45 protein-coding genes (2 of these 45 only partly in view) are annotated in these 57,671 nt (G+C 71.0%); 24 read left to right on the top strand and 21 right to left on the bottom strand.

The window, feature by feature from the left end:
• From CG723_RS02980 to CG723_RS03005, 6 genes are all read right to left on the bottom strand, one after another.
• Window positions 1-410: the 5' portion of an aldo/keto reductase gene (locus CG723_RS02980; RefSeq protein ID WP_234374129.1), read on the bottom strand. It extends 382 nt beyond the left edge of the window; the window shows 410 of its 792 coding nt (coding positions 1-410); the start codon lies at window positions 408-410; its stop codon lies beyond the left edge, outside the window.
• A 149-nt stretch (window positions 411-559) separates the two neighbouring features.
• The gene (locus CG723_RS02985; RefSeq protein ID WP_100591565.1) at window positions 560-1,345 is read right to left on the bottom strand and encodes an ABC transporter ATP-binding protein; all 786 of its coding nucleotides are present in this window, start codon (window positions 1,343-1,345) and stop codon (window positions 560-562) included.
• On the bottom strand, window positions 1,342-4,065 hold the full coding sequence (locus CG723_RS02990; RefSeq protein WP_100591566.1) for an ABC transporter permease subunit: 2,724 nt from the start codon (window positions 4,063-4,065) through the stop codon (window positions 1,342-1,344). The genes CG723_RS02985 and CG723_RS02990 overlap by 4 nt, the downstream gene beginning before the upstream one ends.
• A 12-nt stretch (window positions 4,066-4,077) precedes the next feature.
• On the bottom strand, window positions 4,078-5,334 hold the full coding sequence (locus CG723_RS02995; RefSeq protein ID WP_100591567.1) for an ABC transporter substrate-binding protein: 1,257 nt from the start codon (window positions 5,332-5,334) through the stop codon (window positions 4,078-4,080).
• A 155-nt stretch (window positions 5,335-5,489) separates the two neighbouring features.
• Entirely contained in the window at window positions 5,490-7,316 is a 1,827-nt protein-coding gene (locus CG723_RS03000) for an AMP-dependent synthetase/ligase (RefSeq protein WP_100591568.1), read from the bottom strand.
• A gap of 203 nt (window positions 7,317-7,519) precedes the next feature.
• Window positions 7,520-9,067 (bottom strand): MFS transporter, encoded by a 1,548-nt coding sequence (locus CG723_RS03005; protein ID WP_100591569.1) that lies wholly within the window; start codon window positions 9,065-9,067, stop codon window positions 7,520-7,522.
• Window positions 9,068-9,190: 123 nt separating this feature from the next.
• On the opposite strand from CG723_RS03005, the gene CG723_RS03010 reads away from it, so the two are divergent.
• The gene (locus CG723_RS03010; protein WP_100591570.1) at window positions 9,191-10,165 is read left to right on the top strand and encodes an Lrp/AsnC family transcriptional regulator; all 975 of its coding nucleotides are present in this window, start codon (window positions 9,191-9,193) and stop codon (window positions 10,163-10,165) included.
• An 8-nt stretch (window positions 10,166-10,173) separates the two neighbouring features.
• On the opposite strand, the gene CG723_RS03015 is transcribed toward CG723_RS03010, so the two are convergent.
• A complete protein-coding gene (locus tag CG723_RS03015) occupies window positions 10,174-11,043 on the bottom strand; it encodes a LysR substrate-binding domain-containing protein (protein WP_100591571.1) in 870 nt (289 codons plus the stop codon).
• A 159-nt stretch (window positions 11,044-11,202) separates the two neighbouring features.
• Here CG723_RS03015 and CG723_RS03020 point away from each other — a divergent pair, with 159 nt between their 5' ends.
• Window positions 11,203-12,216: a bile acid:sodium symporter family protein gene (locus CG723_RS03020; protein ID WP_199841651.1), complete on the top strand. Its 1,014-nt coding sequence runs from the start codon at window positions 11,203-11,205 to the stop codon at window positions 12,214-12,216.
• Here CG723_RS03020 and CG723_RS03025 read toward each other — a convergent pair.
• The 3 genes from CG723_RS03025 to CG723_RS03035 form a co-directional block, all read right to left on the bottom strand.
• Complete coding sequence (locus CG723_RS03025) at window positions 12,152-13,402, bottom strand: DUF2510 domain-containing protein (protein ID WP_100591572.1); 1,251 nt, start codon at window positions 13,400-13,402, stop codon at window positions 12,152-12,154. The genes CG723_RS03020 and CG723_RS03025 overlap by 65 nt on opposite strands.
• Window positions 13,403-13,411: 9 nt before the next feature.
• A complete protein-coding gene (locus tag CG723_RS03030; RefSeq protein ID WP_100591812.1) occupies window positions 13,412-15,328 on the bottom strand; it encodes an exo-alpha-sialidase in 1,917 nt (638 codons plus the stop codon).
• 135 nt (window positions 15,329-15,463) lie between these two features.
• On the bottom strand, window positions 15,464-16,387 hold the full coding sequence (locus tag CG723_RS03035; RefSeq protein ID WP_100591573.1) for a quinone oxidoreductase family protein: 924 nt from the start codon (window positions 16,385-16,387) through the stop codon (window positions 15,464-15,466).
• 94 nt (window positions 16,388-16,481) lie between these two features.
• Here CG723_RS03035 and CG723_RS03040 point away from each other — a divergent pair, with 94 nt between their 5' ends.
• The gene (locus CG723_RS03040; RefSeq protein WP_100591574.1) at window positions 16,482-16,928 is read left to right on the top strand and encodes a MarR family winged helix-turn-helix transcriptional regulator; all 447 of its coding nucleotides are present in this window, start codon (window positions 16,482-16,484) and stop codon (window positions 16,926-16,928) included.
• 99 nt (window positions 16,929-17,027) lie between these two features.
• Here CG723_RS03040 and fdhD read toward each other — a convergent pair whose 3' ends face one another.
• From fdhD to CG723_RS03065, 5 genes are read right to left on the bottom strand one after another with little or no spacing between them, the layout of a single operon-like run.
• The gene (gene fdhD / locus CG723_RS03045; RefSeq protein ID WP_100591575.1) at window positions 17,028-17,876 is read right to left on the bottom strand and encodes a formate dehydrogenase accessory sulfurtransferase FdhD; all 849 of its coding nucleotides are present in this window, start codon (window positions 17,874-17,876) and stop codon (window positions 17,028-17,030) included.
• A gap of 7 nt (window positions 17,877-17,883) precedes the next feature.
• Window positions 17,884-18,744: a 2Fe-2S iron-sulfur cluster-binding protein gene (locus tag CG723_RS03050; protein ID WP_100591576.1), complete on the bottom strand. Its 861-nt coding sequence runs from the start codon at window positions 18,742-18,744 to the stop codon at window positions 17,884-17,886.
• Window positions 18,741-20,639, bottom strand: a complete 1,899-nt coding sequence (locus CG723_RS03055; RefSeq protein ID WP_100591577.1) for an NAD(P)H-dependent oxidoreductase subunit E — start codon at window positions 20,637-20,639, stop codon at window positions 18,741-18,743. The genes CG723_RS03050 and CG723_RS03055 overlap by 4 nt, the downstream gene beginning before the upstream one ends.
• An 8-nt stretch (window positions 20,640-20,647) precedes the next feature.
• The gene (locus CG723_RS03060; protein WP_100591578.1) at window positions 20,648-22,588 is read right to left on the bottom strand and encodes a molybdopterin oxidoreductase family protein; all 1,941 of its coding nucleotides are present in this window, start codon (window positions 22,586-22,588) and stop codon (window positions 20,648-20,650) included.
• Window positions 22,585-23,562, bottom strand: coding sequence for a 2-dehydropantoate 2-reductase (locus CG723_RS03065; RefSeq protein WP_100591579.1), 978 nt, complete (start codon window positions 23,560-23,562; stop codon window positions 22,585-22,587). The genes CG723_RS03060 and CG723_RS03065 overlap by 4 nt, the downstream gene beginning before the upstream one ends.
• A gap of 191 nt (window positions 23,563-23,753) precedes the next feature.
• On the opposite strand from CG723_RS03065, the gene CG723_RS03070 reads away from it, so the two are divergent.
• The 4 genes from CG723_RS03070 (at window position 23,754) to CG723_RS03080 (ending at window position 27,097) form a co-directional block, all read left to right on the top strand.
• Window positions 23,754-25,091 (top strand): OFA family MFS transporter, encoded by a 1,338-nt coding sequence (locus CG723_RS03070; RefSeq protein ID WP_100591580.1) that lies wholly within the window; start codon window positions 23,754-23,756, stop codon window positions 25,089-25,091.
• Window positions 25,057-25,194 (top strand): MFS transporter small subunit, encoded by a 138-nt coding sequence (locus CG723_RS46775; protein WP_199841638.1) that lies wholly within the window; start codon window positions 25,057-25,059, stop codon window positions 25,192-25,194. Before CG723_RS03070 ends, CG723_RS46775 begins: the two co-directional genes overlap by 35 nt.
• 146 nt (window positions 25,195-25,340) lie before the next feature.
• Complete coding sequence (locus CG723_RS03075; protein ID WP_100591581.1) at window positions 25,341-26,288, top strand: beta-ketoacyl-ACP synthase III; 948 nt, start codon at window positions 25,341-25,343, stop codon at window positions 26,286-26,288.
• A gap of 131 nt (window positions 26,289-26,419) precedes the next feature.
• Window positions 26,420-27,097 (top strand): GntR family transcriptional regulator, encoded by a 678-nt coding sequence (locus CG723_RS03080; protein WP_100591582.1) that lies wholly within the window; start codon window positions 26,420-26,422, stop codon window positions 27,095-27,097.
• Window positions 27,098-27,224: 127 nt separating this feature from the next.
• Here the strand turns inward: CG723_RS03080 and CG723_RS03085 are convergent, their stop codons facing one another.
• A complete protein-coding gene (locus CG723_RS03085; RefSeq protein ID WP_100591583.1) occupies window positions 27,225-28,424 on the bottom strand; it encodes a low temperature requirement protein A in 1,200 nt (399 codons plus the stop codon).
• 209 nt (window positions 28,425-28,633) lie between these two features.
• On the opposite strand from CG723_RS03085, the gene CG723_RS03090 reads away from it, so the two are divergent.
• The 16 genes from CG723_RS03090 to CG723_RS03165 all read left to right on the top strand — a co-directional run bounded on the left by CG723_RS03090 (window position 28,634) and on the right by CG723_RS03165 (window position 48,305).
• A complete protein-coding gene (locus CG723_RS03090) occupies window positions 28,634-29,815 on the top strand; it encodes an ROK family transcriptional regulator (protein ID WP_100591584.1) in 1,182 nt (393 codons plus the stop codon).
• A 98-nt stretch (window positions 29,816-29,913) separates the two neighbouring features.
• On the top strand, window positions 29,914-31,434 hold the full coding sequence (locus tag CG723_RS03095) for a sugar ABC transporter ATP-binding protein (protein ID WP_100591585.1): 1,521 nt from the start codon (window positions 29,914-29,916) through the stop codon (window positions 31,432-31,434).
• A gap of 121 nt (window positions 31,435-31,555) precedes the next feature.
• A complete protein-coding gene (locus tag CG723_RS03100; RefSeq protein ID WP_100591586.1) occupies window positions 31,556-32,566 on the top strand; it encodes an ABC transporter permease in 1,011 nt (336 codons plus the stop codon).
• Between the two features lie 20 nt (window positions 32,567-32,586).
• Window positions 32,587-33,630: a substrate-binding domain-containing protein gene (locus CG723_RS03105; protein ID WP_100591587.1), complete on the top strand. Its 1,044-nt coding sequence runs from the start codon at window positions 32,587-32,589 to the stop codon at window positions 33,628-33,630.
• Between the two features lie 55 nt (window positions 33,631-33,685).
• The gene (locus CG723_RS03110; RefSeq protein ID WP_100591588.1) at window positions 33,686-34,897 is read left to right on the top strand and encodes a Gfo/Idh/MocA family protein; all 1,212 of its coding nucleotides are present in this window, start codon (window positions 33,686-33,688) and stop codon (window positions 34,895-34,897) included.
• Between the two features lie 13 nt (window positions 34,898-34,910).
• Window positions 34,911-35,915: a sugar phosphate isomerase/epimerase family protein gene (locus tag CG723_RS03115; protein ID WP_100591589.1), complete on the top strand. Its 1,005-nt coding sequence runs from the start codon at window positions 34,911-34,913 to the stop codon at window positions 35,913-35,915.
• Between the two features lie 230 nt (window positions 35,916-36,145).
• Window positions 36,146-38,599: a PQQ-dependent sugar dehydrogenase gene (locus tag CG723_RS03120; RefSeq protein ID WP_100591590.1), complete on the top strand. Its 2,454-nt coding sequence runs from the start codon at window positions 36,146-36,148 to the stop codon at window positions 38,597-38,599.
• A 15-nt stretch (window positions 38,600-38,614) separates the two neighbouring features.
• The gene (locus tag CG723_RS03125) at window positions 38,615-39,973 is read left to right on the top strand and encodes a ThuA domain-containing protein (RefSeq protein ID WP_100591591.1); all 1,359 of its coding nucleotides are present in this window, start codon (window positions 38,615-38,617) and stop codon (window positions 39,971-39,973) included.
• A gap of 95 nt (window positions 39,974-40,068) precedes the next feature.
• The gene (locus tag CG723_RS03130) at window positions 40,069-41,187 is read left to right on the top strand and encodes an inositol-3-phosphate synthase (RefSeq protein WP_100591592.1); all 1,119 of its coding nucleotides are present in this window, start codon (window positions 40,069-40,071) and stop codon (window positions 41,185-41,187) included.
• Entirely contained in the window at window positions 41,184-42,158 is a 975-nt protein-coding gene (locus CG723_RS03135; protein WP_100591593.1) for an SCO3242 family prenyltransferase, read from the top strand. The genes CG723_RS03130 and CG723_RS03135 overlap by 4 nt, the downstream gene beginning before the upstream one ends.
• Complete coding sequence (locus CG723_RS03140; protein WP_100591594.1) at window positions 42,155-43,006, top strand: sugar phosphate isomerase/epimerase family protein; 852 nt, start codon at window positions 42,155-42,157, stop codon at window positions 43,004-43,006. The genes CG723_RS03135 and CG723_RS03140 overlap by 4 nt, the downstream gene beginning before the upstream one ends.
• Window positions 43,003-43,650: an EboA domain-containing protein gene (locus tag CG723_RS03145; RefSeq protein ID WP_100591595.1), complete on the top strand. Its 648-nt coding sequence runs from the start codon at window positions 43,003-43,005 to the stop codon at window positions 43,648-43,650. The genes CG723_RS03140 and CG723_RS03145 overlap by 4 nt, the downstream gene beginning before the upstream one ends.
• Window positions 43,650-44,498, top strand: a complete 849-nt coding sequence (locus CG723_RS03150) for a TatD family hydrolase (protein WP_100591596.1) — start codon at window positions 43,650-43,652, stop codon at window positions 44,496-44,498. The genes CG723_RS03145 and CG723_RS03150 overlap by 1 nt, the downstream gene beginning before the upstream one ends.
• A gap of 3 nt (window positions 44,499-44,501) precedes the next feature.
• On the top strand, window positions 44,502-45,671 hold the full coding sequence (eboE, locus tag CG723_RS03155; RefSeq protein WP_100591597.1) for a metabolite traffic protein EboE: 1,170 nt from the start codon (window positions 44,502-44,504) through the stop codon (window positions 45,669-45,671).
• The gene (locus CG723_RS03160) at window positions 45,668-47,092 is read left to right on the top strand and encodes a nucleotide pyrophosphatase/phosphodiesterase family protein (protein ID WP_100591598.1); all 1,425 of its coding nucleotides are present in this window, start codon (window positions 45,668-45,670) and stop codon (window positions 47,090-47,092) included. The genes eboE and CG723_RS03160 overlap by 4 nt, the downstream gene beginning before the upstream one ends.
• Before the next feature lie 52 nt (window positions 47,093-47,144).
• On the top strand, window positions 47,145-48,305 hold the full coding sequence (locus tag CG723_RS03165; protein ID WP_100591599.1) for a sugar phosphate isomerase/epimerase family protein: 1,161 nt from the start codon (window positions 47,145-47,147) through the stop codon (window positions 48,303-48,305).
• A 75-nt stretch (window positions 48,306-48,380) separates the two neighbouring features.
• Here CG723_RS03165 and CG723_RS03170 read toward each other — a convergent pair whose 3' ends face one another.
• From CG723_RS03170 to CG723_RS03190, 5 genes are all read right to left on the bottom strand, one after another.
• Window positions 48,381-49,766: an OFA family MFS transporter gene (locus CG723_RS03170; RefSeq protein WP_199841639.1), complete on the bottom strand. Its 1,386-nt coding sequence runs from the start codon at window positions 49,764-49,766 to the stop codon at window positions 48,381-48,383.
• A 1-nt stretch (window position 49,767) separates the two neighbouring features.
• Window positions 49,768-51,153: an OFA family MFS transporter gene (locus tag CG723_RS03175; RefSeq protein ID WP_100591600.1), complete on the bottom strand. Its 1,386-nt coding sequence runs from the start codon at window positions 51,151-51,153 to the stop codon at window positions 49,768-49,770.
• Window positions 51,154-51,379: 226 nt separating this feature from the next.
• Window positions 51,380-53,521 (bottom strand): acetate--CoA ligase family protein, encoded by a 2,142-nt coding sequence (locus CG723_RS03180; RefSeq protein ID WP_100591601.1) that lies wholly within the window; start codon window positions 53,519-53,521, stop codon window positions 51,380-51,382.
• 3 nt (window positions 53,522-53,524) lie between these two features.
• Entirely contained in the window at window positions 53,525-54,766 is a 1,242-nt protein-coding gene (gene frc / locus CG723_RS03185) for a formyl-CoA transferase (RefSeq protein ID WP_100591602.1), read from the bottom strand.
• 11 nt (window positions 54,767-54,777) lie between these two features.
• Window positions 54,778-56,460 (bottom strand): thiamine pyrophosphate-binding protein, encoded by a 1,683-nt coding sequence (locus CG723_RS03190; protein WP_100591603.1) that lies wholly within the window; start codon window positions 56,458-56,460, stop codon window positions 54,778-54,780.
• A 144-nt stretch (window positions 56,461-56,604) separates the two neighbouring features.
• Between CG723_RS03190 and sucC the strand changes: the two genes are divergently transcribed.
• Window positions 56,605-57,671, top strand: partial view of an ADP-forming succinate--CoA ligase subunit beta gene (gene sucC / locus CG723_RS03195; RefSeq protein ID WP_100591604.1) — the 5' portion only. Its footprint extends 64 nt past the window's final position; the window shows 1,067 of its 1,131 coding nt (coding positions 1-1,067); it begins with the start codon at window positions 56,605-56,607; the stop codon falls past the right edge of the window.

A 57,671-nucleotide genomic window follows, 5' to 3' on the forward strand; every position in this document is an offset into this window, starting at 1 on the left:
AGGAGGCGCTCCAGGTGCTCCGGAAGGAAGTTGGAGACACCGATGGCCTTGGCGCGGCCGTCCGCGTAGATCTTCTCGAAGGCCTTGTACGTGTCGACGTAGCTGTCCTTCGAGGGCAGCGGCCAGTGGATCAGATACAGATCGAGGTAGTCGAGACCCAGCTTGTCGAGGGAGGCGTCGAAGGCGCGCAGCGTCGCGTCGTAGCCCTGGTCGGCGTTCCACAGCTTCGTGGTGACGAAGAGCTTCTCGCGGGCGATGCCGGAGGCGGCGATGGCCTTGCCGGTGCCCTCCTCGTTGCCGTAGATCGCGGCGGTGTCGATGCTGCGGTACCCGGCCTCCAGGGCCGTCGCGACAGCCTTCTCGGCCTCGGCGTCCGGCACCTGCCATACGCCGAAACCGAGCTGGGGCATCTCGACGCCGTTGTTCAGGATGATCGGGGGGACCTTGCTCACGAGCTCTCGATCCTTCGCGTTGTCGGTTGGTACTCCCATCGTCAACGATCACGGCCCGGGACGCATTCCCGTTCACGTCGTGTTCACAGGGGCGCCCCGGGCCCCGCTCACCCGGCCGAACCGAGATAGGCGTCCCGCACGGCCGGGTCGGCGCGAACCGCCGCCGGCGTCCCCTCGGCCAGCACGGTTCCGAGGTCGAGGACGACTATGCGGGAGCAGAGGTCCATGACGAAGGCGACGTTGTGCTCGACGAGGAGCACGGCGCAGCCCTGTTGGTCCGACAGATGACGGATGACAGTTTTCAGCTGACAGATTTCATCATCTGTCATCCCGGAGGCGGGCTCGTCGAGCAGCACCACCCGCGCCCCCTCCACCCCCGCCCTGGCCAGTTCCACCATGCGTGCCTGGCCCACGGGGAGCGCCCCCGCGTACGCCCCGGCCAGGGCGTCGAGGCCACACGCGCGCAGCATCGACGCCGCCTGCTCGCGGCGCCGGCGCTCGTACGTCCGTCTGGGGGGCGCCGCCAGCAGGTCGGCGGCCAGCCCGCCTCCGCCGCCCCGCCACTCCTGCGCCACCAGCAGGTTGTCCGCGACCGTGAGCTGGCCGAAGAGCTGCTGGCGCTGGAACGTGCGGCGCATCCCGTGGCGGGCCCGCCACACGGGTGAGCGGCGCGTGATGTCCTCGCCGTCCAGCAGGACGCGGCCCTCGTCGGGGCGCCGGATCCCGGAGACGACGTCGAAGAACGTGGTCTTGCCCGCGCCGTTCGGGCCGATGAGCCCGCACACCTCGCCGGGGCGCAGCGTCAGGCCGACCCCGGCGAGCGCGCGGATCCCGCCGAACCGGACGCCGACCCCGGCGGCTTCGAGCACGGGTCCCTCCATGGTCCCGCTCATGGCCGCACCGCCCCTTCTTCTTCCGCGTCCTGTGCCGTGTCCGGTCCGCTCGCGGCGAGACCCAGGTAGGCCTCGGTGAGCCGGTCGGCCCGCACCTCGGCGCGCGGGCCGCACCACGAGACACGGCCCCGGTCGAGGTACGCGACGGTGTCGGCGACGCCGAGGATCTCGGTGGCTTTCTCCTCGACGAGGAGCAACCCCGTCCCGGCGTCGCGGAGTTCGGTGAGCAGCCGGAAGACGTCCTCGACGATGCGTGGCGCGAGACCGAGGGACGGCTCGTCGGCGATGAGGACGCGGGGCGGCTCCTGGAGGAGCGGGGCGAGGGCGAGCAGCTGCTGTTCACCGCCGGAGAGTGCGCCCGCGGTGACGTTGCGGCGGGCGGCGAGCCCGGCGAAGCGCTCGTACACGGCCTCGCGTGCGTGCTTGTCGGGGAGGTGCAGGGTGAGGTTCTCCTCGATGGTGAGGGCGGGGAAGATGCCGCGCCCTTCGGGGGCGAGGAGTACGCCGGCCCGCGCCCGGCGGACGGGGCCCTCGCGTGTGACGTCCCGCCCGGCGACGTGGACCTGCCCCCGCAGGGGGGTGAGGAGTCCGGCGGCGGTACGGCACGTCGTGGACTTCCCGGCGCCGTTGGGGCCGAGGAGGGCGACGATCTCGCCGGGGTGGACGGCGATGCCGACCCCGTGCAGGACGGGCGCGCCGTCGTATCCGGCGTGCAGGCCGCGCAGTTCGAGTACCGGTACGGCGCCGCTGCCGGGCGGAGGGGGCGGTGTCCGGCTCGTTGCATCGACGACAGGGACTCCCGCCCCCGGCTTCGTGCTCCTGCGCCGGTGGCGTCGTACGGAGATCGCCGCGCAGTAACCGTCCGGGTCGTTGGCGAGTGCGAGGCCCGCCAGGCCGAACAGGACGACCGGCAGATGGACGGAGTCCGTGACGTAGTCCGCGACGAGGTGCGGCACGATCGCGTAGACGAGGCCCGCGACGACCGCGAACTGCGGGCGCCGTACCCCTGCCGCGACGACGACCGCGAGCCAGATCAGGCCCGTCATCGCGGTGAAGTCGGTAGCGGTGATACGGGTGTTGTACGACGCGTACATCACGCCCCCGAAGCCCGCGAGACCGGCCGAGAGGGTGAAGAGGAGGAGTTTGGTGCGGATCACGGAGACGCCGGAGGCCATCGCGGCGGCGGGCGCCGAGCGCACGGCGAGCATGGCGCGGCCCGAGGGGGAGTTCCGCAGTGCGCCGAGGGCGGCCACTGCGGCCGCGCACAGGACGACCATCGCGACGCCCATCGCCCGGTCGTCGCTCAGGTCGACGGGTCCGAAGACGGGGCGCGGGATCTCCCAGCCGGTGTCGCCGTTCCTCAACCAGCCCATCTGGAAGAGGACTTGGTCGGCGAGGAAGGCGAGGGCGAGCGTGGCGAGGGCGAGGGTGCGGCCGCCGAGGCGTAGCGCGGGCAGCGCGACGAGCGCTCCGAGGAGCGCCGCCACGCAGGTGCCGACGAGCGCCGCCGCGATGAACGGCCAGCCGTGGCTCATCAGGAGCCCGGCCACGAGCGCCGCGCCGGTGACGAACGTGGCCTGCGCGAGGGACACCATCGCGCCGAGCCCCGTCACGACGGTGAAGGAGACGAAGACCAGCGAGAGGGCGAGGCCCTGGGCGAGGATGCCGCTCCAGAACGGGGTCGTCACCGTGTAGAAGGAGGCCGCGAGCAGCACGGCGGCCACCGCCCATGGCCCCCACTTCCGTGTCCAAGGGCGGCCCGCGAGGTAGTCGACCGGCGGCGCGTCGGCGGCAGCCGTCCCCGCCGTGCGCTGTCGCCGGGTGAGCAGCAGCAGTCCGGCGAAGAGGATCAGGAACGGGACCGCGGTACGGAACCCCGTGATGCGTTCGGCGAAGGACGAGTAGCCGGCGACGAGGTTCTGCAGGACGCCGAGGCCGAGTCCGCCCGCGAACGCGAGGGGCACGGACGCGAAGCGCCCGAGGACAGCTGCGGTCGCCGACACGAACAGGAACAGCGTGAAGTCGTGGGCGGACAGGCCGAGCAGTGGTGTCGCGAGGACGCCGGCGAGGCCCGCGAGGCCGGACGACAGCATCCACGCCACGGTGGAGAGCCGGTCGGCGCTCATGCCGCGCAGTTCGACGAGTGAGCGGTTGTCGACGGCGGCCCGCAGGCGCAGGCCGAGGGTGGTGTGGCGCATCAGGATCCACAGGCCGAGCGCGACCGCGGCGGTCGCCACCCACGTGATCAGCTGGTCGGAGTCGATGCCGACGCCGTCCATCAGCTGCCAGTTCTTCGCGGGGCTGGGGCCGACGCCCGGCAGCCCGAACTGGTTCTCGGCGGGCTTGACGGACACGCCCGCGTCGTCGAGCAGTTCCACCACCCACAGGCCGAGCGCGGGCAGTGCTACGAGCAGGCCGATGGTCGCCACGATCTGCGCGGTCTCGCCGACGCGCGCCAGCTTGCGGAACATCAGCCGGTCAAGTCCCCAGCCCAGCAGGGGAGAGGCGACACACACGAGGAGGAGCGCGGTCGGCACGGCGGGCCAGCCGAGGCCGGAGTGGAGCTCGTAGAAGGTGAGCGCGCACAGGTAAGCGGTGGCGCCATGGGCGAAGTTGAAGAGGCCGGAGGCCGAGTAGGACAGGACGAGGCCGGTGGCGAGGAGCGCGTACAGCGCACCCGACACGAGCCCGCTCAGCACGAAGGCCAGCAGGTCGGACATGCGGGGCGCCCCCTACTCGAACGGGATGGGCTCGTAGCACTTGAAGGGTGACGAGACGTGGTACGCCCCGTCCTTGAGCTGGACCAGGGCGCCGCAGCCGAACGACTCCTTCTGCCCCTTGGGCAGGGCACGGTCGCCGACCATGGTGCCGGTGTCGGAGAACCCGTCCGCGGCCTTCTGGAAGGAGGCGACGGTGAGGTCCCGGCCGGCCTTCTGCGCGATGGAGAGGAAGAGGTCGGCGGACATGTAGCCGGTCATCATGTGCATGTTGAGCGGCACGTCCTTCCCGCCCGACGCCTTCTTGATGTCGGCCTTGAACTGCTTCATCGCCGCCGTCCGCGTCTCGAACGGCTCGAAGGTCAGCAGGATGTGCACCCCGTCGAGCGCCTCCTTCGTCGCGCTCTTGGCGAGCAGCCCCGGGTCGTAGTCGGTCGGGTCGGTGAGGACGCCGCGGTACCCGGAGCGCTTGACGGCGGTGAACAGGCCGATGTTGTACGGGGTCTGCATGACGGAGACGACGATGTCGGGCGCCTTGCCTCCGTCGCTGCGCAGGATCTCCTTGGTGTACGCCGACCAGTCGCTCGGCACCGAGGTCGCGGGCACGGACGACTTGGCGTAGGTGACCTTGTATCCGGCGGACGCGAAGCTCTGCTTGTAGGTGCGGATGGCGAAGGTGCCCGCGTCGTTGTCGTTGGCGAGGATGGCGACGGTCTTCCCCTTCGCCCCGTGCGTGACCTGCTTGAGGCCCTCGGGCCAGGTCTGCGAGATGGTGCCGCCGGGCATCGGGACCATGCAGCCCCCGAAGCCGTAGATGTAGGTGGGTCCGCAGAAGGACGGGAGCGTGCCCCAGCCGAAGGTGGGGACCTTCTGCTTCTGGAGGAAGTCGGCGCCGGAGAACGTGACCGAACTCATCGGGGAGATCGCGAACACCTTGTCCTGCTGGACGAGTTTGCGGGCCGCGGCGAGGTTCTTGGCCGGGTCCTGGCCGTCGTCCTCCGCGCCCAGGTAGTCGATCTTCCTGCCGTTGATCCCGCCCTCCGCGTTGGCGCGGGCGAAGCGGGCCTTCGCGCCGAGGTCGGTGTCCTTCTTGCTGTAGCCGCTGGCGGTCGTCATGGAGACGATGCCGCCGACCTTGATGGCGTCATCCGTCACTCCGCGTACCGAACTCCCCTTGCTGTCGGGGGAGTTGCCGGTTGCCGCGGAGTTGCAGGCGGTGGCGAGCAGCAGTGCCGCCACAGTGGCGGTGATGGCGCGGACAGTTCGCGACACGATGGGCCCCCTCCGTCGGGTGAGGGTGATTCTGTGTGCGACCTGATGAACCGTCAATAACTGACGCATCGGTAATTGATGAACCGTCAGAAACGGTTCGCGGCCGGGTCAGGGCCTTGTGGCGGGGTTACCGTCGGGAACGTACCGGCGCGCGATCAGCCCCGGTACAGCGCCTCGACCTCCTCCGAGTAGGCCGTCTCGATCGCCTTCCGCTTGAGCTTCAGGGACGGCGTGAGCAGCCCGTGCTCCTCGGTGAACTGGTAGGCCAGTATCCGGAACGTACGGATCGACTCGGCCTGCGAGACCAGGGTGTTGGCCGCCACGACGGCCCTGCGCACCTCGGTCTCCAGGTCCGGGTCGTGGACCAGCTGGGCGGGCTTCAGCGGCGGCTTGCCCCGCATGTTCAGCCAGTGCTCGACGGCCTCGGCCTCCAGCGTGACGAGCGCGGCGATGTACGGGCGGTCGTTGCCGACGACGATGCACTGGGCGACCAGCGGATGGTCGCGCACCCGCTCCTCCAGCTGCTGCGGCGAGACACTCTTGCCGCCGGAGGTCACGAGGATCTCCTTCTTGCGGCCGGTGATCGTCAGGTAGCCGTCCTCGTCGAGTGCGCCGAGGTCGCCGGTGGCCAGCCAGCCGTCGTGCAGGGTGGCGTCGGTGGACTTCGGGTCGTTGAGGTAGCCCTGGAACACATTGCTGCCGTACAGCCAGATCTCGCCGTCGTCGGCGATGTGGACCGTCGTGCCGGGGATGGCCTGGCCGACCGTGCCGTAGCGGGTCTGCTCCGGCGGGTTCGCGGTCGCCGCTGCCGTGGACTCGGTGAGCCCGTAGCCCTCGTAGATCGTGACGCCGGCGCCCGCGAAGAACAGGCCCAGGCGGCGGTCCATGCCCGAGCCGCCCGACATGGCGTGCCGCACCCGGCCGCCCATCGCCTCGCGGACCTTGGAGTAGACGAGCTTGTCGAAGATCGAGTGCTGCATGCGCAGCGACGCGGACGGTCCGGGGCCGGTGCCGAACGCCTTGGCCTCCTGTGCGTCCGCGTACTTGACGGCGCACTCGACGGCCTTGTCGAACGGCCCCGACTTGCCGTCCTTCTCGGCCTTGCGGCGGGCCGCGTTGAAGACCTTCTCGAAGATGTACGGCACGGCGAGGATGAACGTCGGGCGGAACGACTGCAGGTCGGGCAGCAGGGCCGCCGCATTGAGCTGCGGCTGGTGGCCGAGCTTCACGCCGCCGCGGATCGTGGCGATCTGCACCATGCGCCCGAAGACGTGCGCGAGCGGCAGGAACAGCAGGGTCGAGGCCTCGTCGCCGCGCTTGGAGTGGAACACCGGCTCCCAGCGGCTGACCATCGTGTCCGACTCGAACATGAAGTTCGCGTGGCTGATGACGCAGCCCTTGGGGCGGCCCGTGGTGCCCGAGGTGTAGATGATCGTGGCGACGGAGTCGGGGGTGACGGCGCGCCGGTGGCGGTGCACCACCTCGTCGTCGATGTGGGCGCCGGACTCGATGAGCCGGGGCACGGGATCGGAGTCCAGCTGCCACATCCGGCTGAGCGTGGGCAGACGGTCGATGACGGTGGCGATCGTCATCGCGTGGTCCTCGTGCTCCACCATCGCGGCCGACACCTGGGCGTCGTACAGGGTCCAGAAGACCTGCTCGGCGGAGGCCGTCGGGTAGATCGGCACGACCTGGGCGCCGATCGTCCACAGCGCGAAGTCGAAGAGGGTCCACTCGTAGCGGGTCCTCGACATGATCGCGACGCGGTCGCCGAAGCGGACGCCTTGCGCGAGCAGCCCCTTGGCCAGCCCGAGCACTTCGTCACGGAACTCGGCGGCCGTCACATCGAACCAGCGGCCCGCGTCGTCCTTGCGGCCGAGCGCGACGCGCAGCGGATCCTCGAGGGCATGGTCGAACACGGCGTCGGCCAGGCCGCCCACCGGCAGCACCGACGCCAGAGGAGGATTGGTGAACTCGCGCAATGTTGCTCCTTGTGGCGCTCCGCACAGCGCCGGTGACGGTACCCCACCGCGCGCCCCGGCGGGAGGGGTGCAAATGGGCCGGAGCGCGCGGAATATGCACTGGTCAGCCGATGAAATACGGCCACAAGGGGAAGCGCCGGACAGAATTCTTACGGTTCAGTAAGTTTCGGTGGCGTAATCTCCACGGAATCTGTACGGAGCGATTACCGGGGGTCCGCTGCGGGCTTTTTGGGCGGACTGGTCGCTTCCGATTTCTCCACGGACGGTTCACGACCGTCCCCGGCGGCCGCGACGGCGGTCGCCCCCGGCGGGCGGTGGGACGCCCGCGGCGCCCTCACCAGCGCAAGGACCAGCACCCCGGCGACGAGCGCCGCACAGCCCGCGACCACGGACGCCGTGTTCAGCCCCGACGCGAAGGCCACCCGCAGCGCGTGTTCCGGGACCACCCCGTCCAGGGCCCGCGCCCCGCCGCCCGCGAGCGTGTGCGCGGCTCCGTGCGACAGGGAGTGCTGCATCGTCGACGTCAGAACGGTGCCGAGGACCGCCACCGCGAGCGCGTAGCCGAGCTGCCGGAACGTGTTCACCGCGCCGCCCGCCATGCCCGCGCGCTCCGGCTCCACCGCTGCGAGCGCGGCGCCCGCGATCCCCGGCGAGACGAACCCGGTCCCGACGCCGACCAGTACGAGGCCGGGCACGAGTGCCGTCCACGTCGAGCCCGGGTCGAGGACCGCCTGGCAGAACAGCCCGGCCGCGATCAGGAGGAGGCCGCCGCCGATGGTGAACCGGGCCGGCACCCCGTGCAGCAGCCGCCCGCCGACGACCGCCACCACGACCGAGGCACCCGACATGGTCAGGAAGACCAGGCCGCCGTGGACGGGGCTCAGGCCGAGCAGGGTCTGCAGCCAGATCGAGGTGTAGGGGACTACGCCGAACGCGGCGCCGTTGAACGCGAGCGCCCCCGCCATCACCCCGACGAACGCCGGCTTGCGCAGCAGGGCCAGGTCGAGCAGCGGATGCGCGCTGCGCCGCTCGACCACGACGAACGCGACCAGCGCGAGCGCCGCCACCAGGAACGCGGCCGTGGTCCCGGCCGACGCCCACCCCTGCGATCCGGCCCGTACCACCCCGTACGTCGCCGCCCCCGCGAAGCACGCGAACGCCGCCGTGCCCGCCCAGTCGACCCGACGCCCGCGCGGCCCCCGCGACTCGGGCACCACCCGCAGCGTCAGCCACACCGACACCACGCTCACCGGCAGATTGATCCAGAAGATCCACCGCCAGCCGGGCCCCTCCGTCATCACGCCGCCGAGCACGGGGCCGATCGCGGCCGCGCCGCCGCTCACCGCGCCCCACACCCCGAGCGCCGCCGAACGCCGCCTGCCCTGGTAGACGGAGCCGAGCAGCGGAAGCGTCGTCGCGAACATCGCCGCGGCGCCCACCCCCTGCGCCATCCGCGCCGCCACGAGTATCCCCGGCCCGCTCGCGAGGCCGCAGCCCAGCGACGCCGCCGCGAACAGCGCCACGCCCGCCACATGCACCCGGCGCCGGCCGAGTATGTCGGCGGCGGCCCCCATGCCGAGCAGCAGCGCGGCGAGCGCCAGCGCGTAGCCGTCCATCACCCACTGCAGATCGCTCAGCGACGCGTGCAGGCTGCGCGCCATGTCGGGCAGCGCCACGACGACGATCGTCACGTCCAGCAGCAGCATGAACGTTCCCAGACAGACCGCGGTCAGCGGCCCCCATGTACGCATCCTCAACAGCTCCTCGCCCGATGTCTTACCGAAGTCAGGCTCGTACGATGGGCCGCGCACGGCGGATCCCGGTGATCAGTGGCCGAGGAGCGAAGAAATCCGACATCAGGAGCACGCAAGCCGATGGAATCCCCTCCCTTCGACGAGCTGGACCTGAAACTGCTCCAGGCCCTCGAGGTCGACGGCCGCGCCCCCTTCAGCCGGATCGCGGCCGTCCTCGGCGTCTCCGACCAGACCGTCGCCCGCCGCTACCGCAAGCTCGTCGCCGAGGGCGGCCTGCGGGTCGTCGGACTCCAGGACAGCCTGCGGCTCGGCCGCGACCACTGGATGCTGCGCCTGCGCTGCGCCCCCGAAGGTGCAGAGGCCATCGCCACCGCCCTGGCCCGCCGGCCCGACACCGCCTGGATCGGCCTCACCTCGGGCGGCACGGAAGTCGTCTGCATGATCGTCCCGCGCACCCAGGGCGACCACGACGACCTGCTGCTCGGCAAGCTGCCGCGCACCCCGCACATCGTCGAGATCCGCGCCCTGCAGATGCTGCACCGCTTCTTCGGTGGGCCGGCCGGCTGGCTCGTCAAGCACGGACCGCTCACCGCGGACCAGGTCGCGGCGCTCGGCCCGCCTCCGCAGACCACCGGGGACCCCGTCCCCATCACCCCCGAGGACGCGCCCCTGACCGCCGTACTCAAACGCGACGGCCGCGCCGGGTACCCCGAACTCCAGCGCGCCACGGGCCGTTCGGAGTCGGCCGTGAAGCGGCGCCTCGACCAGCTCATCGCCTCGGGGTCCCTCTACATCGACATCGAGTACGACAGCGCACGCCTCGGCTACACCAACGCCGCCGTCCTCTGGATCACGGCGGCCCCCGCCTCTCTCGACACCGTGGGCCGTGCACTCGCCGGGCACCGGGAGATCGCCTACGCCGCCGCGACCGCCGGCCCCTCGAACCTGGTCGTCACCGCCGTGACCCGGGACACCGCGGACCTGTACGCGTACATCAGCGGCAAGCTCGGCCGGCTCGAGGGCGTCCAGCACGTGGAGACGTCGCCGTTCATGCGACGGGTCAAGCAGCTCACGTACCAGCCACCTATTCGCTAGCGCTCCTGCTAGCGGTTGCGGTGCAGCCGGTCGCCCCCGTCGAGGATCGCCTGGGCCAGCGCCTGCGCCGCCTCGCCCTGCGCGCGGCCGTGCCGCGGGCCGTGCAGCAGCACGAAGTCCACCTCGCCCAGCTCCGGCAGCCCCGCCCGCTCCGGTACGCGGACCAGGCCGGGCGGGATCAGGCCGCGCGAGTGCGCCATCACGCCGAGGCCCGCCCTGGCCGCCGCGATCAGGCCGTTGAGGCTGCCGCTGGTGCAGGCCACGCGCCAGGCGCGCCCGTGCCGCTCAAGGGCTTCCAGGGCCAGGGCGCGCGAGATGCCGGGCGGCGGGTACACGATGAGCGGCACCGGACGGTCCGGGTCCAGGCGCAGGCGCTCCGCGCCGATCCACACCAACCGGTCGTGCCACACGGACTCGCCGCGCGGGTCCTCCGGCCGCCGTTTGGCGAGGACCAGGTCGAGCTTGCCCGCGTCGAGCTGCTCGTGCAGCGTCCCGGACAGCTCGACCGTCAGCTCCAGGTCCACCTCGGGGTGGTCGTGCCGGAACGCCTCCAGGATCTCGGTGAGCCGGGTCAGGACGAAGTCCTCCGACGCCCCGAAGCGCAGCCGCCCGCGCAGCCGCGTGCCCGTGAAGAACGCCGACGCCTGCTCGTGGACCTCCAGGATCCGGCGCGCGAAGCCGAGCATCGCCTCGCCGTCCTCCGTGACCTCCACCGTGTGCGTGTCCCGGGTGAACAGGGTCCGCCCGGTCGCGTCCTCCAGGCGCCGCACGTGCTGGCTGACGGTGGACTGGCGCAGGCCGAGGCGGCGTGCGGCCTGCGTGAAGCTCAGCGTCTGGGCCACCGCGAGGAACGTACGCAGCTGTGAGGGGTCGTACATGCCCCCGACCCTACCCGCGGCCATCGCGAAACATGATGACAGTCAGTGCGGTATGCAGGATTCCCGATCGCGGTGATCAGGAGGACGATGGAGAGGGCACGACCTGAACCGACAGCAAGGAACATGGAACCCGTGAAACGCCTGACTTGGCCGTCCTGGATGCCGGTCGACCCCTACATCCTGGCGCTCATAGGGACGGTGGGCCTCGCGGCGCTCCTGCCCGCGCGCGGTGGTGCCGCCGACGTCGCGTCCGGCGCCTCGACCACCGCCGTCGCGTTCCTCTTCTTCCTCTACGGGGCGCGCCTGTCGACCCGCGAGGCGCTCGACGGGCTCAGGCACTGGCGGCTCCATGTGACCGTCCTCGCCGCCACGTTCGTCGTCTTCCCGCTCCTCGGCCTCGCGGCCCGCGGCCTCGTCCCCGTGGTCCTCACACCGTCCCTCTACGACGGCCTGCTCTTCCTCACCCTCGTGCCCTCGACGATCCAGTCGTCGATCGCCTTCACCTCCATGGCCCGCGGCAACGTGCCCGCGGCGATCTGCGCGGGCTCCTTCTCCTCGCTGGCCGGCATCGTCATCACGCCGCTGCTCGCGGCGGGGCTGCTCGGCAACAGCGGCGGCGGGTTCTCCGCGGACTCCCTCGTCAAGATCGTGCTCCAGCTGCTCGTACCGTTCCTCGCCGGGCAGTTCCTGCGCCGCTGGGTCGGCTCCTTCATCACGCGGCACAAGAAGGTCCTGAGCTACGTCGACCGCGGCTCGATCCTCCTCGTCGTCTACACCGCGTTCAGCGAGGGCATGGTCCAGGGCATCTGGCACCAGGTCAGCGCTGTGCGCCTGGGCGGGCTCCTCGCCGTCGAGGCGGTGCTGCTCGCCGTGATGCTGGCGGTCACCTGGTACGGCGGCAAGGCGCTCGGCTTCGGGCGCGAGGACAGCGTCGCGATCCAGTTCGCCGGGTCGAAGAAGTCCCTGGCGGCCGGACTGCCCATGGCGAGCGTCCTGTTCGGGGCGCACGCGTCCCTCGCCGTGCTGCCGCTGATGCTGTTCCACCAGATGCAGCTCATGGTGTGCGCGGTGATCGCCAAGCGCCGGGCGCGCGACCCCCTGGAGCAGGTCAGCGCGGGCGAGCGAGCCGCAGCGCCACGAACCGCGGCCGGTACAGCGACACGTTCCGGCTGACCTGTGCCTGCGCGGTGGCGGGCGCCGCGTCCAGCCAGTTGACGTCGTAGCTGAGCAGCAGGCGCCCGTCACCGCCGCCGAGCGCGGGGTGCGCCTGCGGGTTGTACGCGGCCGTGTCCTGCCGGAGCGCCCCGTCCGGCGGCAGCGGCGCCTCGAAGCCCTTCCCGGGACCGTGCCAGGGCCCGGTCGGCGCGCACGCCCAGTAAGAGGTGACGCGGGTCAGGCCCGCGGTCCCGGCGGCCATCGTGAACAGGACGTACGTACCGCCGTCGCGCACGACGGTGAACGCGCTGCCGACCCCGCGGCGTGCACCGTCGCCGAGAACCGCCCGCGGCCGGGCAGCGCGCGTCCAGCGCGAGCCGTCCCAGTAGCGCCACGCCCCCGGCTCGGCGAGCCGGCCGCGCGGCACGCGCGCGACATAGGCGCGGCGCGTGACCCCCTGCCCGTCGTCACCGCCGAACACGTACGTCCGTCCGCCCCGGTCGACGACCGTCGTGCCGAACAGGACGCGCCGCGCCGGGTCCGGCACGCCCCGCTGGTCGAGGACCGTCGCGACGCTCTCGACGCGCAGGCCGGGCAGGGACAGCGTGGCGACCTCGGTGGCGGCGGGCATGCCGTAGATCCAGGGGCCCGTCCCCGTCGTACGGGTCCACAGCAGGACGCGGACGACCCGCTCGGCGGAGCCGGGGGAGCGGGGCTCGACGCGGGCCGCGACCGGCCAGCGCCACTGCTGCGGCGCCGGGTCGGGGAACAGGGGCGCGGGGAGCGTGCGCTCCAGGGTGCCCGAACGGCCCATCACCACGGCCGAGTTGCGCACGAACGGCGCTGACATGTCGCGCCAGGCATGGGGCTGGCCCGCCGGGTTGGGCGGCGCGTGCACCTGTCCCAGATAGGTGTCGGAGAACAGCCACAGGACCCGCCCGTCCGGGAGCCTCACCGAGTGCGTGCCGTCGCCGCCCGTCCAGTCGTCGTCCCGCGAGGCGTCGTCGCCGTAGCGGGCGAACGCGCCCGTGAGGCCGGGCTCGGCGGACCACGAGGCGATGCCGCGGGCCGCGCACGGGCGACCGCCCTCCCGGTCGTCGTCCGGGAGGGCGGTCAGCAGGGCGGCGGCGCACACCAGGGCGAGCAGCAGGCCGAGACCCGCTCCCAGGCTCCTGCGGCGCACCGCCTCCGTGTCCGCGGGCACGCTGGGACGTTAGTGGCCCCCGCGCACCCGGTCCATGGGCAGCCACAGGACGGTGTCCGGGGTCACAGTGGTCACCGGGGTGTTGAGCTCCTCGTCACTCAACGCCCGGTCCTGGAGCCGGACTTCGTCGATCGCGCCGGTGAAGTGCGCCCGGGTGTCCATCCGTTCGCCCACGTGCACGCCGAACGGCGAGTTGCGGCTGACGGAGCCCGGCACGTCGGGCGTGCTGACCGACGTCCCGTCGACGGAGAGCGTCAGCTGTCCGTCACCGCGTCGCAGTACGGCGTGGTGCCACTGGCCGTCGTTGTAGGCGCCTGTGGTGCGCACCGACGCGGACCGCGGGGCCGCGGCGCCGTCCCGTGTGGTGATCAGGCCCGTGATGCGGTTGCTCGCCGGCTCGGCGCGCAGCCACACCTGCGGCTGCGTGGTGCCGATGCCGCCCATCCACAGCAGCGGCTGCTCACCGGTCGTGGCGGAGTAGCGGAACCACAGCGACGCGGTGAAGTCCTTGGTGCCGAGCGGCAGTCGGTCGCTGTACGGGAGCCGTACCGCGTCGTCCGTCCCGTCGAAGGAGAGCGCCCCGCCGAAGCGGCCTGCCGTCGGGGAGGCGCCGCCGAGCACGGCCGCGTCCCGCGCGTGGCGGGCCCGGTCCTCCGTCGTCGGGTCCGCGCCGCGGCGCGGCGTAAGCCAGTCCTCGGTGAAGCGCGCGAAACGGATCTCGTCGCGCGCGTCGACCGCGCCGCCCTCATACATGAGGCCCACATGGTCGTGGGTCGCCTGCACGAGGTCCGAGTAGCCGGACCAGTCGGTCGTCACCACGGTCGAGCGGTCGAAGCTGTCCCAGGTCCGCCCGCCGTCGTACGAGGAACGGATGGTCATGGTCCGGCGCCGGTCGGGGTCGCCGGGGCAGGCCAGCAGCAGTCGGTTGCCGGTGCGCAGGACCGAACCCTGCACCTGGGGGGTGTAGAGGTCGGGGAGCGTCGTGAAGCGCCGCGTGAACGAGTCGCCGCCGTCCCGGCTCCATGTGTGCGTGCGGTGACCGAGGTCGGTGCCGTCCTGCTCGCGCCCCGACACGTACAGAGTGCCGCCGGGCAGTTCGGCGAGGGTCATCTCGGAGGGCTTCTGCCGGAAGGTGCCGTCGTCCGCGATCGGCCACGAGTCCTTCGCGCCGACCCGCCAGTGCCTGCCGCCGTCGTCGCTGACCATGAGCGCGGCGTGGTTCGCGGTGACGCGACTGCCGTTCCAGGTCTCGGCGTTGACGGTGAAGACGAGCCGCCCGCGGTGGCGCCCCTGGGTGAGCTGGAGGCCGTGCACAGGCCCCGTCGCGTACCAGGAGTTCCAGTCCTTCGGCATGATCTCGTCGCTCAGGTCGCGCGGCGCCGACCAGGTGCGGCCGTCGTCGTCGCTGTACTGGAGGTGCGGGGTGCGGTCGCAGGGAATGTCGCAGTTCTTTCCGTCCGTGCGGCCGGTGTTGTACGTCTCCGCGAGCACGATGCGGCCCGTCCTGAGGTCGACCACGGGGGCGGGGTTGCCGTGTGTGTCACCGGCGCCCTCGTTGACGACCTGGAGCGGGCTCCAGGTGCGGCCGCCGTCCTCGGACCGCTTGACGACGATGTCTATGTCGCCCGCGTCGGAACAGTCGTTCGTACGCCCCTCGGCGAAGGCGAGCAGTGTCCCCTGCTTGGTCTTCACCACGGCCGGAATTCGGTAGCAGGCATACCCGGGATCCTGGGAAGCCTTGAAGAGGACCTGCTGCTCGAACGGCGGTTGCGTCGAGGCCGCTCGGGCCGCGGTGGCCTGGGTCGCTCGTGTCGCGTCAGCCGGCTCGGCGGCCTGCGCGGGCAGTGCGGCTCCCGCGGCGACTGCGAGCAGCGCGACGACGGACGTGCCCAGGGATCTCAGACGTACACGGAGACTTGACGGCATGGTGCTGCCACCCTTCAACGGCTCGTGTCAAGGCTGATGTCACGGCTCATGCGTCTGGACATTCAGACATCCCACGTCCAATGTCCGGACCACAGACGCTACTTGGGACGCTCGGCACGCCACAAGCACCGTGCATCAGGGGATCAGGACGACCTTGCCCAGATTGGCGCGCCCCTCGATTGCCTCGTGGGCCCGCGCCGCGTCCTCCAGGGCGAACTCCGCGTGCACCATGGGCCGCAGAGCCCCCTCGAAGAACAGTCGCCACAGCTCTGTGCGCCACCGCTCGTACGTCTCGGGCTTCCCGCGCGCGATGAGCGCCATCTGGAAGCCGATCACGGACTTGGCTCCGACGAGGAGGTCGTACGCCTCGACGGTGCCGCCGCCCGAGCTGTACGCCACGAGCCGCCCGTGCGGCGCGAGCGCCCTCAGGCCCGGCGTCAGCAGCTCGCCGCCCACCGCATCCAGGACGTAGTCGACGGGCTCGCCCCAGTTCTCGTCGTCGTACGTCACGACGTCGTCGGCACCGAGTCCGCGGACGAACTCCGCCTTGCCGGGGTCCGACACCGCGGCTATGACCCGAGTGGCGCCGCTCGACGACGCGAGCTGCAGGGCCAGATGGCCGACCCCGCTCGCCGCCGCCGTCACGAGCGCCGCCTCGCCCGGCTCGGGGCGTGCGGCCTGCAGCGCTCCGTACGCCACGAGCCCGCTGCGGACCAGGGCCACCGCGTCGGTGGCGCTCGCGCCGTCCGGCACCGGTGACGCCATGGCGACGTGCAGGAGCGCGTGGTCGGCGTAGCCGTGCCCGAAGGCGAGGCCCGTGACGCGGTCGCCGACGGCGTACTCCGTCACGCCGGTACCCACGGCCGCCACTGCGCCGGCGACCTCGCCGCCGAGCGGGATGGGTTCGCGCGGTTCCCGCACCTTGCGGACGACGGGCAGCGTGACGCCGATCGCCTCGGTGCGGACGAGGAGTTCACCGGGTCCCGGCTCGGGGACGGGCGCCTCTTCCAAGAACAGAACACCGGGGCCACCGCTGTGTTCGTAACGGACGCGCCGCATCGGCACACCGCCTTCCCGGGGTGGGGATCATTGGGAGCGCCAACGATACTCAGATTCATTGGGAAGTCCAACGGTTCTTGGCTAAACTGCTCCCATGTCCGAGAACCCGCCCGCCCTGGGCGTCATCCGTACCCTCCCCAGCTGGCGCCTGGGCCGCGCCGCGGAGCGCGGGCGGGGCCTCGTCGCCGACGCGCTCGCCCGCGAGGGCCTGAAGATGTGGCACCACGTGGTCCTGTGCGCGGTGACGGACCTGGAGCCCGTGGCCCAGGCCGACCTGGTGCGCAGCGTCGCGCTCGACCCCAAGGACATGGTCGGCGTCCTGAACGACCTCCAGGACGCGGGCCTCGTCGTCCGCACACCCGACCCGAAGGACCGCCGCAAGAACGCCGTCACGGTCACGGACAAGGGCAGCGCGACGCTACGGCGGTGCGCCGCGGCCGCCCAGGACGCCAACGACGCGCTCCTGGCGCCGCTTTCGGCCGGGGAGCGCGTCGCGTTCATGGACATGCTGGAGCGGATATCCGGCGAACCGGGCACGTAGCAAGGAGGGATGTCGGGGCGTCGGCGCGTGGGGCCCGGCCGGCGCAGGGGGCGCTCCCCGCCGGATCCGGGCCCCGTCGCCGTGCCGCGGGGAAACCGGTCAGCTCTGGGCGGCCGTGGCCCGCAGAGCGATGCGGTGTTCTCCCGCGTACACGTTCATGTTGGGCCCGCGCAGGAAGCCGACCAGGGTGAGGCCGCTCTCGGCGGCCAGGTCGACCGCGAGCGACGACGGCGCGGACACGGCCGCGAGGACCGGGATGCCCGCCATCACCGCCTTCTGCGCGAGCTCGAAGGAGGCGCGGCCCGAGACGAGCAGGATCGCGCGGGACAGCGGAAGCCCGCCGTTCTGGAGGGCGCGCCCGACGAGCTTGTCCACCGCGTTGTGCCGGCCCACGTCCTCGCGGATGTCGAGCAGTTCCCCGGCCTCCGAGAACAGCGCGGCGGCGTGCAGACCCCCGGTCCGGTCGAAGACCCGCTGGGCCTCGCGCAGCCGGTCGGGGAGGCTCGCCAGGAGCGAGGGCTCGATCCGGACCGGGGGAGTGTCGTCGATGGCGAACCGGGTCGTCGTACGGACCGCGTCCAGGCTCGCCTTCCCGCACAGGCCGCACGACGACGTCGTGTACACATTGCGTTCGAGCGTGATGTCGGGCAGCACCACACCGGGGGCGGTGCGCACGTCGACGACGTTGTACGTGTTCGACCCGTCCTCCAGGGCCCCCGCGCAGTACACGATGCTCTGGAGTTCCTCCGTCGCGCCGAGGACTCCCTCGCTGACCAGGAACCCCGCCGCGAGCGCGAAGTCGTCGCCCGGGGTGCGCATCGTGATGGCGAGGGGCTTGCCGTTGAGCCGGATCTCCAGGGGCTCCTCGGCGACGAGCGTGTCCGGCCTGCTGGAGACCTGCCCGTCCCGGATGCGGAGCACCTTGCGTCGTTCCGTGACTCGTCCCATGTGTCGATCAGTCCCGGTTCTGTACGTGCTGATAGCCGAAGCGGCCCTTGATGCAGAGGTTGCCGTGGGTCACCGGGTTGTCGTGCGGCGAGGTGACCTTGACGATCTCATTGTCCTGCACATGGAGAGTGAGGTTGCAGCCCACTCCGCAGTACGCGCACACGGTCGTCGTCTCCGTCTGCTCCTCCTCGTTCCAGGTGCCCGCCGCCCGCATGTCGAACTCCGACTTGAAGGACAGCGCGCCCGTCGGGCACACCTCGATGCAGTTGCCGCAGTACACGCACGCCGAGTCCGTCAGCGGCGCGTCGTGCTCCACGGCGATCCTGGCGTCGAAGCCGCGCCCGACGACCGAGATGGCGAACGTGTTCTGCCACTGGTCACCGCACGCGTCGACGCACTTGTAGCAGAGGATGCACTTGTCGTAGTCCCGGACATACAGGTCGTTGTCGACGCGCGGCTCCTCGTCGACGCGTGCCGCGTCCGGGCCGAACCGGTCGGGCTTCGCCTCGTACTCCTTGATCCACTCGGCGGCGCGCGGTGTCGTCGACAGGTTCACGGACGAGGCGAGCAGTTCGAGGACGACCTTGCGGCTGTGCCGGGCCCGCTCCGTGTCGGTGCGGACCTCCATCCCCGCCTCGGCCTTGCGCGAGCACGCCGGTGCGAGGGTGCGGGCGCCCTCGACCTCGACGACGCACACCCGGCACGCGTTCTTCGGGGTGAGGGTGTCGCCCTCGCACAGCGTCGGGATGTCCTTGCCCGCGGCCCGGCAGGCGTCCAGGATCGTCGACCCCTCGGGCACCCGCGCCTCCTGCCCGTCCAGCGTGAACTCGACGAGGCGGCGCGGCACTCCCAGCGGTATGGCGGTCATTCGTACGCCCCCAGGCGGTCGATGGCGGATTCCACGGCGTTCCACGCGGTCTGCCCCAGACCGCAGATCGAGGCGTCCCGCATGGCCCGCCCCACCTCCCTGAGCAGCGCGATGTCACCTGCGGCCGCCGCACCCGTCCGCTCGGCGATCCGGTGCAGCGCCTCCTCCTGCCGGACCGTGCCCACCCGGCACGGCACGCACTGTCCGCACGACTCGTCGCGGAAGAACTCGGCGATCCGCAGCAGGATGCGCGGCAGCGGAACGGTGTCGTCGATGGCGAGGACGACGCCCGAGCCGAGCGTCGTGCCGGCCGCGCGCGTCCCCTCGAACGTGAGCGGGATGTCCATCTCGTCGGCGCGCACGAAGCCGCCCGCGGCGCCGCCGAGCAGCACGGCCCGCAGGTTCCCCGGCTTCCCCGCGAGGTCGAGCAGTTCGCCGAGCGTCGCGCCGAACGGCAGCTCGTAGATCCCCGGCCGCTCGACGCTCCCGGACACACAGAACAGCTTCGGCCCGGTCGACTTCTCCGTGCCGATCGCCGCGTACGCCTCGGCGCCCGTCGTCAGGATCGGCAGCACGTTCACGAGCGTCTCGACGTTGTTCTCGGCCGTCGGCTTCCCGAACAGGCCCTTCTCCACGGGGAAGGGCGGCTTGGAGCGCGGCTCGCCGCGGTAGCCCTCGATGGAGTTGAAGAGCGCGGTCTCCTCGCCGCAGATGTACGCGCCCGCGCCCCGCCGGATCTCGATGTCGAAGGCGTAGCCCTGACCGAGCACGTCGTCCCCGAGGAGCCCGCGGGCACGCGCCTGCCCGATCGCGTTGCTCAACAGCCTCAGCGCGCGCGGGTACTCACCGCGCAGATACAGGTATCCCTTGTGGGCGCCGACCGCGTACCCGGCGATCGTCATGGCCTCGATGAGGGAGTACGGGTCCCCTTCCATCAGGACCCGGTCCTTGAAGGTGCCGGGCTCGGACTCGTCGGCGTTGCACACCAGGTAGTGCGGATGGTCCGGCTGCGAGGCGGTGGCCTTCCACTTCACCCCGGTGGGGAAGGCCGCCCCGCCGCGCCCGACGAGCCCCGCGTCGGTCACCTCCCGGATCACCCCCGCGGGCCCGAGCCTGAACGCCCGGCGCAGGGCGGCATATCCGCCGTGGGACCGGTAGTCGTCGAGCGAGGCCGGGTCCACGACGCCGATGCGGCGCAGCAGGGTGAGCCCGGGCTGCCCGGCCTGCGGGACGGCGAGCGAGGCGGGCGGTTCGGGCTCGGCGGCCTCGGGGGCGGAGGCGGCGAGGACGGTGGCCTCGGGGGTGGCGGGGGCTATGACGGCTGTCGCGTACGGCTTCTCGGCACCGGGTTCATGAGGCGCGCCCGCACCCGCGCCTGAATCCGCGCCCGCCCCCGAACCCGCCCGCACCACCAGCGCAGCCGGAGCCCGCTCGCACAGCCCCAGACAAGGACTCCGCTCAACCGAAACCCCACTGCCGAGCCCCAGCCGCCCCTCCACCGCCGCGCAGAGCTCGGCGGAGCCGGCCGCCGCGCACACCACGTCCGTGCACACGTGCAGCACGGTCGCCGGGCGCGGCTTCACGGAGAACATCGAGTAGAACGTCGCCACCCCGTACGCCTCCGCAGGCGGCACCGTCAGCCGCCGGCACAGATAGTCGAGGGCGCCGTCGCTGATCCAGCCGACCCGGTCGTTGACCGCGTGCAGCCCCGGCAACAGCAGGTCCCGCCGCTCCCGCGCCGCACGGCCCCCGCGCGCCCAGCGCAGATCCGCGTCCGAACGGACCGTCGAGTCACCGAAAGGGGCTTCCCATGCGGAGCCGGGCGGCCCGAGCAGCTCGTCCACCGCCTCGCGCTCCTCGTCGGTGGGCTTGCTGTCACCGAAGTGCAGATCCATGACCTGTCTCAGCTCCTCACGGCCGCGACGGGCAGCTTCTCGATACGGATCGCCGACGCCTTGAACTCCGCCGTCCCCGCGATCGGGCAGTTCGCCTCGATCGTCAGCTGGTTGGTGTCCACCTCGTCGGGAAAGTGCATGGTCATGAACGCGAGCCCGGGCCGCAGCGCCGGGTCGACCCACACGGGCGCCACCACCACGCCGCGCCGCGACGACACCCGCACCTCCTCGCCCACCACGACGCCGTACCGCTCCGCGTCCTCCGGGCACAGCTCGACGTACTCGCCGCGCCGCAGCGGAGAGGCGAAACTCCCGCTCTGCACACCGGTGTTGTACGAGTCGAGGCGCCGGCCCGTCGTCAGGCGGATCGGGAACGACTCGTCCGTCAGGTCCACCGGCGGGTCGTGTGCGACGAGCCCGAAGGGCGCCGCACGGCCGCGCAGCGCCGGATCCTGCTCCCACAGCCTCCCGTGCAGGAAGCTCGACGGCAGGACCTCCAGGTCCGGGCACGGCCACTGAAGGCCCTGGTGCTCCTCCAGGCGGTCGTACGTCATGCCGAAGTGGTCCGGCGACAGGTCACGCAGCTCGTTCCAGACGGCTTCGGAGTCGGCGAACTTCCAGTCGTGGCCGAGCCGCGCGGCGACCTCGCAGATGATGTCGATGTCCTCGCGGGCCTCGCCGGGCGGGGTGAGCGCGGCGCGCACGCGCTGAACTCGCCTCTCGCTGTTGGTCGTTGTGCCTTCGGTCTCCGCCCAGGCGGCGGTCGCCGGCAGGACCACGTCGGCCATCTCCGCCGTCTTCGTCAGGAAGATGTCCTGCACCACCAGATGGTCGAGGGCCGCGAGACGGCGTATCGCCTGCTCGCTGTCGGCCTCGGACTGGGCGGGGTTCTCGCCGATGCAGTACACGGCGTGCAGTTCGCCGTGCTCCATCGCCTCGAACATGTTGGTGAGCGTCATCCCGTACCGCGGCTGGATGGCCGCGCCCCACGCGCGCTCGAACTTGACGCGGTGCGCGCTGTCGAGGATGTCCTGGAAGCCGGGCAGGCGGTTGGGGATGGCGCCCATGTCGCCGCCGCCCTGGACGTTGTTCTGCCCGCGCAGGGGCTGGACGCCGGAGCCGTAGCGGCCGACGTGCCCGGTGAGCAGCGACAGATTGATCAACGCCCGTACGTTGTCCGTGCCGTTGTGGTGCTCCGTGATGCCGAGGGTCCAGCACAGCTGGGCGCGCTCGGCGGTGGCGTAGGCGTGCGCGAGGTCGCGGATGGCGGCGGCGGGGACGCCCGTGACCTTCTCGGCGAGGGAGAGGGTCCACGGCTCGACCAGCTCGGCGTACTCGTCGAAGCCGGTCGTGGCCCGCTCGATGAACGCCTTGTTGTGCAGGCCCGCGTGGATGATCTCGCGGCCTACGGCGTGGGCGAGCGGGATGTCCGTGCCGACGTTCAGACCGAGCCAGCTCTCCGCCCACTCGGCGGTCGAGGTGCGGCGCGGATCGACCGCGTACATCCGTGCCCCGTTCCTGATCCCCTTCAGGACGTGCTGGAAGAAGATCGGGTGCGCGAAGCGGGCGTTGGAGCCCCACATCACGATGAGGTCGGTGTGCTCGACCTCCTCGTACGAGGAGGTGCCGCCGCCCGAGCCGAACGCCGCGGACAGGCCCGCGACGCTCGGGGCGTGGCACGTGCGGTTGCACGAGTCGACGTTGTTGGTGCCCATCACGACGCGCGTGAACTTCTGCGCCACGTAGTTCATCTCGTTCGTGGCGCGGGCACAGGAGAGCATCGCGAACGCGTCCGGGCCGTGCGCCTCCTTGGCGCGCCGGAAGCCGTCCGCCGCCCTGGCGAGCGCCTCGTCCCAGGTGGCGCGGCGCAGCGGCTCGTCCCGGGAGTCCCGGACGAGGGGATGGGTGAGGCGGGTGTACGTCTTCGGGGTGCGGTCCCGCTTCTTCATGCCGCGCTCCTCATGCGGTCGGCGAGCAGATCCGAGATGGCGTGGACGGTGCGGAGCGTCGGGACCGGGACGCCGGTGATCTCCGCCAGTTCCACGACGGCCGCGAGCAGCACGTCGAGTTCGAGCGGTTTGCCGCGCTCCAGGTCCTGGAGTGTCGAGGTGCGGTGGTCGCCGACGCGCTCGGCCCCGGCCAGCCGCCGCTCGACGGAGATGTCCGGACGGCAGCCCAGTGCCCCGGCGACGGCGAGCGTCTCGGTCATCATGATCTCGATGACCCGGCGTGTGCCGCCGTGCAGGCACATCTGCCGCATGGTCGCGCGGGACAGCGCGCTGATCGGGTTGAACGAGATGTTGCCGAGCAGCTTGATCCAGATGTCACCGCGCAGCTCGGGCTCGACCGGGCACTTGAGGCCCCCGGCCTGCATCGCCTGACTGAACGCGAGGCAGCGGTCCGACACCGAGCGGTCGGGCTCCCCGATGGAGAACCTGGTTCCTTCGAGATGGCGTACGACGCCCGGGCCTTCGAGCTCCGTCGCCGCGTAGACGACACAGCCGATGGCCCGCTGGGGCGCGAGCACCGCACTGACCGCGCCGCCGGGGTCCACGCTCTCGATGCGCTGCCCGTCGTGCGGGCCGCCGTGCCGGTGGAAGTACCACCAGGGGATGCCGTTCTGGGCCGCGATCACGGCCGTCGAGCTGTGCAGCAGCGGCTCGATGAGCGGCCCGCACGCCGCGTACGAGTTTGCCTTGAGACCGAGGAAGACATAGTCGACCGGGCCGATCCCCGAGGGGTCGTCGGTCGCGTTGGCCCGGGCGGTGAAGTCACCGCGGGGGCTGCGTACTTGGACGCCGTGCTGCCTCATGGCCGCGAGGTGCGGTCCACGGGCGACGAGATGCACGTCGGCGCCGGCGCGATGCAGCGCGGCTCCGACGTAGGCGCCGATCGCACCGGCGCCGAGGACTGCGACTTTCACGATGGCGAGCTCCGTTCGGTCGAGGGCTCCTGCTCTCACGGGAGGAGAGTGCGGAGGACCGTCGGACTGTCGATGGAATATTGTCTACAGTATGGAAGATGGGCCGACAAGAGGTGGCGCATCGCATACCGTGTACGGATTCCGGTGCGCGCTCTTCCCAACTCCCGGACGGCTCCCTAACGTTCGGGATCATGAGGCCCCCTGTCGCGCCAACCGGCTGGAGCCGCTGGCTCGTTCCGCCCGCCGCTCTGTCCGTCCATCTCTCCATCGGCCAGGCCTACGCCTGGAGCGTCTTCAAGCCCCCGCTCGAGTCCGCCATGCACCTCAGCGGCACCCAGAGCGCCCTCCCCTTCCAGCTCGGCATCGTGATGCTCGGCCTCTCCGCGGCCTTCGGCGGCACGCTCGTCGAGCGCAACGGCCCGCGCTGGGCGATGACCGTCGCCCTCGTCTGTTTCTCCTCCGGCTTCCTGATCTCCGCCCTCGGCGCCGCTACCGGACAGTTCTGGCTGATCGTCTTCGGCTACGGCTTCGTCGGCGGGATCGGCCTCGGCATCGGCTACATCTCGCCCGTGTCGACCCTGATCAAGTGGTTCCCCGACCGGCCCGGCATGGCCACCGGCATCGCGATCATGGGCTTCGGCGGCGGCGCGCTGATCGCCTCCCCGTGGTCCGCTCAGATGCTGGAGTCCTTCGGCGCCGACTCCAAGGGCATCGCCCTCGCGTTCCTCGTGCACGGACTCGCGTATGCCGTGTTCATGTCGCTCGGGGTGCTGCTCGTGCGGGTGCCGCGTACGGAAGGGGTGCGCAAGGCCGGGGCGCCGGCGCCGCTCGACGGGGTGCAGGTCTCGGCCCGCAGCGCCGTGCGCACCCCCCAGTTCTGGTGCCTGTGGCTCGTGCTCTGCATGAACGTGACGGCGGGCATCGGCATCCTGGAGAAGGCCGCCCCGATGATCACGGACTTCTTCAAGGACAGCGGCACCCCCGTCGGCGTCTCCGCCGCGGCCGGCTTCGTCGCGCTCCTGTCGGCGGCGAACATGGCGGGCCGCATCGGCTGGTCCTCCGCCTCCGACCTGGTCGGCCGCAAGAACGTCTACCGCCTCTACCTGGGCGTGGGCGCCGTCATGTACCTGCTGATCGCCCGCTTCGGCGACTCCTCCAAGCCCCTGTTCATCGGCTGTGCGCTGGTGATCCTCTCCTTCTACGGCGGCGGCTTCGCCACCGTCCCCGCGTACCTCAAGGACCTCTTCGGCACCTACCAGGTCGGCGCGATCCACGGCCGGCTGCTCACGGCCTGGTCCACCGCCGGTGTGCTCGGCCCGCTGATCGTCAACTGGGTCGCCGACAGCCAGGAAGAGGCCGGAAAGCACGGCCAGGACCTCTACGGTCTGTCCTTCACGATCATGATCGGCCTGCTCGTCGTGGGCTTCGTCGCGAACGAGCTGATCCGTCCCGTCCACGCCCGCCACCACATCCCCGCCCCGAGGGAGGCCACCGATGACGCAGCCGCAGAGCGCCGGCAGTCCGCCTAGCCGTCGCGCGCTCACCCTGTTCGCCTGGCTGTGGGTCGGGGTGCCGCTCGCGTACGGCCTGTACGAACTCGTACAGAAGGCGAGGCAGCTCTTCACCGGGTAGAACGGGACAGACCCCGGACGCCGCAGGGTGATGTGGGGCACCCTCCAACCAGGGCGCCCCAATCCTGTCGCTTTACGTGCCCTCGTACCGGTGAGTCGCTCACCAGACTGGTGGATCCGCATCCCGAACACCGAGGGGCCCCACCCATGACCGGTTCGCGCATCGCCGCCATTGGCCACTACCAGCCCGCCAGGCTCCTCACCAATGACGACCTGGCGGCCATGGTGGACACCGACGACGCGTGGATCCGCAGCCGCGTGGGCATCCGCACCCGTCACATCGCGGGCCCCGACGAACCGGTCGACGACCTGGCCGCGCACGCCGCGGCAAAGGCGCTCGCGTCGGCGGGGCTGACGGCGGCCGACATCGACCTCGTCGTCGTCGCCACCTCCACCGCCGTCGACCGTTCACCGAACATGGCCGCGCGCGTCGCGCACCGCCTCGGCGTGCCCTCGCCCGCCGCGCTCGACGTCAACGTGGTGTGCGCGGGCTTCACGCACGCGCTCGCCACCGCCGACCACGCCGTGCGGGCGGGCGCCGCGACGCGCGCCCTGGTGATCGGCGCCGACAAGATGTCTGCCGTCACCGACTGGACGGACCGCACGACCTGCGTCCTCGTCGGCGACGGCGCGGGCGCCGTCGTGGTCGAGGCCTGCCCGCCCGGCGACGAGCCGGGCATCGGGCCCGTCCTGTGGGGGTCCGTGCCCGAGATGGGCAACGCCGTCCGCATCGAGGGCGAGCCGGCGCGCTTCGCGCAGGAGGGCCAGAGCGTCTACCGCTGGGCGACGCAGCAGCTGCCGCCGCTGGCCCGCGCGGCCTGCGAGCGGGCCGGGTACACGCCGGCGGATCTGGCCGCCGTCGTCCTGCACCAGGCGAACCTGCGGATCATCGAGCCGCTCGCCGAGAAGATCGGCGCGGTGAACGCCGTCGTCGCTCGCGATGTCGTCGACTCGGGCAACACCTCCGCCGCGAGTGTCCCGCTCGCCTTCTCCAAGCTCGTCGAGCGCGGTGAGATCCGGACCGGCCAGCCGGTGCTGCTCTTCGGATTCGGCGGGAACCTGTCCTACGCGGGCCAGGTCGTCCGCTGCCCCTGAGCAGGCGTGATTTCGCGGCGTTCACGGGTGTGACGAGCCCAACTCCCGCCCCTACTGGCCATTGTGCTCGGTAGACTGTAGACGAAAGCCAATTCATACTGGCTTCTCCGTTGCCCAGGAGGGGGACCGCGATGTTGTCCACAGGACTGCCGCAGGGGGCGGTGCCCAAGCTCGAGCGCCCCGGACCGCTGCGCGAGCGGGTCTACGAGGCGCTGCTCGAACTGATCACGACGCGTGCACTTCAGCCGGGCCAGCACCTGGTCGAGAGCGAACTCGCCGGTCACCTAGGGGTGTCGAGGCAGCCCGTGCGTGAGGCGCTCCAGCGGCTGAACACGGAGGGCTGGGTCGATCTCCGTCCGGCGCAGGGTGCCTTCGTGCACGAACCGACCGAGGACGAGGCGGACCAGCTCCTCACGGTCCGTACGCTCCTGGAGGCCGAGGCGGCCCGCCTTGCCGCAGCGAACGCCGGCAAGGCGGGGATCGCCGCCCTCGAAGAGCTCTGCGCCAGAGGCGAGCAGGCCGTCGCCGACGGGGACGTCGAACTCGTCGTGGCGACGAACGCGGCCTTCCACGCCAAGGTCATGGAGCTCGCGGGGAACGTCGTGCTCGGCGAGCTCGCCGGACAGGTGGACCGCCGCGTGCGCTGGTACTACCAGCCGGTCGCCCGCCAGCGCGGCAAGCAGTCCTGGATCGAGCACCGCGAGCTGATCGCGGCGATCGCGCAGCGGGACGAGGCGCGGGCGACGGCGGTCATGCGGGCCCACACCGAGCACACCCGCGAGACGTACCACCGGCGCGAGCAGGCGTAGGGCGGGTCCGGGGTGCCGCCCGCGGGCCGTGGGCGGCAGTTGGCACCGAACCCCTGCGCCGAGCCCTTGCGCCGGACCCTGCGCCAAAGCCCCTGCGCCGTACCTTGGGGGGCCGGAGCCGCGCGGCTCACGCGACCGTCGTGGCACGCTCCTCACAGGGTGACCACCGGGCCTCCGCGGCCAGCATCGCCACCAGGATCACGACGAGCGCGATGAGTTCCGCCACGGCGGCCACATGTATCCCGAGCAGTGCCGCACCGAGCACCAGCGGCACGGCCGCTGCCCGGAAGGCGAGCGGGGAGAGCCGCATGGCGGTCCGGAACGCGACATCGCCGGCCAGGAACAGCGCGACACCGCCCGCGAGCGCGAGCGCGGGCCCGGTGTGCAGATGTTCACCGAGATGCCCGAGCGACTTCTTCACACCCGCAGCGAGGAACGCGACCCCGAGCAGCATCGGCAGGAAGGCGTAGTAGTACGCGTTCATCGCGAGGCGGAAGCGGCGCGCGGGTTCCGTGGCGCGGAACGACTCCTCGGCCGCCCCCTCGTCCCGTACGAAGTACGTCCACCACAGTGCGACCGCGACCGCCAGCGCCAGGAACGCGCCCCCGAACAGGCCCACCGTCAGCGGCTGGTCTCCGATGCCGATGCCGATCGCGATGACGGACTCGCCGAACGCGATGATCAGGAGCAGGCCGTGGCGCTCCACGAAGTGCCCCGGCTCCAGGCCGCCGAGCTGACCCCTGAGGTCGTCCGTCGTGCGCCCGCCGTGGCTGCGGGGACCGGCCTGCGCCAGGAACGGCGTCACGATCTGCAGCAGGATCGCGAGCACCCACCACGCGTCGGCGGCGAGCCCGTGGAGGAAGCCGGCCGTCGTCACGGCGAGCGCGGCCAGCGCGTTCGGCACCGCGTACCAGACCACGTCACGGCCGTGGCTGCGCGTGTACAGCGCGCTGTGCACCACGACGACGAGCAGGAACCCGAGGCCGAAGACCACGCCGCCGTCGGTGAAGGCGCGCGGGATGGCGAGCGCGCACACCAGGAACGCGCCCATCCCGACGATGAGCAGCAGCCGGCGTGAGGGCCGGTCGGGCGGGACCTGGTTGGTGAGGTAGGCATAGGCGCCGTACATCCAGAACAGCACGACGAAGATGAGGACGACCCGGCCCGCCGTGGCGAACGACAGGTCGTGCGCGAGCAGCACGGTGATCTGCGTCAGGGTGAAGACGAAGACGAGGTCGAAGAAGAGCTCCAGCGTGCTGACCCGCAGTTCGGGGGCGGGCCGTCGCACCTCTGTCTTCTCCTCCGGGCCGCGCGTGCTCTCCGTCATTCCAACCCCCTTGTGACGTCCATCAGTTGTGCGAGCGACAGGGTACGCGGATCTTCCCTCCCGGCCCTTTGTCCTGTCACTGGAGAAAGTCATGGGTAATTGCTGCGCAACTTCTTCCCACTCCCGGCAAGCACTGCTACGTTCCCCTCGAAAGCCCGAAGACGGGACGACAGGCGACCCGGTGAGGCAGGGAGGGGCACGTGAGACGCATGACGGCTCGACCCGCGAACGCGCACCAGGCGCGCCTGCTGCGTCTGCTGCGCGACGGCGGACCCAACTCCCGGGCCCAGCTGGGCGATCAGATCGACCTCTCGCGGTCGAAGCTGGCCGTCGAGGTGGACCGGCTCCTGGAGACGGGCCTCGTCGTGGCCGACGGACTCGCCGCCTCGCGCGGCGGGCGCCGCTCCCACAACATCCGGCTCGCCCCCGAACTGCGTTTCCTCGGCGTCGACATCGGCGCGACCTCGGTCGACGTCGCCGTCACCAACGCCGAACTGGAAGTCCTCGGGCACATCAACCAGCCCCTGGACGTCCGCGAGGGTCCGGTCGCCGTCTTCGAGCAAGTGCTCGCGATGGCGGCCAAGTTGAGGGCCTCCGGGCTGGCCGAGGGGTTCGACGGAGCCGGGATCGGCGTCCCCGGACCCGTCCGGTTCCCCGAGGGCGTGCCGGTCGCGCCGCCGATCATGCCGGGCTGGGACGGTTTCCCCGTCCGCGAGGCCCTCAGCCAGGAACTCGGCTGCCCGGTCATGGTCGACAACGACGTGAACCTGATGGCGATGGGGGAGCAGCACGCGGGCGTCGCCCGCTCCGCGCGCGACTTCCTCTGCGTCAAGATCGGCACGGGCATCGGCTGCGGCATCGTCGTCGGCGGAGAGGTCTACCGCGGTACGACGGGCAGCGCCGGCGACATCGGCCACATCCAGGTCGAGCCCGACGGACGCCAGTGCGCCTGCGGCAACAAGGGCTGCCTGGAGGCCTACTTCAGCGGCGCGGCACTCGCCCGCGACGCCGAGGAGGCCGCCCGCGAGGGCCGTTCCGACGAACTCGCCGCCCTGCTGGAGGCGGCCGGGAAGCTCAGCGCCGCCGACGTGGCCGTCGCGGCCGCCGCCGGTGACGCCACCTCACTCGATCTCATCCGCGAGGGCGGCAACCGCACCGGGCAGGTCATCGCCTCACTCGTCAGCTTCTTCAATCCGGGCCTCGTGGTGATCGGGGGTGGCGTGACCGGCCTCGGCCACACGCTTCTCGCCGCCCTGCGCACCCAGGTCTACCGCCAGTCGCTGCCCCTGGCGACCGGCAACCTCCCCATCGTCCTGGGCGAGCTCGGCCCCACCGCCGGAGTCATCGGCGCGGCCCGCCTGATCAGCGACCACCTGTTCTCACCGGCGTAACACCGCCCGGCGTAACACCGCACGCGATCACCACACCAGTACGGCGCTCAGCTCCGCCCTGCCCTGGCACCGGCCCGCATCCGCCGAGGGGATCACTCATGGCACCGGAACCACCCCTGCTCACCATGTCCGGCATCACCAAGTCGTTCCCCGGCGTCCGCGCCCTCGACGGCGTGGACCTGGAGGTCCTGGCCGGTGAGGTGCACTGCCTCCTCGGCCAGAACGGCGCGGGGAAGTCCACCCTCATCAAGGTCCTCGCCGGCGCCCACCAGCCCGACGACGGCACGATCACCTGGCGCGGCGAGCGCACGGTGCTCAAGTCGCCCATCGCCGCGATGCGCCTCGGCATCGCCACCATCTACCAGGAACTCGACCTGGTGGAGGGGCTGTCCGTCGCCGAGAACGTCTACCTCGGACACGAGCCGACCACCGCCGGATTCGTGGTCCGCGGGCGTGACGCCCGGACCACAACCGCCGCACTGCTCAAGCGACTTGGGCACGACGAGATCGGGCCCGGCACGCTCGTCGGTGACCTCTCGGCGGCCCAGCAGCAGATCGTCTCCATGGCCCGCGCGCTCTCCCACGACGTCCGCCTCATCGTCATGGACGAACCCTCGGCCGCCCTCGACCCGGACGAGGTCGACAACCTCTTCCGCATCGTCGACTCCCTCACCGCGGACGGCGTCGCCGTCGTCTACATCTCGCACCGCCTGGAGGAGATCCGCCGGATCGGCGACCGCGTCACCGTCCTCAAGGACGGCCGTGCGGTCGCGGGCGGACTGCCCGCCAAGGAGACGCCGACCCGCGACGTGGTGGCCCTCATGACCGGCCGTAACGTCGAGTACGTGTTCCCCGAGCGCCCCTCGGGACCGCCTCGTGCCGAACCCGTCCTGACCGTCAAAGGCCTTTCCCGGCAAGGGGAGTTCGCGCCACTCGATCTCGAACTGCGGCCCGGCGAGATCGTCGGCCTCGCGGGCCTCGTCGGCTCGGGACGCTCCGAGATCCTCGAGACGATCTACGGCGCACGCAAGGCCAGTACCGGACAGGTCGCCGTCGACGGAAAGGTGTTGCGGCCCGGCAGCGTCCGCGCCGCCGTCCGCGCCGGCCTCGGCCTCGCCCCCGAGGAGCGCAAGGCACAGGCACTCCTCATGCTGGAGTCCGTCACCAACAACGTCTCCGTCTCCTCCATGTCCCGCTTCTCGTACGGGGGCTGGCTGGACCGGGGCAAGGAGCTCGACGCCGCGCGGGCCGCGACCCGCGAGCTGTCCCTGCGCCCCGACAACCCGTCCGCGCCGGTGCGCACCCTCTCCGGTGGCAACCAGCAGAAGGCCGTCCTGGCCCGCTGGCTCCTGCGCGGCTGCCGCGTCCTCCTCCTCGACGAGCCGACCCGCGGCGTGGACGTCGGCGCCCGCGCCGAGCTCTACGCCGTCATCCGCCGCCTCGCCGACGACGGCCTCGCGGTCCTCATGGTCTCCAGCGAGGTCCCCGAGGTCCTCGGACTCGCGGACCGGGTCCTGGTACTGCGCGAGGGAGCGGTGGTCCACGAGTCGCCGGCGACGGAACTCGACGAACACCGGGTGCTCGACCTGGTCCTCGCCGGAGCCCAGGAGCGCCCCTGAAAGGGGCGCGGGGAACGGCGCGAGAAACCCCCACCGGCCCGCAGCCCGGAAGCCTCACGCACCACCCCGCCCCTGCCCGGCATCACGCCCAAGAACCCGCACCCGAAGGGAGCCCGGCACCATGACCCAGCCCGCATCCCCCGCCCGGCCCGCCACCTCGAAGACCACGCCCGCCGGCCCCCGGCCGAAAGGCTTCCGCCCGGACGTGCGGACCCTGTCCCTGGTGGGCGTCCTCGCCGCCCTCGTCCTGATCGGCGGCATCACCCAGCCCGACTCGTTCCTCGACACGAACAACGTGCAGCTGATCCTCACGCAGGCGTCCGTCATCGGTGTCGTCACCGTCGGCATGACCTTCGTGATCATCTCCGGCGGCATCGACCTGTCGGTCGGCGCGATCGTCGCCCTCGCGAGCGTCTGGGCCACCACGGTCGCGACGCAGGACTACGGCTTCGCCGGAATCCTGTTCACCGCCGTCGTCGTGGGCGTCGGCTGCGGACTGGTCAACGGACTGCTGATCGCGTACGGCGGCATGGTCCCCTTCATCGCCACCCTCGCGATGCTCGCGTCGGGCCGCGGCCTCGCCCTCCAGATCACCGACGGCAAGACGCAGACCGTGTCCGTGGACAGCGTCCTCAAGCTCGGCGAGCGCGACGCCTACATCCTCGGCATCCCGCCGCTCGTCCTCGTCTTCGCCGCCGTCACGGTCGTCGGCTGGCTGGTCCTGAACCGTACGACGTTCGGCCGCCGCTCCGTCGCCGTCGGCGGCAACGCCGAGGCCGCGCGCCTCGCCGGCATCGACGTACGCCGCCAGCGCCTCTACCTCTACCTCCTGTCGGGCCTGTGCTGCGGCATCGCGGCCTTCCTCCTGATCGTCCTGGCCGGTTCCGGACAGAACACCAACGGCAACCTCTACGAACTCGACGCCATCGCCGCCGCGATCATCGGCGGCACCCTGCTCACCGGCGGCCGGGGCACCATCACCGGCTCCGTGCTCGGCGTACTGATCTTCACCACGATCACCAATATCTTCGCGCTCAACAATCTGCAGAGCGACGTCCAGGAGATCGCCAAGGGGGCGATCATCGTCGCCGCGGTCCTGGTCCAGCGACGCACCTCCACCACCACTTCTTGACTAGGGAAGGGCCCACCGACATGCCAGAGACCACGAGCCGCAGAGGACTGCTCTTCGGAGCGGCAGCCGCCGTCACCACCGGCGGACTGCTCACCGCCTGCACGAGCAACGAGCCCAAGGACGCGAAGCCCGCGGCGAACGACAAGCCGGCCGCGGACGACAAGCCGGGCAAGCACGTCACCATCGGGTTCGCGGGGCCGCAGGCCGACCACGGCTGGCTGAACGCGATCAACGACAACGCCACCGAGCGCGCCAAGAAGTACTCCGACGTCACCCTGGAGGCGACGGAGGGCTCGAACGACACCGCCGCGCAGATCGGGCAGGTCGAGACGCTCATCAACAAGAAGGTCGACGTCCTGGTGATCCTGCCGGCCGACGGCAAGGCCCTCACCCAGGTCGGCCTGAAGGCGATGCGCGCCGGGATCCCCGTCGTCAACCTCGACCGGATCTTCAACACCCCTCAGGCGTACCGCTGCTGGATCGGCGGCGACAACTACGGCATGGGCCTGAGCGCCGGCAACTACATCGGCGAGCAGCTCAAGGACAAGAAGAACGCCAAGGTCGTCGAGCTCGCGGGCCTCGACAACCTGGAGCTCACCAAGCAGCGCAGCCAGGGCTTCGACGACGCCCTGAAGAACTTCCCGAACATCAAGAAGGTCGCCCGCCAGGCCGCCGAGTTCACCGTCGAGTCCGGCCAGGCGAAGATGTCGCAGCTCCTCCAGGCGCAGAAGAACTTCGACGCCCTGTGGAACCACGACGACGACCAGGGTGTCGGCGCCCTGCGCGCCATCAAGCAGGCAGGCCGCGACGACTTCCTGATGGTCGGCGGCGCCGGGGCGCTCTCCGCCATGCAGGCCATCGAGGCCGGCAACAGCGTCCTCAAAGCGACCGTCCTCTACCCGCCGACCATGGCCGCCTCCGCGATCGACCTCGCGCGCGCCCTCGGCCAGGGCAAGGGCGTCAGCGGCATGGCCGAGTTCGAGATCCCGGCCCACGTGACGCTCTTCTCGGCGGTCGTCGACAAGGACAACGTCGCGCAGTACATGCCGACCGGCTTCAAGTGATGGATGCCCCCACAGCGCATCTCGCGGGACCGGCGTCGACGAGGAGGACTACTGCATGGGCACGACTCAGGAGCCCGGGGCCGGACCGCGCCCCCTGGGTGTCGGCATGGTCGGCTACGCCTTCATGGGCGCCGCCCACTCCCAGGGCTGGCGCACCGTGGGCCGGGTCTTCGACCTGCCGCTGCAGCCGGTTCTCGCGGCCGTCTGCGGCCGGGACGGGCAGGCTGTCCGCGCCGCGGCCGACCGGCTCGGCTGGGCCGCGGCCGAGACGGACTGGCGGGCGCTGATCGCCCGCGAGGACGTCGACGTCGTCGACATCTGCACCCCGGGCGACAGCCATGCGGAGATCGCCGTCGCCGCTCTGGAGGCGGGCAAGCACGTCCTGTGCGAGAAACCGCTCGCCAACACGGTCGACGAGGCCGAGGCGATGGTCGAGGCGGCCGAACGGGCCCGTGCGCGCGGCCAGTTGGCGATGGCCGGTTTCAACTACCGGCGCGTCCCCGCCACCGCGCTCGCCCGCCGCATGGTCGAGGAGGGCCGCATCGGCGCCCTGCGCCACGTGCGCGTCTCCTACCTCCAGGACTGGCTAGTCGACCCCGACTTCCCGCTCACCTGGCGGCTGAAGAAGGAGTATGCGGGCTCGGGCGCCCTGGGCGACCTGGGCGCGCACGCCGTCGACCTCGCGCAGTACCTGGCGGGGGAGTCCCTCGTCGGCGTCTCCGCGCTCACCGAGACGTTCGTACGGGAACGGCCGATCCTCAAGGACACCGTAGGGGCGTCGGCCGGGCTCGCGGCGGGCGACACCGGAACCGGGCGCGGCCCGGTGACGGTCGACGACGCGGCGCTCTTCACGGCCCGCTTCGCCTCCGGTGCGCTCGGCTCCTTCGAGGCGACGCGCTTCGCCTCCGGCCGCAAGAACGCCCTGCGCCTCGAACTCAACGGCGAGAGGGGCTCGTTGGCCTTCGACCTGGAGCGTCTCAACGAGCTGTCGTTCCACGACCACACGGAACCCGGGGTCAGTGCGGGCTTCCGCCGCATCCTTGTCACCGAGCCCGGCCACCCCTACCTGGAGGCCTGGTGGCCGCCGGGCCACGGCCTCGGCTACGAGCACACCTTCGTGCACCAGGCCCGCGATCTGGTCCACGCCATCGCGTCCGGCCAACAGCCCGAACCGTCCTTCGCCGAGGGCCTGCGCGTGCAGCGCGTGCTCGCCGCCGTGGAGGAGAGCGCGCTCAAGAACTCCGTCTACACCCCCATCCCGGTCTGAGGAGGCACGGCTCATGCCACGCCAGTTCACCCTGTTCACCGGACAGTGGGCCGACCTGCCGCTCGAAGAGGTGTGCAGGCTCGCCCGCGACTTCGGCTACGACGGCCTCGAACTCGCCTGTTGGGGCGACCACTTCGAGGTCGACAAGGCCCTCGCGGACCCCGGCTACCTCGACTCGCGCCGCGCCCTGCTCGACAAGTACGGCCTCAAATGCTGGGCGATCTCCAACCACCTGGTGGGGCAGGCGGTGTGCGACGCGATCATCGACGAGCGCCACCGGGCGATCCTGCCGGCCCGCATCTGGGGCGACGGCGAGGCCGAGGGCGTACGGCGGCGGGCCGCGGCCGAGATGGAGGACACCGCGCGGGCCGCGGCGGCCTTCGGCGTCGACACCGTCATCGGCTTCACCGGCTCGTCCATCTGGCACCTGGTCGCCATGTTCCCGCCCGCGCCCGAGCCGATGATCGAGCGCGGCTACCAGGACTTCGCCGACCGCTGGAACCCCATCCTCGACGTCTTCGACGAGAACGGCGTCCTGTTCGCGCACGAGGTCCATCCGTCGGAGATCGCGTACGACTACTGGACCACGCAGCGCGCCCTCGACGCCGTCGACCACCGGGCCGCCTTCGGCCTGAACTTCGACCCCAGCCACTTCGTGTGGCAGGACCTCGACCCGGTCGGCTTCCTGTGGGACTTCCGTGACCGGATCTACCACGTCGACTGCAAGGAGGCCAGGCGCCGCCTGGACGGTCGCAACGGCCGCCTCGGCTCGCACCTGCCCTGGGGCGACCCGCGCCGCGGCTGGGACTTCGTCTCCGCGGGCCACGGCGACGTGCCCTGGGAGGACGTCTTCCGGATGCTGCGTTCCATCGACTACGAGGGGCCCGTCTCGGTCGAGTGGGAGGACGCCGGCATGGACCGGCTCCAGGGCGCCCCGGAGGCGCTCAAGCACCTCAAGGCGTTCGACTTCGAGCCGCCCACGGCGTCCTTCGACGCGGCCTTCGGCGGCTCCGACTAGCGGACCGTCGGCCACGTTTGTCCTGCGCGGGGAGAAAGTCAACTCCTTTGCTGTGCAAGGGCTTTCCGTCCCGGACAAACGTGGCTACGGTCCAAGGTTGTACAGGACACGCAGTCAGGACACGCACAGTTCCGGGGTGACGGCGCACCCCGGCGTACCGATCGCACCCGCCCCAAGCGCATGCGCGACACGCTCCCGTCCGTACGCACGCCCTTTTCCGGAGGAACTCCGTGCACAGGAAACGCCCGAGATTCCGCAAGGCACTCGCACTCCTCACCGGCTCACTTCTCGCCGGAGCCTCATTCGCGATCGGCGCCCCCCACGCCGGCGCGGCGCCCGCCCCCGACGCCGCGGCCGCCGCGGAGGACTTCCAGCAGGTCACCCTCGCCAAGGGTGCCGAAGAGGTCGGCGAGCCCATGTCGCTCGCCGTCCTGCCGGACCGCAAGGTCCTGCACACCTCGCGCGACGGCGTCCTGCGCCTGACCGACGAGAACGGCACCACCAAGGTCGCCGGCAAGCTCGACGTCTACTCCCACGACGAAGAGGGCCTCCAAGGCGTCGGCGTGGACCCGAAGTTCAGCGACAACCACTTCATCTACCTCTATTACGCGCCGCCGCTCGACACCCCCGCGGGCGACGCCCCGAACGACGGCACGGCTGCGGACTTCAAGCCCTTCGACGGCCACAACCAGCTCTCGCGCTTCGTGCTCAACGCGGACGGCACGCTCGACAACGCCAGCGAGAAGAAGATCCTGGAGATCCCCACCTCGCGCGGCATCTGCTGCCACGTGGGCGGCGACATCGACTTCGACAAGGACGGCAACCTCTACCTGTCGACGGGCGACGACTCCAACCCGTTCTCCTCCGACGGCTACACACCGATCGACGAGCAGCCCACCCGCAACCCGGCCTACGACGCCCGGCGTTCGGCCGGCAACAGCAACGACCTGCGCGGCAAGGTCCTGCGCATCAAGGTCAACGACGACGCCACGTACTCCATACCCGACGGCAACCTCTTCGCCCCGGGCACGGACAAGACCCGCCCCGAGATCTACGCGATGGGCTTCCGCAACCCGTTCCGGATCAGCGTCGACAAGCCGACCGGCATCGTCTACGTCGGTGACTACGGCCCCGACGCCGGCACCGCCGACCCGAAGCGCGGCCCCGCGGGCCAGGTCGAGTTCAACCGCGTCACCAAGGCCGGCAACTTCGGCTGGCCGTACTGCACCGGCAACAACGACGCGTACATCGACTACGACTTCGCCACCAAGACGTCCGGCGCCGCCTTCGACTGCGCCGCGCCGAAGAACACCTCGCCCCACAACACGGGCATCGTCGACCTGCCGCCCGCCCAGCCGGCCTGGATCCCCTACGACGGCGGCTCCGTGCCCGAGTTCGGCACCGGCTCCGAGTCCCCGATGGGCGGCCCGGTCTACCGCTACGACGCCGCGAACACCTCGCCCGTGAAGTTCCCCGAGGCCTACGACGGCAACTTCTTCGCCGGTGAGTTCGGCCGGCAGTGGATCAAGCGGATCGAGCAGGACGCGGACGGCAAGGTCGCCAAGATCAATCCGTTCCCGTGGACCGGTACGCAGGTGATGGACATGGCCTTCGGGCCGGACGGCGCGCTGTATGTCCTGGACTACGGCCTGTCCTGGTTCGGCGGCGACGAGAACTCCGGCCTCTACCGCATCGAGAACGCGACCGACGGCCACTCACCCGTCGTCGACGCCAAGGTCGACAAGACCTCGGGCCAGGCCCCGCTCAAGGCCCGCTTCTCCTCGACCGCGTCCGACGCCGACAGCGACGCGCTGACGTACTCCTGGAACTTCGGCGACGGCACCACCGGCACGGGCGCCGCCCCCAGCCACACGTACAAGAAGAACGGCACCTACACCGCGACCGTCACCGCCAAGGACACGACGGGCCGCACCGGCAGCGCCGACGCCCACATCGTCGTCGGCAACACCGCGCCCAAGGTGACCCTCGAACTCCCCGCGGACGGCCAGCTGTTCACCTTCGGTGACGAGGTGCCCTTCAAGGTGAAGGTCACCGACCCCGAGGACGGGACGATCGACTGCTCCAAGGTCAAGGTCACGCACGTCCTCGGCCACGACAGCCACGGCCACCCGATCACCTCGGCCAACGGCTGCTCCGGCACCCTCAAGACCTCCGCGGACAGCGAGCACGACCCGAACGCCAACATCTTCGGGGTCTTCGACGCCGAGTACACCGACCAGGGCGCCAACGGCCAGCCCGCGCTGACCACCCACGACCAGAACGTCACCCAGCAGAAGCACCGCCAGGCCGAGCACTACGGCGACTCCAAGGGCGTCAGCATCACCGCCCACACCCCGGCGGAGGGCGGCAAGACGGTCGGCGACATCAACAACGGTGACTGGATCTCCTTCAAGCCGTACGTCCTGAGCAACGTCAAGTCGTTCAGCGCGAGCGTCGCGTCCGCCGGTAGCGGCGGCACGCTGGAGATCCGCAGCGGCTCCGCCACCGGACGCCTCCTCGGCAGCGCCAAGGTCGAACCCACCGGGTCCTGGGAGACGTACAAGGACGTCACCGGCACCATCAGCAAGGCGCCCGCCAAGACCACGACGCTCTTCCTGGTCTTCAAGGGTGCGGGCACCGACGCCCTCTTCGACGTGGACGACTTCACCTTCACCACCGGCTGAGGAAGGAGCAGGACTGTGCGCACCTCCACCCGTATCGCGCTCGCGGCCTCCGCGGCCGCCCTGCTCATCGGCTGTGTCTCCGCTCCCGCGTCCTCCTCACCGGGGGACGCGGGGGCGGGGGGCCGGGTCCTGGTCTTCTCCAAGACCGCGGGCTTCCGCCACGACTCGATCCCCGAGGGGATCGCCGCCGTGCGGGACCTGGGCACGGCAGCCGGCTTCGCCGTCGACGCCACCGAGGACGCCGGCGCCTTCACCGACGCCAACCTGCGCCGCTACGACGCCGTCGTCTTCCTCTCCACCACCGGTGACGTGCTCGGCGCCGACCAGCAGAAGGCCTTCGAGCACTACATCGCGAAGGGCGGCGGCTACGTCGGCGTCCACGCGGCCGCCGACACCGAGTACGACTGGCCCTTCTACGGCGGCCTCGCCGGCGCCTACTTCCAGGATCACCCGGCGATCCAGCCCGCCACCGTCAAGGTCGAGGACCGGGGCAACCCGGCCACCGCCCACCTCGCCCCGACATGGAACCGCACGGACGAGTGGTACAACTACCGCTCCAACCCGCGCGAGCACGCCCACGTCCTCGCCTCGCTCGACGAGTCGTCGTACACCGGCGGCACCATGGCGGGCGACCACCCCATCTCCTGGTGCCAGAACTACCGGGGCGGCCGCTCCTTCTACACCGGCGCGGGTCACACCAAAGAGTCGTACGCCGACCCGGCCTTCCGGCAGCACCTGCTCGGCGGAATCCGCTGGGCGAGTGGCGCCGCGCAGGCCGACTGCCGGCCCGAGAGTGGCTACACGTCCCTGTTCGACGGGACCGCCGAGTCGCTCAAGGACTGGAAGCAGGCCGGACCCGGCTCCTTCGAGCTCTCGGACGACGGCACGCTCACCTCGGCCGGCGGCATGGGAATGCTCTGGTACGCGGGCCGCCCGCTCGGCTCGTACTCCCTGAAGCTCGACTGGAAGATGGCCGGGGACGACAACTCCGGTGTCTTCGTGGGCTTCCCGGAGTCCGACGACCCCTGGTCGGCCGTGAACAACGGCTACGAGGTCCAGATCGACGCGACCGACGCACCCGACCGCACCACCGGGTCCGTCTACAGCTTCCAGTCCGCCGACGTGAAGAAGCGCGACCGTGCGCTGAACCCGCCGGGGGAGTGGAACACGTACGAGATCCGGGTCGAGGGCGAGCACCTGCGGATCTGGCTCAACGGCGTGAAGGTCAACGACTTCACCAACACCGACCCGGCCCGGAGCCTGCGCGACGGGTACGTCGGGATCCAGAACCACGGCAACGACGACCAGGTGTCCTTCCGTGACATCCGGGTCAAGGACCTGCCCGCGAAGCCGGGCGCCGGGTCCGGCCACTAGACGGCGGCGGGCGGGGGACGCCGGACCCCCGCCCGCCGTCCCGCACCACCACCGCAACTCCGGCCCCTGGTTCGCGTACGACAAGGAGGCTGCCCATGTCCGCCGAACCCACTTCCCCCACCGCCCGCTTCGGAGTCTGGCTCATCGGGGCCCGTGGCTCCGTCGCCACCACCGCGGTCGCGGGCTGCGCCGCCGTCGGCGCGGGCCTGCACCCCCCGACCGGCATGGTCACCGAGACCGAACCCTTCGCCGGCGCCGGGCTCCCCGCGCTGTCGTCACTCGTCTTCGGCGGGCACGACACCGTCGACTGTCCGCTGCCCAAACGTGCCGAACACCTCGCCGCCGGAGGCGTCCTGCCGCACGGCCTGCCGGCTGCGGTCGGCGCCGAACTCGCCGCCGCCGACCGGGAGATACGCCCGGGAGGCCCCCAGCCGGGGGACTCCCGCTCCGACGACGAACTCATCGCCGCCTTCGCCGCCGACATCAGGGACTTCGCCGACCGCGGCGGACTCGCAGGCGCCGTCGTCGTGAACGTGGCGTCCACGGAACCCGCCCCCGACAGCAGCCGGCTGCCCGCCAGCTCCCTCTACGCGGCGGCCGCCCTGCGCGCGGGCTGCCCGTACGTCAACTTCACCCCCTCCACCGGCCTGCACCACCCCGCGCTCGCCGAACTCGCCGCCACCAGCGGCCTGCCCCACGCGGGCCGCGACGGCAAGACGGGCCAGACCCTGCTGCGGTCCGTGCTCGCGCCGATGTTCCTCCAGCGCTCCCTGTCCGTGCGGGCCTGGTCCGGAACCAACCTCCTCGGCGGCGGCGACGGTGCCGCGCTCGCCGACCCAGGCGCCGCGGCGGCGAAGAACGCGGGCAAGGAACGCGTCCTCGCCGACGCGCTCGGGGCCGCGCCCGAGGGTGAGGTCCACATCGACGACGTGCCCGCGCTCGGGGACTGGAAGACCGCCTGGGACCACATCGCCTTCGACGGGTTCCTCGGCTCCCGCATGATCCTCCAGACGATCTGGCAGGGCTGCGACTCCGCGCTCGCCGCCCCCCTCGTCCTCGACCTGGCCCGCCTTCTCCTGCGCGCCCACGAGAAGGGCGTCGAGGGGCCCCTGCCGGAGCTCGGCTTCTACTTCAAGGACCCCGACGGCGACGCGTCCCCGGCGCTCGCCGAGCAGTACGCGGCACTGGTCGGCTTCGCTGGACGCCTGCGGTGACCGGCCGCGGAGAGCACCTGCGTGCCTGGGCCGAACTCCTGCGTCTGCCCGCCCTGTTCACCGTCCCCGGCGATGCCCTCGCGGGCGCGGCGGCGGTGGGCTCGCGCCCCGGCCGTGGCACCTTCCTCGCCATCGGGTCGTCCCTGTGCCTCTACGAGGCCGGCATGGCCCTCAACGACTGGGCGGACCGCGCCGAAGACGCCGTGGACCGCCCGCACCGCCCGCTGCCGTCAGGGCGAATCCGCCCCGCAGCGGCCCTCGCGGCAGCGGGCGCCTTCACGGCGGGAGGTCTGGCCCTGGCGCACCGGGCGGGCCGCCCGGCGACACTGCTGGCCACCGCACTGGCCGGCACGGTCTGGGCGTACGACCTCGGCCTGAAGAGGACCCAGGCGGGTCCGGTGGCCATGGCAGCGGCGAGAGGGCTGGACGTCCTGCTCGGGGCGGCCGCCACCGCACCCCGCTGTGGGCAGGCGTTCCGCAAGACGGCACGAGTGGGCACAGCCCCGGACGCCGGGGGCCAGGAACACGGCCTGGGGGCCGCTCTCCCCACAGCGACGACAATCGCCGCCCACATCCTCGCCGTCACCACGGTGTCCCGCAACGAAACCCAGGGAGGCAACACCGCCGCCCCTCTGGCCGCCCTGGCCGCGTCCCTCACCCTGGCCCGGTGGACGGGCCGTACCCACGAACTCCCGGCAGGCCGGCGGGTAGCAGCCGCCCCCGGCCTGTCGGGATCCATCACCACGGCCCTGGCCGCCGCCTACGCGGGGGCGACGGCACGTCCCTACTTCCACGCGGCCCTCAACCCCTCCCCACCCCTCACCCAACGCGCCGTGGGCGCGGGCATCCGTTCCCTGATCCCCCTCCAGGCGGCCCTGGCCGCCAGGGCCGGCGCCCCCAGGACCGCCTTGATCACCGCCGCCCTCGCGCCGCTCGCGCGGCGCATCGCACCGAAGGTGAGCGTCACATGACCATCCGCTGGGGATACGGCACGAACGGCCTCACCGACCTGCGCCTGGAGGACGCCCTCGCCGTCCTCGCCGACCTGGGATACGACGGCGTCGGCCTCACCCTCGACCACATGCACCTGGACCCCCTGGTCCCAGACCTCCCCACCCGCACTCGGCAGGTGGCCCGCGCCCTCGACCGGCACGGCCTGACCGTCACCGTCGAGACCGGCGCCCGCTACGTCCTCGACCCGCGCCGCAAGCACGGCCCCTCGCTCCTCGACCCCGACCCGGACGCCAGGGCCGCCCGCACCCGGCTCCTCATCAGGGCCGTGCAGGTGGCCGCCGACCTCGGCGCCCACGCCGTGCACTGCTTCAGCGGCATCACCCCGGACGGCACGGACGACGGCAGCGCCTGGAAGCGGCTCGCCGACGCGCTCGCCCCCGTCCTCGACGCGGCCTCCGCCGCCGGCGTCCCGCTCGCCATCGAGCCCGAGCCCGGCCACCTCCTGGGCTCACTCGCCGACTTCCACTACCTCCGCCAGGAGTTCGGCGGGCCGGAAGCGCTCGGCCTGACCCTGGACATCGGCCACTGCCAGTGCCTGGAGCCGCTGCCGCCCGCAGACTGCGTGCGTGAGGCCGCCCCCTGGCTGAAGCACGTACAGATCGAGGACATGCGGCGCGGTGTCCACGAACACCTTCCGTTCGGCGAAGGCGAGATCGACTTCCCGCCGGTGCTCGAAGCTCTCGAAGCCACCGGCTACCAGGGACTGACGGTCGTGGAACTGCCCCGCCACTCCCACGCGGGGCCCCAACTCGCCGAGGACTCCCTGCGGTTCCTGCGCGCCGCCGCCGAAGGAGGCACCCCGTGACCGGCACGCCTCCCGGCATCGCGGCCCTCCGCGCCCGCACCGACGCCTCCCTCGGCGAAACCGCCCGCACCTGGCTCGACAAGTCCACGGCGGAGGCGGCGGCGGATGGCGCGGGCGGTCAACAGGCCCAGGCCGTATGGGAGTTGAGGTTCGCCGAAGCGGGGCGCCGCTGTGGCGCCGAGCATGCCGACAGTGCCCGCATCGTGCTCCTGCACGCGGCCCGCGCCGACACCGCCACCCTCACCCGCCTCTACGAACAGGGCGCCGCCGCCGAACGCCGCGCCGTCCTCGCGGCCCTGCCCCACCTCGTACCAGGGCCCGAAGCGCTGTCCCTCGTCGAGGACGCGCTGCGCACGAACGACACCCGGCTGGTCGCCGCCGCCGTCGGCCCCTACGCCGCCGAGCACCTCACCGCGCACCACTGGCGGCACGCCGTCCTGAAGTGTCTCTTCACCGGCGTGCCGGTGTCCGCCGTCGCCGACCTCGCCGAACGGGCGCGCGGAGACGCCGAACTCGCCCGCATGCTCGGCGACTACGCGCGCGAGCGCACCGCCGCGGGCCGCCCCGTCCCCGACGACCTGCACCGCGTACTGGCCCTGACCCCCCTGGTCGTGCCCCCTCCCCCCAAGGCCGAGGAGTCCTGATGCGCATCTTCGACCCGCACATCCACATGACGTCGCGCACCACCGACGACTACGAGGCCATGTACGCCGCGGGCGTACGGGCGATCGTCGAGCCGTCCTTCTGGCTCGGCCAACCCCGCACCTCGCCCGCCTCGTTCCTCGACTACTTCGACGCGCTCCTCGGCTGGGAGCCGTTCCGTGCCGCGCAGTACGGGATCGCCCACCACTGCACACTCGCCCTCAACCCCAAGGAGGCGAACGACCCGCGCTGCACGCCCGTCCTCGACGCGCTGCCGCGCTACCTCGTCAAGGACAACGTCGTCGCCGTGGGCGAGATCGGCTACGACTCGATGACCCCCGCCGAGGACACCGCGCTCACCGCGCAGCTCCAGCTCGCCGCGGACCACGAACTCCCCGCGCTCGTGCACACCCCGCACCGCGACAAGCTCGCCGGACTGCGCCGCACCCTGGACGTCGTGCGCGAGTCGCACCTGCCGCTCGACCGGGTGCTGATCGACCACCTCAACGAGACCACGGTGAAGGAGGCCAAGGACGCGGGCTGCTGGCTCGGGTTCTCCGTCTACCCCGACACCAAGATGGACGAGGAGCGGATGGTCGCGATCCTCACCGAGTACGGACCCGAGCAGGTCCTCGTCAACTCGGCCGCGGACTGGGGCAAGAGCGACCCCCTCAAGACCCGCAAGGTCGCCGACGCGATGCTGAAGGCCGGCTTCACCGAGGACGACGTCGACCGAGTCCTGTGGCGCAACCCCGTCGCGTTCTACGGCCTCAGCGGCCGGCTCGACCTCGACGTCGCCGGGACCGACGCCACCCACGAGGGCAACTCCATCCTGCGCGGCGGGGCGTGAGCGATGCGCTTCCGCCACCCCGACGGGTCCACCGTCCACCTCGCGTACTGCACCAACGTCCACCCCGCCGAGACCCTGGACGGCGTGCTGGCCCAGCTGCGCGACCACTGCGAACCCGTCCGCAAGCGCCTCGGCCGCGACCGGCTCGGCATCGGCCTGTGGCTCGCCAAGGACGCCGCGCGCGCCCTCACCACCGACCCCGTCGCCCTGCGCGGCCTGCGCACCGAACTCGACCGCCGCGGCCTCGAAGTCGTCACCCTCAACGGCTTCCCGTACGAGGGGTTCGGCGCCGAAGAGGTCAAGTACCGCGTGTACAAGCCCGACTGGGCCGACCCGGAGCGCCTCGCGCACACCGCCGACCTGGCCCGGCTCCTCGCCACGCTGCTCCCGTCCGACATCACCGAGGGCACCATCTCCACGCTGCCCCTCGCCTGGCGCACCGGCTACGACCCGGCCCGCAGGGACATCGCGTACGCATCGCTCACCACCCTCGCCGAGCGGCTCGACGCCCTGGAGGAGCTGACCGGCCGCTCCATCCGCATCGGTCTCGAACCCGAGCCGGGCTGCACCGTCGAGACGACCGGCGACGCCATCGCCCCGCTCACGGCCGTGGCCCGCGACCGCATCGGCGTCTGCGTCGACACCTGCCATCTCGCCACCTCCTTCGAGGACCCGGCCACCGCACTCGACGCCCTTTCCGCCGCCGGCATCCCCGTCGTCAAGTCCCAGCTCTCCGCGGCCCTGCACGCCGAGCACCCCGAAAGGGCCGAGGTCCGCGAGGCGCTCGCCGCGTTCGACGAACCCCGCTTCCTGCACCAGACCCGCACCCTCACCCCCGAAGGGCTGCGCGGCACCGACGACCTGGGCGAGGCACTCGCCGGCGGCGCGCTCCCCGACACCGCGCCCTGGCGCGCCCACTTCCACGTACCGCTGCACGCGGCGCCCGCGGCCCCCCTCACCTCCACGCTCCCGGTGCTGAAGGACACGCTCACCCGCCTGGTCGGCGGCGCGCACCCGCTCACCCGTCACCTGGAGGTCGAGACGTACACCTGGCAGGCGCTCCCGCCCGAGCTGCGCCCCCGCGCCCGCACCCAGCTCGCGGACGGCATCGCCGCCGAGCTCACCCTGGCCCGCGACCTCCTGACGGACCTCGGCCTGAAGGAACTCCCATGACAACTGCCGGCACAGACACCACGTCCGACCGGTCGGACGTGAGCCCGAACCCGCTGCTCGTCCTGGACGTCGTGGGTCTCACCCCGCGCCTCCTCGACCACATGCCCCATCTCAAGGCCCTCGGCCGGACGGGGTCGCAGGCCCACCTCGGCACGGTCCTGCCCGCCGTCACCTGCGCCGCCCAGTCGACGTTCCTCACCGGCACCATGCCGTCCGAGCACGGCATCGTCGCCAACGGCTGGTACTTCCGCGAGCTGGGCGACGTACTCCTGTGGCGCCAGCACAACGGACTCGTCGCCGGCGACAAGCTCTGGGACGCGGCCCGCCGCAGCCACCCCGGGTACACGGTCGCCAACATCTGCTGGTGGTACGCCATGGGCGCCGACACCGACATCACCGTCACACCCCGGCCCGTCTACTACGCCGACGGCCGCAAGGAACCCGACTGCTACACCAGGCCACCGGCTCTGCACGACGAACTCACCGAAAAACTCGGCACGTTCCCCCTCTTCCACTTCTGGGGCCCGGGCGCCGACCTCGTCTCCAGCCGGTGGATCGTCGACGCGACCCGGCACATCATGGCCACCCGCCATCCCGACCTGGCACTGGCCTACGTCCCCCACCTCGACTACGACCTCCAGCGCTTCGGCCCCGACGACCCGCGCTCGCACCGGGCCGCCGCCGAACTCGACGCCACCCTCGCGCCGCTGCTCGACGACGCGAAGGCCGAGGGCCGCACGGTCGTCGCCCTGTCCGAGTACGGCATCACCCGCGTCGAGCGGCCCGTCGACATCAACCGCGTCCTGCGCCGCGCCGGACTCCTCGAAGTGCACACGCAGGACGGCATGGAATACCTCGACCCGATGACGTCCCGGGCGTTCGCGGTCGCCGACCACCAGATCGCCCACATCTACGTGCGCCGCCCGGAGGACCTCGACACGGTCCGCGAGGCACTGAAAGACGTGCCCGGCATCGAGCAACTCCTCGACGACGAGGGGAAGAAGGCCCACCACCTCGACCACCCCCGCTCCGGCGAACTCGTCGCCGTCGCCGAACCCGACGCCTGGTTCACGTACTACTACTGGCTCGACGACGACCGCGCGCCCGACTTCGCGCAGCTCGTCGAGATCCACCGCAAGCCCGGCTACGACCCCGTCGAGCTGTTCATGGACCCCCAGGACCCCTACGTCAAGGTGAAGGCCGCCGGCGCCCTGGCCCGCAAGAAGCTCGGCATGCGCTACCGCATGGCGGTCGTGCCACTCGATCCCTCACCCATCCGCGGCAGCCACGGCCGCCTCCCCTTGAGCGACGACAGCCCCGACGGTCCGCTCATCCTCTGTTCCACCCCCCGCGCCGTCACCGGCCGTGTCGCGGCCACCGACGTGAAATCGCTGTTGCTCGACCTGGCCGGTCTCGCATGAGCCCGGTGCGCACCCGCACACGCCCCGCACCCACCCGAGAAAGAGAGAGACCGTGACCGCGTTCAACGATGAATCCGGACCCGGCGACGCCCTGCGCCGCGCTCTCGGCGTCAGCCGCCGCCGCTTTCTGAGCACCTGCACCGCCGCGGGGGCAGCCGCCGTCGCCGCACCCGTCTTCGGCGCATCGCCCGCCCTCGCCCAGAGCACGCACAACGGCGGCCGGGGCGGCGGCCACCACGCCCTCGTCCCGGCATCCAAGCGCGGCATCATCCTCTACACCGTGCGCGACGCCACGGGCAGGGACCCGCTCGCCTCCAACCTCCCGTCCGGGTTCCGCGAGGTCTTCAAGGAGCTCGCCCGTTACGGCTACAAGCAGGTCGAGTTCGCCGGCTACGGCCAGCACGCCAACGCGCCCGGCGGCGCCAACCTCGAATCCGTCGAGGGCGCCAAGCTGCTGCGCTCCTGGCTCGACGAGTACGGCCTGCGCGCCCAGGGCAACCACGGCTTCATCCCGGGGTCGTGGCCGCTCAGCCAGCCCGACCTCGACACGTTCAAGAAGCACCTGGAGATAGCCAACATCCTCGGCATGGACCACATGGGCACCGGCGGCGACCCCACCGGCAGCGCCTACCGGTCCGACTGGGACACCGCCGCCGACAAGTGGAACGCGCTCGGCAAGATCGCCCACGGCGCCGGCCTCAAGCTGTACACGCACAACCACGACGCGGCGTACGGCTTCCTGCTCGACGGCGGCCCCCTCGACGCGCAGGGCAAGCCGACCCGCAGCTCCGGCATCCGCAAGCTGGAGTACTTCCTCAAGGTGACCGACCCGAAGACGGTCTGGCTGGAGATGGACATCTTCTGGGCGCACGTGGCCCAGTACAAGTTCCACACCTACACCGCCCACGACGGCTCCCAGCGGGAGAACGTCTTCGACCCGGCGGCGCTCGTGAGCCGCAACAACAAGCGCTACCCGCTGTTCCACGCCAAGGACGGCACGGTCAACGAGACCAACGGCATGGGCTACGACATGGTGCCGTTCGGCACCGGAGTCATCGACTACGAGAGGTTCTTCACCCGCGTCGGGGCGATGAACTACCACAACCCGATGGTCGAGCAGGACAACGCGCCCAGCGACACCGACCTCGGCCAGTCCCTCAAGTTCGCGAAGATCGGCTACGACAACCTGGCCGGTCTGCGCAAGAAGCGCTGACGTCGCGACACACATGAGTGGGGCCCGGCCACCAGGCCGGGCCCCACTCCTATGAGTACTTCCGGTGGGTGCGCCCTACGCGGTGGCCACCACCTTCTCCGCCTGCTCGCCCCCGGGCTGCCGCAGCAGCAGGGCCACGGCTGCCGCCACCATCGAGACGCCCCCGGCGAGCGCGTACGCCCCGTTGTAGCCCCACGCGGCGACCACCATGGAGCCGAGCCCGCCGCCGAACAGGCCGCTGACCAGCTTGCCGCTGTACACGAGGCCGTAGTTGGTGGCGTTGTAGTTCTCGCCGAAGTAGTCCGGCGTGAGCGCCGCGAACATCGGGTAGAACGCGCCGCCGCCGAAGCCCGACAGGAACGCGAAGAACAGGAACAGCCACTCACTGTGGATGTCACCCGCCCAGATGACGCCGAACTGGGCGAGGCCGAGCACGACGATGACGAACACCAGGCTCACCTTGCGACCCCAGATGTCCGACAGCCAGCCGACGACCGCACGTCCGACGCCGTTGATGACCGCCATCACACCCATCGACGACGCGGCGACCAGTGGCCCGAAGCCGACCTCCTTGGCGAAGTCCACCTGGAAGGAGATGCCGAAGATCGACACGCCTGCCGTCAGCACGAGGCTGAACCACATGAGCGGCAGCATGCCGGTCCTGACGGCCTCCATGGGCGTGAACTGACGGACGGCGGGCGGGTTCTTGGCGAGGGACTTGGCCTCCTTGTCCGAGCCCGACTTCTTCAGCGGGTCGACCTCGTGCGGCCACCAGTTCTTCGGCGGGTCCCGGAAGAAGAACGCACAGGCGAGCACGACCACCAGCACATAGACACCGATCATGTCGAGCACACGGTGGTAGTTCGACGTGTCGAACGCGTAGTTGAAGATGAAGATGAACGGAAGAGACCCGTACGCGAACCCGCCGTTGACGAATCCGGTCTTGCCGCCTTTTCGCTCCGGGAACCATTTGCCGACCATGTTGATACAGGTCGAGTAGACGAGGCCGGAGCCCAGTCCGCCGATGACACCGAATCCCAGGATCGCCAGCCACACGTTGTTGAAATGGGACAGCGCGAGGAATCCGAAGAGGCAGAGGAAGGCGCCGACCATGGTGGCCCGCTTGGCGGTGAGGATGCCCTTCTCCCGCATCCATCCGGCCGGGAAGGCGATGCCCGCCTGGAAGAACACCCAGACGCTCAGGATCCAGAAGGTATTCGACTGCGTCCAGCCATGTGCGCTGGACAGGGTGTCCTCCGCCGAACCGTAGGCGTACTCGGAAACGCTGATGGCCATCATCGCGACCCATGGCAGATACACCATGAACTTACGGGAATGGCCGAGGATGTCGCGGTCCGTCTCGCCTACGCGATAGACGCGGCCGTTCTCGTCGGTGATCTCTCGGTACTTGCTACCAGTGGTCGTCGCTGAGTTGCCTGCGGCGATGGGCTCCGCCGTCATATCAAGCCATCTCCTCACCGAGCGGTTGCGGGTTGGGTTGGATGTCACGGGACTTGGACCTGCCGGGTTGGGACAGGAAGAGCGCGATGAAGCCGGCGAGGAAGGAGATGCAGCCCGCCAGGATGAAGGCACCGGAGTGCCCCCAGGCCCCGACGACCACGGCGCCCATCCCCGCGCCAAGGCCGGAGACGAGCTTGGAGCTGTAGACCATGCCGTAGTTGGTGGCGTTGTTGTTCTCGCCGAAGTAGTCCGCAGTGAGCGCCGCGAACATCGGGAAGATGGCGCCGCCGCCGAAACCGGAGATCGCCGAGAAGACCAGGAACAGCGGCAGGTTCTTGGCCTCGGCCGACCAGAGGATGCCGAACTGGGCGAACCCGAGGATGGCGCAGACTGCGAGCAGACACTGCTTGCGGCCGTAGCGGTCGGACAGCCATCCGATGACGCCGCGCCCGCTGCCGTTGACGAGCGCCTTCAGGGACATCGCGGTGGCAACGATTCCGCCGGCGAAGCCGGCCTCTTCGCCGATGTCCACCTGGAAGGCGATGCCGAAGATGTTCACGCCGGAGGTGCAGGCCAGACAGAACCACATCAGTGCCACTCGGCCGGTGCGCCAGGCCTCCAGCGGGGTGTACTGCTTGACGGCCGGCGGGTTCTTCTCCAGGGAACGCCGGGCGCGCGGGTCCTCCGGCGGATGGAGTGGATCGACGTTCGCAGGCCACCAGTTCTTCGGCGGATCCTTGAAGAAGGAACCGGCGACAGCGACCATGGCGGCGAGCAGAACGCCCACCGAGAGCAGCACCCAGCGGTAGTTGGTCAGGTCCATGTAGCCGGTGAACAGGAAGACGAACGGCACCGAACCGTAGGCGAAGCCGCCGTTGACGAAGCCGGTCTTGCCGCCCCTTCGCTCCGGGTACCACTTGCCCACCATGTTGACGCAGGTGGCGTACACCATGCCCGCGCCCATGCCGCTCAGCACGCTGAAGCCGATATAGGCGAAGACGACGTGTGGTGCCAGGGCCAGCGACAGATAGCCCATGAAAGTGCCCGAGGCGCCGATCATCATCGCCCAGCGGGCCGGCAGCCTGCCGCTCTCACGCAGCCTGCCCGCGGGGAAGGCGACCGCGGCCTGGAAGAACACCCAGACGGTCATCATCCAGAAGATGTGCAGGCTGTTCCAGTCGTGCGCGGTGTGCAGGGTGTCCTCGGCGGACGCGAACGCGTACTCGGCGGAGGAGATCCCCATCATGCCCACCCAGGGCAGGATCACCATCCACTTGCGCTTGCGGCCCAAGATGTCGATATCGGTCTCGCCAACCCGGTACACACGGCCGTTGGCGTCCGTCACCTCCCTGTAAGGGACGGAGGTTGATAGATCGGTTGCGGTCATGACGGTCGCACCCCTTGCGTCGAAAGATCTGGCCAGCGCCCCCTGTCCAAATTCCTTTCGCGTGCGCATGGGTCCCGGGGCCGGCCTGCGCGCACCGCCGGCCGGCCCCCAGTCCGGTCACCTCATGAAGCGCCCCCCAACAGCCCCGCCGCACGGGCCCACCGGGCGGTGTTTCGCCCGGGGGCGACCCCCGGACCCCCGGCCGGTTCGTCGGCTGGTCCGGGCATCACAACAGCCCCGCCGCACGGGCCCACCGGTACTTGGCACCGAGTGCGGCCACCGGCTTCTCGGTCGTGTACGGGTACGCCACGACCCCGCGTTCGTAGAGGTACTGGCAGGCCTCCTCGACCTCTACGTCGCCCGCGAGCGACGCCACCACGGGCTTCTCGATGCCCCGCGCGCGGAACTCCTCGACCACCCGCGCGGTCAGCTCCGCGAAGACCATCGGCGGGGTGACGATCGTGTGCCAGTAGCCGAGGACGAGGGAGTGGATCCGCGGGTCCTCCAGGCCGAGCCTGATGGTCGCCTCGTACGTCGACGGCGGCTCACCGCCCGTGATGTCGATCGGGTTGCCCGCGGCGCCGAAGGGCGGGATGAAGGCCTTGAACGCGGCGTCCAGGTCCTCCGGGATCTCCATCAGGGACAGGCCGTTGTCGACGATGGCGTCCGAGAGCAGCACACCCGAGCCGCCCGCGCCGGTGATGATGACGACGTTGTCACCCTTCGGCGTCGGAAGCACGGGCAGCGCCCGCGCGTACTCGAGCATCTCGTTCAGCCCCGGCGCCCTGATGACGCCTGCCTGCCTGAGGATGTCGTCGTACACCGCGTCGTCTCCCGCGAGGGCTCCCGTGTGCGAACCGGCCGCCTTCGCGCCCGCGCTGGTGCGCCCTGCCTTGAGGACCACGACGGGCTTCTTCGGTACCGTCGCCCGCGCGGCCTCCACGAAGGCTCGCCCGTCCTTCAGGTCCTCCAAGTGCATCGCGATGCACTTGGTGTTGGGGTCCTCGCCGAACCAGGTGAGCAGGTCGTCCTCGTCGAGGTCCGACTTGTTGCCGAGCCCGACGATCGCGGAGACACCGGTCTTCGTCGTGCGCGCGAAGCCGAGGATCGCCATGCCGATGCCCCCGGACTGCGAGGTCAGCGCGACCCCGCCCTTCACGTCGTACGGCGTGCAGAACGTGGCGCACAGGTCCTGCCACGTCGAGTAGTAGCCGTAGATGTTCGGCCCGAGCAGGCGTACCCCGTACCGCTCGCCGATCGCCACGATCTCGTCCTGGAGGGCCTGTTCACCGGTCTCGGCGAACCCGGAGGGGATCAGGACCGCGTTCGGGATCCCCTTGCGTCCCACCTCTTCGAGGGCCGAGGCCACGAACTTGGCGGGGATCGCGAAGACCGCCACATCCACCTCACCCGGGACGTCCGTGACACTCTTGTACGCCTTGCGGCCCAGGATGTCATCGGCCTTGGGGTTCACCGGATGGATCTCCCCGGAGAAACCCCCGTCGATCAGGTTGCGCATGACCGAATTGCCGATCTTGCCCTGCTCGTTGGACGCGCCGATCACCGCGACCGAGCGCGGCTGCATCAGCCGGCGCATCGACCGGAGGATCTCCTCGCGCGAGTACGTGCGCCGCTGCTTCGGCACCCCGTCGGCGAGGATCACCCGGATGTCGGCGGCGACCGCGCCCTCCGGTGTGGCGATCACGGGGTTGAGGTCGACCTCGGCGATCTCCGGGAAGTCGGTGACCAGTTGGGACACCCGGCGGATCTGCTCGGCGAGCGCCCACCGGTCGACCGGCTGCGCGCCGCGCACCCCGCGCAGCACCTCGGCCGCCCGGATCGAGTCCAGCATGGACACGGCCTCGTCCGCGCCGACCGGCGCGAGCCGGAACGTCACGTCCTTGAGCACCTCGACCAGCACACCGCCGAGCCCGAACGCGACGACCTTCCCGAACGTCGGATCGGTGACGGCCCCGACGATGACCTCCTGGGAGGAGGGGCCGGTCGGCAGCAGCTCCTGCACCTGCACGCCCTCGATCCGGGCGTCCGGCGCGTAGGCCCGCGCGTTCTCCACGATCTTGCAGAAGGCGGCCCGCACGTCGGCCGCGCCCTCCACCCCCACGATCACGCCGCCCGCGTCCGTCTTGTGCAGGATGTCGGGGGAGACGATCTTCATCACGACGGGTCCGCCGAAGCGTGCCGCGTACGCGACCGCCTCCTCCACGTCCGTGGCCAGCTCCTCGCCGGGCACGGAGATCCCGTACGCGTCGGCGATCACCTTGCCCTCGGGGGCGGTGAGAGCGCTGCGGCCCTCCGCGCGCACGGACTCCAGCAACGCCCGTACCGTGAGCTCACGGTCCTCGGCCATCAATCAGATCACTCCGTTCGACTTGAGCAGGCGCAGTTCCTCGTCCCCGAGCCCCAGCTCCCCGACGAACACCTCGGCGTTGTGCTCGCCGAGCAGGGGTGAACTGACCACTTCCACGGGGGAGTCGGAGAGCTTGAGGGGGGAGCCGACCGTGGTGAACGTGCCGCGCTCCGGGTGGGCCACCTCGACGACCATCTCGTTCGCGACGAGCGACTCGTCCTCGATGATCTCCTTGGTGGAGAGGATCGGCCCGCACGGGATGTTGTGCGCGTTGAGCCGCTCGAGCACCTCCCACTTGGGCAGGGTCGAGGACCACTCCTCGATGAGCTGGAACATCTTGTTGAGCTTGGGCAGGCGCGCCTCGGGCGTCGCCCACTCGGGGTCGCCGGCCAGCTCGGGCCGCCCTATCAGCTCGCTCAGCGGCTGCCAGCCGACGGGCTGCACGATGACGTACACGTAGTCGTTCGGGCCGCCGGGCGCGCACTTGACCGCCCAGCCCGGCTGGCCGCCGCCGGACGCGTTGCCCGAACGCGGCACCTCGTCCGCCTCGGCGGTGTCCTGGGAGTTCGGGTACTCGGCCAACGGGCCGTGCGTCAGACGCTGTTGGTCGCGCAGCTTCACCCGGCACAGGTTGAGCACCGCGTGCTGCATCGCGACGTTCACGCGCTGGCCGCGCCCGGTGTTCTCGCGCTGGAACAGCGCCGCGAGGATGCCGGCGACGGCGTGGATGCCGGTGCCGGAGTCGCCGATCTGCGCGCCGGTGGCCAGCGGCGGACCGTCCTCGAACCCGGTCGTCGCCATCGAGCCGCCCATGGCCTGCGCCACGACCTCGTACGCCTTGAAGTTGGTGTACGGGCCGTCGCCGAAGCCCTTGATGGAGGCGTAGACGATGCGCGGGTTGATCTCCTGGATGCGCTCCCACGTGAAGCCCATCCGGTCGACGGCGCCCGGGCCGAAGTTCTCGACCATGACGTCGGAGCGCCGGATCAGCTCGGTGAGGAGCTCCTTGCCGCGTTCCGTCTTCGTGTTGAGGGTGATGCTCCGCTTGTTGCAGTTGAGCATCGTGAAGTAGAGCGAGTCGACGTCCGGCAGGTCACGCAGCTGCTTGCGCGTGATGTCCCCGGTCGGCGCCTCCAGCTTCACCACGTCCGCGCCGAGCCAGGCGAGGAGCTGGGTCGCGGAGGGCCCGGACTGCACATGGGTCATGTCGAGGACACGGACGCCCTCAAGAGCCTTGGTGGTCATGGCAGGGCTCCTCACTTGTACATGGTCTGGTTCATGGTTCCGGGGGCGTACGCGTCCGGGTCGACCCACACGTTGATCAGCGAGGGCTTCCCGGACTCGCGTGCCCTTCGGAGCGCGGGCGCGATGTCGGCGGGGTCGCGGACCTCTTCGCCGTAACCCCCCAGCATCTGGGCGAACTTGTCGTAGTGGACGTCGCCGAGGGTGTTGCCGACGCGCTCACGCTCGTCGCCGTACTTGGCCTTCTGGCCGTAACGGATCTGGTTCATCGACGAGTTGTTGCCGACGATCCCGACGAAGGGCAGGTTGTAGCGGACGAGGGTCTCGAAGTCCCAGCCCGTCAGCGAGAACGCCCCGTCGCCGAAGAGCGCGACGACCTCCTTGTCGGGCCGCGCCTGCTTGGCGGCGAGGACGAAGGGGATGCCGACGCCGAGGGTGCCCAGCGGCCCCGGGTCCATCCAGTGGCCGGGCGACTTGGGCTGCACGACCTGCCCGGAGAAGGTGACGATGTCGCCGCCGTCCCCGATGTAGATCGAGTCCTCGGTGAGGAAGTCGTTGATCTCGCCGACCAGACGGTACGGGTGGATGGGAGAGGCGTCGGAGCGAAGGCTCGGCAGCCGCTTCTCGATGGCGGTCTGCTCGGCGGCCCGCAGCTCGTCGAGCCACTCCTTGCGCTTGGCGCCCCCGCCGTTGAGCCGTCCGGAGGCGGCCTCGGTGACCGACTTCAGGACGAGGCCCGCGTCGCCGACGATGCCGAGGTCGATGTCGCGGTTCTTGCCGACCGTGCGGTAGTCGAGGTCGATCTGCACGACGGTCGCGTCGGGGGAGAGACGCTTGCCGTAGCCCATGCGGAAGTCGAAGGGCGTGCCGACGATGATGATGAGGTCGGCGTTCGAGAAGGCGTAGCGGCGCGAGAGCTGGAAGTGGTGCGGGTCGCCGGGCGGCAGGGTGCCGCGGCCCGCGCCGTTCATGTACGCGGGCACATTGAGGGCGCGGACGAGTTCGATGGCGTCCTCGGTCGCGCGGGTCGTCCACACCTGGCTGCCGAGCAGGATCGCCGGCTTCTCGGCGTGCACGAGGAGGTCGGCGAGCTTCTCGATCGCCTCGGGGTCACCGGCCGAGCGGGTCGAGGCCCGGTACTGCCCGGCCTGCGGTACGCGGGCCTTGTCCACCGGCACCTTGGCGTCGAGGACATCGCGCGGGATCTCCAGGAACGACGGGCCGGGGGCGCCGTGGTAGCACTCGCGGAACGCCATCGACACCATGTCGGCGGCGCGCGCGGTGTCCGGCACGGTCGCGGCGAACTTGGTGATGGGCGTCATCATGTCGACGTGCGGCAGGTCCTGGAGCGAGCCCATCTTGTGCTGGGTGTGCGCGCCCTGGCCGCCGATGAGGAGCATGGGTGACTCCGCGCGGAACGCGTTCGCGACGCCGGTGACGGCGTCGGTGGTGCCCGGGCCCGCGGTGACGACGGCACAGCCGGGCTTGCCGGTGATGCGCGCGTACCCGTCCGCCGCGTGGGCGGCGACCTGCTCGTGACGGACGTCGACGACTTCAATGCCTTCGTCGACGCAGCCGTCGTAGATGTCGATGATGTGGCCGCCGCACAGGGTGTAGATGACCTCCACACCTTCTGCCTTGAGTGCCTTGGCGACCAGATGACCACCGGAGATGAGTTCCTGGCTGTCGTCGGGCATGAGGAAGTCCTGTCCCTTCGTAGGGGAGTCGTGCGCTGTCGCAGTACATTGCATACAGTCGACGAATACTGTATGAAGCTTGTTATCCCGCATCCGGTGGGTGGTGTCCAGGGGGCGTGCGGCACTTTTACGGCAGGAGCCGAGATGGACCTGTACGAGCACCAGGCAAGGGAACTCTTCGAAGAACACGGCATCTTGGTGCCGAAGGCCGAGGTCACGGACTCGCCCAAGGAGGCCCGCGAGATCGCGCGCAGGCTGGGCGGCCGCGTCGTCGTCAAGGCACAGGTGAAGACCGGGGGCCGCGGCAAGGCGGGCGGCGTCAAACTCGCCGCCGACCCGCCCGCCGCCGAACTGACGGCACGCCAGATCCTCGGCATGGACATCAAGGGCCACACCGTCGGCAGGGTCATGCTGGCCCAACCGGTCGACATAGAGAGCGAGTTCTACGTCTCCTACGTCCTCGACCGGGCCGCCGGGCGCTTCCTCGCCATCGCCTCCGCCGAGGGCGGCATGGACATCGAGGAGGTCGCGGCGACCCGGCCCGAGGCCGTGGCCCGCATCCCGATCGACCCGGCCGAGGGTGTCACCACGGCGAAGGCGGCACAGATCGCCGAGGCCGCGGGCCTCCCCGACCGGACCGTCGACGTACTGGTCCGCCTCTGGGACGTCCTCATCCGCGAGGACGCCGTACTCGTCGAGGTGAACCCCCTCGTGCGCACGAGCGACGGCCAGATCCTCGCCCTCGACGGCAAGGTCACCCTCGACGACAACGCCCGCTTCCGCCAAGAGCGTTGGGGTACCCAGGAGTCCGCCCACGACGACGCCCTCGAAGCGGCCGCCGCGGCCAAGGGTCTCAACTACGTGAAGCTCGACGGCGAGGTCGGCATCATCGGCAACGGCGCGGGGCTCGTCATGTCGACGCTCGACGTGGTCGCGGGCTGCGGCGCCCGCCCCGCCAACTTCCTCGACATCGGCGGCGGCGCCTCCGCGCAGATCATGGCCGACGGCCTCTCCGTCATCCTGTCCGACCCGGCCGTGAAGTCCGTCTTCGTGAACGTCTTCGGCGGCATCACCGCCTGCGACGCCGTCGCCGACGGCATCGTCCAGGCCCTGGAGTCCGTACGGCTGACCAAACCGCTCGTCGTCCGCCTCGACGGGAACAGCGCCGTCCAGGGCCGCGCCATCCTCGACGGCCGCGCCCACCCCCTGGT

The organism is Streptomyces sp. CB01635, from assembly GCF_002803065.1.
Taxonomy (GTDB): domain Bacteria; phylum Actinomycetota; class Actinomycetes; order Streptomycetales; family Streptomycetaceae; genus Streptomyces.

Excerpts from the sequence above, each read along its gene's own strand:
- CG723_RS02985 (WP_100591565.1), bottom strand. The coding sequence starts at position 1,345 with ATGAGCGGGACCATGGAGGGACCCGTGCTCGAAGCCGCCGGGGTCGGC.
- CG723_RS02990 (WP_100591566.1), bottom strand. The coding sequence starts at position 4,065 with ATGTCCGACCTGCTGGCCTTCGTGCTGAGCGGGCTCGTGTCGGGTGCG.
- CG723_RS03005 (WP_100591569.1), bottom strand. The coding sequence starts at position 9,067 with ATGCGTACATGGGGGCCGCTGACCGCGGTCTGTCTGGGAACGTTCATG.
- CG723_RS03010 (WP_100591570.1), top strand. The coding sequence starts at position 9,191 with ATGGAATCCCCTCCCTTCGACGAGCTGGACCTGAAACTGCTCCAGGCC.
- CG723_RS03015 (WP_100591571.1), bottom strand. The coding sequence starts at position 11,043 with ATGTACGACCCCTCACAGCTGCGTACGTTCCTCGCGGTGGCCCAGACG.
- CG723_RS03020 (WP_199841651.1), top strand. The coding sequence starts at position 11,203 with ATGCCGGTCGACCCCTACATCCTGGCGCTCATAGGGACGGTGGGCCTC.
- CG723_RS03030 (WP_100591812.1), bottom strand. The coding sequence starts at position 15,328 with ATGCCGTCAAGTCTCCGTGTACGTCTGAGATCCCTGGGCACGTCCGTC.
- CG723_RS03035 (WP_100591573.1), bottom strand. The coding sequence starts at position 16,387 with ATGCGGCGCGTCCGTTACGAACACAGCGGTGGCCCCGGTGTTCTGTTC.
- CG723_RS03040 (WP_100591574.1), top strand. The coding sequence starts at position 16,482 with ATGTCCGAGAACCCGCCCGCCCTGGGCGTCATCCGTACCCTCCCCAGC.
- fdhD (WP_100591575.1), bottom strand. The coding sequence starts at position 17,876 with ATGGGACGAGTCACGGAACGACGCAAGGTGCTCCGCATCCGGGACGGG.
- CG723_RS03050 (WP_100591576.1), bottom strand. The coding sequence starts at position 18,744 with ATGACCGCCATACCGCTGGGAGTGCCGCGCCGCCTCGTCGAGTTCACG.
- CG723_RS03055 (WP_100591577.1), bottom strand. The coding sequence starts at position 20,639 with ATGGATCTGCACTTCGGTGACAGCAAGCCCACCGACGAGGAGCGCGAG.
- CG723_RS03060 (WP_100591578.1), bottom strand. The coding sequence starts at position 22,588 with ATGAAGAAGCGGGACCGCACCCCGAAGACGTACACCCGCCTCACCCAT.
- CG723_RS03070 (WP_100591580.1), top strand. The coding sequence starts at position 23,754 with ATGAGGCCCCCTGTCGCGCCAACCGGCTGGAGCCGCTGGCTCGTTCCG.
- CG723_RS46775 (WP_199841638.1), top strand. The coding sequence starts at position 25,057 with ATGACGCAGCCGCAGAGCGCCGGCAGTCCGCCTAGCCGTCGCGCGCTC.
- CG723_RS03075 (WP_100591581.1), top strand. The coding sequence starts at position 25,341 with ATGACCGGTTCGCGCATCGCCGCCATTGGCCACTACCAGCCCGCCAGG.
- CG723_RS03080 (WP_100591582.1), top strand. The coding sequence starts at position 26,420 with ATGTTGTCCACAGGACTGCCGCAGGGGGCGGTGCCCAAGCTCGAGCGC.
- CG723_RS03085 (WP_100591583.1), bottom strand. The coding sequence starts at position 28,424 with ATGACGGAGAGCACGCGCGGCCCGGAGGAGAAGACAGAGGTGCGACGG.
- CG723_RS03090 (WP_100591584.1), top strand. The coding sequence starts at position 28,634 with ATGACGGCTCGACCCGCGAACGCGCACCAGGCGCGCCTGCTGCGTCTG.
- CG723_RS03095 (WP_100591585.1), top strand. The coding sequence starts at position 29,914 with ATGGCACCGGAACCACCCCTGCTCACCATGTCCGGCATCACCAAGTCG.
- CG723_RS03100 (WP_100591586.1), top strand. The coding sequence starts at position 31,556 with ATGACCCAGCCCGCATCCCCCGCCCGGCCCGCCACCTCGAAGACCACG.
- CG723_RS03105 (WP_100591587.1), top strand. The coding sequence starts at position 32,587 with ATGCCAGAGACCACGAGCCGCAGAGGACTGCTCTTCGGAGCGGCAGCC.
- CG723_RS03110 (WP_100591588.1), top strand. The coding sequence starts at position 33,686 with ATGGGCACGACTCAGGAGCCCGGGGCCGGACCGCGCCCCCTGGGTGTC.
- CG723_RS03115 (WP_100591589.1), top strand. The coding sequence starts at position 34,911 with ATGCCACGCCAGTTCACCCTGTTCACCGGACAGTGGGCCGACCTGCCG.
- CG723_RS03130 (WP_100591592.1), top strand. The coding sequence starts at position 40,069 with ATGTCCGCCGAACCCACTTCCCCCACCGCCCGCTTCGGAGTCTGGCTC.
- CG723_RS03140 (WP_100591594.1), top strand. The coding sequence starts at position 42,155 with ATGACCATCCGCTGGGGATACGGCACGAACGGCCTCACCGACCTGCGC.
- CG723_RS03150 (WP_100591596.1), top strand. The coding sequence starts at position 43,650 with ATGCGCATCTTCGACCCGCACATCCACATGACGTCGCGCACCACCGAC.
- eboE (WP_100591597.1), top strand. The coding sequence starts at position 44,502 with ATGCGCTTCCGCCACCCCGACGGGTCCACCGTCCACCTCGCGTACTGC.
- CG723_RS03160 (WP_100591598.1), top strand. The coding sequence starts at position 45,668 with ATGACAACTGCCGGCACAGACACCACGTCCGACCGGTCGGACGTGAGC.
- CG723_RS03170 (WP_199841639.1), bottom strand. The coding sequence starts at position 49,766 with ATGACGGCGGAGCCCATCGCCGCAGGCAACTCAGCGACGACCACTGGT.
- CG723_RS03175 (WP_100591600.1), bottom strand. The coding sequence starts at position 51,153 with ATGACCGCAACCGATCTATCAACCTCCGTCCCTTACAGGGAGGTGACG.
- CG723_RS03180 (WP_100591601.1), bottom strand. The coding sequence starts at position 53,521 with ATGGCCGAGGACCGTGAGCTCACGGTACGGGCGTTGCTGGAGTCCGTG.
- frc (WP_100591602.1), bottom strand. The coding sequence starts at position 54,766 with ATGACCACCAAGGCTCTTGAGGGCGTCCGTGTCCTCGACATGACCCAT.
- CG723_RS03190 (WP_100591603.1), bottom strand. The coding sequence starts at position 56,460 with ATGCCCGACGACAGCCAGGAACTCATCTCCGGTGGTCATCTGGTCGCC.